Genomic DNA, 55,647 nt, shown 5'->3' with positions numbered 1-55,647 from the left:
GGGCTGCGGCAGCGGCGGCCAAGACCGGGCCGCGCCGAAGTGGCGGCAAAGGTCGAAGCCGCGCTGGAAACCGTCCGCCTGCCCGGTTATGGCGCGCGCCGGACATGGGAGATGTCGGGCGGCCAGCAGCAGCGGGTCGCGCTGGCGCGGGCGCTGGTGAACGAACCCAAGCTGCTTTTGCTGGACGAACCGATGGCGGCGCTGGACCGCAAGCTGCGCCGCGAGATGCAGATCGAGTTGCAGACCCTGCAACGCCAGTTGGGCATCACCTTCGTTCTGGTCACCCACGATCAGGAAGAGGCGCTGTCGATGAGCGACCGCATCTGCATCATGCGCAGCGGCAGCATCGTTCAGGTCGGATCGCCGAAAGACCTCTACGACCGGCCCAACAGCCGCTATGTCGCCGATTTCGTCGGCAAGTCGAACTTCTTCGAGGGGCGCCTTGGCGATGTCGCCGCGGGTATCGGGGCGGTCGAGATGGCGAACGGGATGCGCTTGTTCGGCCAGGTTCCCGCAGGCATGGCGGCGGACGACGCGGCCTGTCTGAGCGTGCGGCCCGAACAGATCCGGCTGGCGCAGCCGGTGGCAGGGGATGCGCCGCAAGACCCGTTGGCGCTGCGTGTGCGCATCCGCAACCGGATCTTTCTTGGCGAACACACGGAATACCTCGTCCATCACGAGCGGCTCGGGGATTTCCTCGCGCTGGTGTCGCGGCAGGCCGAAGCCAGCAGCGGCGGCTACGAGACGGGGCAAGAGGCCTGGGCCACCTGGCCACAAGACGGGGCCCTGATCCTGCAAGGCAACTGAGCGATGAACGTCCAACAGCAAGGGGAATGAAAATGTCTGACAACAACGATTACATCACCCGCCAGAAGTTCATGGAGGAACTGCGCCGCTATCAGCGCGGATCGGTGACACGCCGGCATTTCCTGGGCGTGACCGGGCTTGGCGCCGCGGCGGCCGTTCTGGGCGCCGCAATTCCGGCCTTGCGCCCGAAGCCCGCCTATGCCGAGGGCAGCATCGGCGACCGGGTCGTGCTGGCCACCTGGCCGAACTATCACGACATGAAGAACTTCGACGATTTCGCCGCCAAGACCGGCGCCAAGGTGCAGGTCAACGTCTTCGGCTCGAACGAGGAGATGCTCGCCAAGCTGCAGGCCGGTGGCAGCGGCTGGGACGTGTTCGTGCCCACCAACTACGCCATCAGCACCTATGTCGGCGCGGACCTGATCATCCCGATCGACCTGGCGAAGGTGCCGCACTACGACCCCGCGTCCTTCGACCCCCGCTTCGCCGGGCCGGGCACGGTGAACGGCAAGCTTTACGCGCTGTCGAAAGACTGGGGCACCACCGGCTATGCGGTGAACACCAAGCACAGCGGCGGCACCAAGATGACAACCTGGAAGCAGTTCTGGGATCTGACCATGACCGACTTCTCGGGCCGCACGATGGTGCATGACTACCAGCTGACGGTGATCGGCAATGCGCTGAAATACTACGGCTATTCGTTCAACTCGCTGGACCCCAAGGAACTGGCCGACGCCGAGAAGCTGCTGATCGCCGCCAAGCCGCACCTCTTTGCGATCAACTCGGACTATCAGCCCTCGATGCGCAATGGCGATGCCTGGCTGACGATGTGCTGGACCGGCGACGCCAAGCAGTTGCACGCCGACATGCCCGAGATCGAGTATGTCATCGGCAAGGAAGGCGGCGAGATCTGGAGCGACTTCTACGCCATCTCGAAGGCTGCCCCGCACATGGACGCGGCCTACGCGCTGGTCGATTTCCTGCTGACGCCGGAGATCAACAAGAAAGAGGTGCTGGCGCATGGCTATCCGGTGGCGGACTCGCGCGTGACGGCGCTGCTGTCGCCCGAGATGCTGAATGACCCGATCATGTATCCCGCCAAGGATCTGCTGACCCCGCTGGAGTTTGGCGCGGCAGCGACGCTGACCGACCCGAACCGGGCCGAACTGATGGCGCGGTTCAAGTCGGCTTGATCCGGGGGGCATGACGATGCGGACACAGGTCAGGAACTGGTTGCTGCTGGCACCGGCGGGGGCATGGTTCTTCTGCATGCTCGTCCTGCCCCTTGTGGTCGTGTTCGTCTTCAGCTTCGGCGAGCGGGGGCCGGCCGGCGGCTATGTCCCCGCTTTCACACTCGACCAGTACCTGAACCTTCCGGCGCGCTGGACGGCGTTCAAGAACACCATGACGCTGGCGCCGGTCGGAACCCTGCTCGCCCTGCTGATCGCCTATCCGCTGGCCTATTTCCTGGCGATCCGGGTCACGCCGAAGTGGCGGATGATGCTGCTGGTGCTGGTGATCGTGCCGTTCTGGACCAGCATCCTGATCCGCAGCTACGCCTGGATCTTCATTCTGGGCGGTCGCGGCATCCCCGCGCTGCTAGCGCTGATCGGGCTGCCGGACGTGCGGCTGATCAACACGCCCTTCGCGGTGCTGGTCGGCATCGTCTACGGCTATCTGCCGCTGATGGTGTTTCCGATCTTCGTCAGCCTCGAGCGGCTCGACAAGCGCCTGCTGGAAGCCTCGGCCGATCTGGGCGCGACGCCGTGGCGCAGCTTTCTGCAAGTGACGTTGCCGCTGTCGATCCCCGGCGTCGCCACCGGCTGCATGCTGGTCTTCATCCTGCTGATGGGGGAATTCCTGATCCCGGCGATGCTGGGCGGCGGCAAGGTGTTCTTTGTCGGCAACGCGCTGGTCGACCTGTTCCTGCAATCGCGCAACTGGGCCTATGGCTCGGCGGTCGCGGTCGCACTGGTCGCGGTGATGCTGCTGACCGTCACGCTTTACATGCGCTTCGTGCGGCGGTTCGGGGCCGACCGCGACGACGTCTCGTTGATGTAGGGGCCGACATGCGGATTTACGCGCTCGCCGTCTATCTGTTCCTCTATGTCCCGATCGGGATCATCGTGCTGTTCAGCTTCAGCGCGGGGCACAACGCGAGCCAGCTTCAGGGCTTTTCGATCCAGTGGTATGGCAAGGCGCTGTCCGACCCCTTCGTGATGGATGCGCTGCGCACCAGCCTGACGGTGGCGCTGGTTTCATCCGGGGCGGCGGGCGTCTTCGGCACGATGGCGGCCCTGTCGCTGCAGACGATGCGCGGGCGGTTCCGCACCATCTTCGACGCACTGATCTACATCGCGGTGATGGTGCCCGGCATCGTGATCGGCATCGCCACGCTGATCGCCTTCGTGACGGTGTTCGGCTGGCTCAATCCGATGCTGCAGGCGATCTGGCCCGCAGGCTCACCCGCGCCGCAGTTCGCGATGGGCTACGGCTCGCTGATCGCCGCGCATACGCTGTTCTCGATGGCACTGGTCATCATCATCGTGCGGGCGCGCATCGCCGGGATGGACCGCAGCCTGACCGAAGCCTCGGCCGACCTCTACGCCACCCCCTGGGGCACCTTCCGTCAGGTCACGCTGCCGATGATCTTTCCGGGCATTCTGGCCGGCGTCCTGCTCAGCTTCACCTTCAGCTTTGACGATTTCATCATCGCGTTCTTCGTTGCCGGGTCCGAGACGACGCTGCCGATCTATGTGTTTTCCTCGATCCGGCGTGGCGTGACGCCCGAGATCAACGCGATCGGGTCGATGGTCCTGACCGTCTCGCTGATCGTGCTGATCACCGCGCAGGTCATCCTGCAGCGCGGGCGGCGCAAACCGGAGTGATGCGGCCCCAGTCAGAACCGATGCCATCATGATGCTGCGCGGACGGATCGCCTTTGTGACCGGGGCCGGATCGGGGATCGGGCGCGCCGGTGCCCTGGCGCTGGCGCGCGAGGGGGCCGTGGTGGTCGTCACCGACAGGGACGCCGCCAGGGCGCACAGCGTCGCAGCAGAAATCCGGGCGACGGGCGGCCAGGCCGACGCGCGCGGGCTTGATGTGGCCGACGACCGTGACCTGACCGACGCGATCGACCAGGTCGTTGCCGCCCGCGGGCGCCTCGACATCCTGCATTCCCACGCGGGGGTGCAGATCCCCGGAAGCCTCGAAGACGTCGATGCCTGCGGCATGGATATGTCCTGGGCCTTGAACGTGCGGGCGCATTTCATTGCCGCGCGGGCGGCGGTCATCCATATGAAACGCCAGGGCAAAGGGTCGATCATCGTCACCTCCTCGAATTCCGGCGTGCAGTATGACCGCGGCATGATCGCCTATGCGACCACCAAGCACGCAGTGATCGCGATGACGCGCCAGATCGCGGTGGACTACGCGCGGTTCAACATCCGCTGCAATGCGCTGTGCCCGGGCTTTGTCGATACCCCCTTCAACGCCGGCTTCGAGCAGCAGATGGGCGGACGATCCTTTCTGGAAACCTATGTGCGCGACAGCATCCCGATGCAGCGGTGGGCCACGCCGGAGGAGATCGCCGACGGGATTGTCTACCTCGCGTCGGACCGGTCGTCGTTCATGACCGGACAGGCGCTGGTCATCGACGGCGGTGAGTGCCTCTGAAGAGGGCGTGTTCGCCTTGACGTGCCCATAGCCGAGGCGGACAGTTCAATCGCACTGGACAGGGAGAGAGCGGGACATGGCGACGCAACTTCAGGTGGTGCCCGCGCGACGCGGGCGGGCGGTGCGGCTGGCCAGCGGGCAGGCGATCCAGATCATCAACACGCATGGTCAGCAGGTGGTGGATACCTGGTGCTTCAATGCCGACGACATGGCGGAGTTCCTGTCGATGGAGCATCTGCACGCCAGCCTGCAGGGGATCTTCCCCGGCCGCGGCGACGCGCTGGTCACCAACCGCCGCCGCCCGATCGTGATCCTTGAGGAGGATACCTCGCCGGGCCGCCACGACACGGTGATCGCCGCCTGCGACGTGCATCGCTACGCTCTGCTCGGCTGCCGCGCCTATCACGACAACTGCACCGACAACCTGCACGCGGCCCTCGCGGGGATCGGGTTTCGGGCTCAGGAAACCCCCGCCCCGCTCAACCTCTGGATGAACATCCCCATTGCCGCCGACGGGCGCATCGCCTGGGGCGAACCGCTCTGCAAGCCGGGTGACTTCGTGATCCTGCGGGCCGTGCTGGACTGCGTTGTCGTGATGTCGACCTGCCCGCAGGACATGATCCCGATCAACGGCGCCGCCTGCACCCCCACCGAAGTGCATTACCGCGTGGTGGACTGAGCAGGCGCGGGCCGCGTGTCGGCCTTTCAGGTCTTCGTCGCGCGCGGATGAGAGCGGCCCCGAGGGGCGCCTGACCTGCCCTCGTCGGCGCCGCTCCGCGCGTCAGGGCTGGACGCCGGGCGCATCGGCGCGCAAGCATCGCGCCACCGAGCCCAGCCAGAGATCGCGCATGTCAGCCCCAACCCACATGGCCCCAACCCACATGACCCCCGCCGATGTCGCCCGGGCGGTCGGCGTCGCGCTGATCTGGGGGATGGGTTTCGTCGTTGCCAAGGGCGGCACCGAGGACTTTCCACCGATCCTGATGCAGGCGCTGCGGTTCGTCGTCACCTCGGCGGTGCTGGTGGGTTTTCTGCCGCGGCCGCGGGGCAACCTGCGCTGGCTGATGGTGGCGACCTTTGTCGGCGCCACGGTGCAATACGCATTGACCTTCACCGGCCTCGCCGGGCTTGGCGCGGGACTCGCGGCGCTGGTCGTGCAGACCGAGGTGCCGTTCCTCGTGCTCCTTGGCGCGCTCCTGCTGGGCGAGCGGCCGACGATGCGGAAATGGGTCGGCATCGTGATCGCCTTCGCCGGGGTGGCCGAGATCGCCGGGGTCGGACAGATCCGGGGATCGCTCGGCTCGATCCTTCTGGTGATCGGCGGCGCCTTCACCTGGGCGCTGGGGCAGGTGGTGGTGCGCAAGCTGCGCGGCCTCGACGGCCTGGCCGTCACCGGCTGGATCGCCGTGCTGGCGGTGCCGCAGCTTTTCATCTGCTCGTTCCTGTTCGAAACCGGCCAGCGCGCGGCCCTGCTGTCGGCGGGGCCGCGGGTCTGGCTGACGGTGCTTTACCTCGGCCTTGTCATGCAGGCGCTTGGCTATTCGTGGTGGAATGCGCTTCTTGTGCGGCACGAGGTCGGGCAGGTTGCCCCCTACCTGCTGCTGTTGCCGGTGTTCTCGGTCCTCGGCGGCATTGTCTTTCTGGGCGAGCGGCTCGATCCCTCGCATCTGCTGGGGGGGGCGGTTGTGCTCGCGGGGGTCGCGCTGATCACGACCGACCGGCGCCGACGCATTGCGGCGGGGGTGCCGGTGGGGGCGCCGCCGGATTGACGGGGCAGGGGCCTGAACGGCAGGACCGGCGCGATGTGCCGGACGCCGCCCCGGACCTAGAGCCGCTTCAGCCCCATGCTGCCCTCGATCTGCCCCCGAAGATTGTCACCGGTGCGATGATCGCTCGGGGTCTTGGGCACTGTCACTGCATTCAGTCCGACGAAGCCATCTTGCGGCTCCAGCCGGATGTGCTTGTTGTCCGCCTTCCTCTGATAGCCGTGGCGGGCAAGCAGTGCGGGTACGGCCGAGGCAAGCTTGCCCGAGTCTTTGGTCGCGCGCCGCAGGTCTTCGCGCAGTTCGGCCAGTCCGGCCGAAGGTGGCAGGCTCTCCAGCGCCTTGCCGAACAGGGCGAGGCTGCGGCTGTCCCACCCCTGATCGGCGCCTCGTGCAACAATGTCGGTCAGGGCGGCCCGCAGGCGGTCGTTGAACTCACCGTCGTAAAGCTCCGGGCCGATCGACTGTGCCAGACCTCCACCGGAAACGATGGCCACCGGCCCGGCTTCTGCGCGGTCGCGGAATTCGGCGAGTGCGGCTTCAAGCTCCGCAATGCGTTCGTCCTTGGTGGCCAGTTCCGCGTCGTAGAGCGATGTCGTTTCCTCTGCCGTCAGACGGTTCTTCTCGCGGTCCCGCTGGTGGCGGAGGACGGCGTCCTGAAGGTCCAGCCAATCCCAGCCGCCTGTCTTGCCCATCTGGGTTCGCAGGTCCAACGCAGTCGCCCGGACCTCCTGCGCCAAGGTGGCCGTGTCGGAAATCGCCCAGCCCAGAAACAGCCGCCGGACAAACCCGCGACCGGGAACCGCGATGCCGATGGTTCCGCCATAGGCATTGCGGCCTGCCGACACGTCCCTCAGCGCAAAGGAGAACTCGCGCGTGGGCTCGACCATGACATGGGCAACGCCCGACAGATCGCGCGCAAGTTTCTCGATCTCCGGTTCCGGCAGCGCCCAGCGGCCTTGCCCGAGCGCCGACAGATAGACAACCGGCAGATGGCGGCTTGCACCTCCGTCAATGACGGCAAGCGCCTGCAACAGTCCGTCGTCTCCGGTGCGGATCCGGTGCGGGCGATCCTGCACGATGAGTGACCCATCGGGGCCGTCATCCCCTCTTCGACCAGCGCCTTAACCAGGACCGGCCGCCTGGGCGGCTGCAAGTACGCGACGCCTGCCGTCGCAAGGCACTGCCCCCGCACCCGAACGACACCCTCCGCCCCGCCGGTCTGTCGCAAGACGCCTTCGGTGCGCCAGGTTCGGCCTTCCGCATCCGGGATGTCATGCCGGAACCCCGCCGCCGTGCCGGTATCGGTGACCAGACGGAGAATGTGCAGCGTCTCGCCGGATGGCGCGCGCAGCGACGGGCCGTCGCCTTGAAGATCGCTGCCAGTCGCGCTGTCAAGGATGCGGCTGTCCCTGATCCCCCTGATCCATGCGATGACCGAGGCCACGAAACGGGTGGCGTCAAGGCTGGCGGTTACGGGAAGCTCGGTTGCGAACAGCGACATGGCAACAGGAACGTCGATCAATCCCGGCGTGTCAACACCCTTGCCCGGCGCCCCTTACGCGTTGAACAGGAAGTGCAGCACGTCGCCGTCCTTCACCTCGTAGGTCTTGCCCTCGATGCGGAACTTGCCGGCCTCTTTCGCGCCCGCTTCGCCCTTGCCCGCCACATAATCGGCATAGGCGATGGTTTCCGAGCGGATGAAGCCGCGCTCGAAGTCGCCGTGGATCACACCGGCGGCCTGCGGGGCCAGCGTGCCCTTGGGGATCGTCCAGGCGCGGGCCTCCTTGGGGCCGACGGTGAAATAGGTCTGCAACCCCAGCAACTCGTAGCCCGCGCGGATCAGCCGGTCCAATCCCGCCTCGTGCAGGCCCATCTCTTCCAGGAACATCGCGGCCTCGTCGGGGGCAAGCTGGCTGATCTCTTCCTCGATCCGGGCCGAGATCACCACCGCGCCCGCGCCCTGCGCGGCGGCCATTGCGGCGACCTTCGCCGACAGCGCGTTGCCCGAGGCGGCCGCGGATTCCTCGACGTTGCAAACGTAGAGCACGGGTTTCGCGGTCAGCAGTTGCAACAGGCCCCAGGCGCGGCGGTCATCCTCGGCCACCTTCAGGGTGCGGGCGGGGCGGCCCTCGTTCAGCGCGGCCTGTGCGGCGCGCAGCAGGCGGTCCTGATCCACCGCGTCCTTCTCGCCGCCGCGCACCTTGCGGGCGAGGCCGGGCAGGCGGCGCTCGATCGACTCGAGGTCCGACAGCATCAGTTCGGTCTCGATCGTTTCGGCATCGGCCAGCGGGTCGATCTTGCCCTCGACATGGGTGATGTCGGCATCCTCGAAGCAGCGCAGCACATGGGCCACCGCATCGCATTCGCGGATATTGGCGAGGAACTGGTTGCCCAGCCCCTCGCCCTTGGACGCGCCGCGCACCAGCCCCGCGATGTCGACGAAGGTCATCCGGGTCGGGATGATCTGCTTCGATCCGGCAATCGCGGCCAGCGTTTCCAGCCGGGCGTCGGGCACGGCGACCTCGCCCACGTTCGGTTCGATGGTGCAGAACGGGAAGTTCGCGGCCTGCGCGGCGGCGGTTCGGGTCAGCGCGTTGAAGAGCGTGGACTTGCCGACGTTCGGCAGCCCGACGATGCCCATCTTGAAACCCATGACCGTCCCCTTCTTGCGCTGACGCGCCGCTTCTAGGGGAGGGGCGGGGGCTTATCAAGCGGCTCTGATTGCCGTGCTCGGAAAACCGGGTCAAACTGCGGTTGTGATACACTGATAGTTCAGTTCGCCTTCAGCCTTGAGCCCGAGGTCGTTCAGTGTACCCTTTGAACGCAACGTTCTGTCAGTTCGTCAGCTAAAACGGAGACTATATGGACCCGCGAGTAATCCTAATTCTGGTCTTGCTCCTCGCTGCGCCGGTCTTTTTCACTTTCTGGCTTAAGGCAAGGGTGAAGTTGAAAAGGATGGCTGTTGCTGTGGCGAATGATGCTGCGCAGAAGGCCGCAGAGTTGACGAGGACGCAGGCAGACGAGACCAAGGCCAAGGCAGAGGCGACGGACCTCCGAAACAAATATGGTGCCGTCATCTCTCAGGAGGCCGAGGTCGCGAGGCTGCGGGGCGAGGCAGAGGAAATCGGAAGGAAGATCGAAGTCCTGCGCGCATCTTATGCCCAGAAGCGCGAGCTTCTCGACCGGCTCGAACAACAGGTGGCGATCTACGATGAGCGCCTCGCCTTTGCTGAACTGGGGGTTTACGAGCCGCATTTCGAGTTCAATGACAGTGAGGTCTACAAGGCGCGCATCATCGAGGTCCGTGAACGCCAGAAGGCGATGATCTCGGTAAAGCAGGCCGCACATTGTCCAACCGAGTGGACAGTGGAGAACAGCAAGGCCAAGGGCCAGGTGATGATCAATCGTCAAACGCGACTGACCATGCGGGCTTTCAACAACGAGTGCGAGGCGACGATTGCCAACGCGCGCTGGAACAATGTCGTAGCGATGGAGAGGCGCATCCTCGCTGCACAGGCATCAATCGACAAGGAAAACACCTCGCTCCGGTTGACCCTGTCAGATGGCTATGTCGCTTTGAAGATCGAGGAGTTGCGGCTTACCCACGAATACAGGGAACGATTGAAGGTTGAACGCGAGGAGCATGCCGAGATGGCGCGCGCAGAACGTGAAGAGAAGCGGCTGCTCGTCGAGACCGAAGTTGCGGAGCGTGAAGAGCAGAAATATCAGGATATGCTCACACGGGCCCGAAAGCAGGCTGGCGCCGACGGTGGCACGGAAGCGATGAAGAAGCGAATTTCCGAATTGGAGGCGTCTCTCAAAGAGGCCCAAGCCACTAGTGAACGCGCGCGCGCGATGGCTGAGATGACCCGCTCCGGCTACGTCTATATCATATCGAATGTCGGATCTTTCGGCGAAGATGTAGTGAAGATTGGCCTCACGCGCCGACTCGATCCAGACGACAGGGTGCGCGAACTCGGCGACGCCAGTGTTCCTTTCAGTTTTGACACACATGCAATGATCTACAGCGAAGAGGCACTTGCCCTAGAGTTTGCCCTTCATCGGCAATTCGCCGACCGGCGTATCAATATGTCGAACAATCGCAAGGAGTTCTTTCGGGTGCAACTGGACGAGGTCGAAGAGGCCGTGACACGCTTGGCGCCCGAGGCCAGCTTCTTCAAGGACCGCGAGGCTCAGGAATGGCGCGAGACGTTGGCACGTCGAAACCAGACTTTACTTGAGCTGCTGACGCCCTTGGGCGATCTTCCCGCATCAATCTAGTCGTTCAGGGGTGTAGCATTTTGGCATTCGCTGTGGTTTCCCGCTCCGGTCTCGCTGGGCCCCAGGTCGGCTTCGCGATGCTCACCGACCGCTTCGGCACGCACTGGATCATCAGCGCGGCGCCTTGATTTCCGCCGCGCTTTTCTGCACATCGGGGCAAGCTTGCACAGAGGACGCCTCATGACCCGCATCGACCGGAAATTCGCCGCCCTCGGGGCCGAGGGCCGCAAGGCGTTCGTGGCCTACATGATGGCGGGCGACCCTGATCTGGCGACCTCGGCCGCGATCATGGCGGGGCTGTCGGCCGCCGGGGTCGACATCATCGAACTGGGGATGCCCTTCACCGACCCGATGGCCGATGGCATCACGATCCAGCTTGCGGGTCAGCGCGCGCTGGCGGGGGGGCAGACGCTGCAAAAGACGCTCGACATGGTGGCGGCCTTCCGCAAGGGCGACGATGTCACGCCGATCGTGCTGATGGGCTATTACAACCCGATCTTCTCGCGCGGGGTGCCGCGCTTTCTGGTCGATGCCAAGGCCGCCGGGGTCGATGGCCTGATCGTCGTCGACCTGCCGCCCGAGGAGGATGCGGAACTCTGTCTGCCGGCGCAGAAGGCCGGGTTGAACTTCATCCGCCTCGCCACGCCGACGACGGATGACAAGCGGCTGCCGAAGGTGCTGACCAATACCTCGGGCTTTGTCTACTATGTCTCGATCACCGGGATCACCGGCGCGGCGGCGGCGCAGGCGACCGATGTCGGCCCCGAAGTGGCGCGCATCAAGGCGAAAACCGACCTGCCGGTGATCGTCGGCTTCGGCATCACCACGCCCGAGACGGCGCAGGCCATCGCCTCGGTTGCCGATGGCTGCGTCGTGGGGTCGGCCATCGTCAAGGAGATCGGCGCGGGCAAGAGCCCGGCCGAGGTTCTGGCCTTCGTCGCAACGCTCGCCGCCGGAACGCATCGCGCCTGACCGGGCGAGGGGGACGCCCGTGGAGAGTGCCGACCGCGCCTTGCTGACCGCCCTGTTCGACGCTGCGGTGCGTGCCGCTGATCCCGCAGCGGCGTTGCAGGGCAACCTGCCCGCGCGCCCCGAAGGCCGCACGGTCGTGGTCGGCGCGGGCAAGGGGGCCGCGCAACTGGCCCGCGCGTTCGAGACGCTGTGGGATGCGCCGCTTTCGGGCGTCATCGTCACCCGCTATGGCTACGCGGGGCTCTGCGATCGTATCCGCGTGCTGGAGGCGAGCCATCCGGTGCCCGATGCGGCGGGGCTTGCCGCCTCCGCCGCGCTGCTGGAGGCGGTCGCCGGGCTGACGGCGGATGATCTGGTGGTGGCGCTGATCTGCGGCGGCGGCTCGGCGCTGTTGCCCTGCCCGCCGGGCGATCTGACGCTGGCGGACGAGGCCGACCTGAACCGCGCGCTGCTGGCCTCGGGCGCGCCGATCGGCGTGATGAACGCGATCCGCAAGCAGGTCAGCGGGATCAAGGGCGGCAGGCTGGCGCTGGCCGCATTCCCGGCCAGGGTCGTCAGCCTAGTGGTGTCGGATGTGCCGGGCGATGATCCGGCGCAGGTCGCATCCGGCCCGACGGTGCCGGACCGGGTCAGCCGGGCGGATGCGCGGGCGATGGTGTCGGCCTGGCGGATCGACCTGCCGCCGAAGGTGGCCGCCTGGCTTGCGGGCGAGGCGGGCCTTGCGCCCGACCCGGCCGACCCGCGCTTTGGCGGGAACGAGGTGCGCGTGATCGCCTCGGCGCGGCTGTCGCTGGAGGCGGCGGCGGCCGAGGCTGCGCGCCACGGCATTCCTGCCGCGATCCTGTCGGACGCGATCGAGGGCGAGGCGCGCGACGTGGGTCGCGTCCATGCCGCGATCGCGCGCGAGGTTGCTGCGCGCAACCGCCCGTTCCCGCGCCCGGTGGTGATGTTGTCGGGCGGCGAAACCACGGTGACGCTGCGCGGGTTGGGCAAGGGCGGGCTGGGCAAGGGCGGGCGCAACAGCGAGTTCCTGCTGGCGCTGGCGCTGGCCGCCGAGGGGGTGCCCTTCGCCGCCCTGGCCGCCGACACCGATGGCATCGACGGGACCGAGGACAACGCGGGCGTCTTCGCCGACGGCGGCAGCATGGCGCGGCTCAGGGCGCAGGGCGCCGACCCGGCCGCGCTGCTGGCCGCGAACGACGCCTGGACGGCATTTCACCGGCTGGCTGACCTTTTCGTGCCCGGCCCCACCGGCACCAACGTCAACGACTTCCGCGCCATCCTGATCCGCTGAGGGCGAGGGGGCAAAAAGGCCTGTCGCCGCGACACCACGCACCGGCGGCGAGCCGCGCAGGTGACCGCTTCGGCGTTGCATCCGGCGCGGGTTTGGTATCTCAAGGCGAAGAATGGGCGGCCTCGATGGCCGTCGGAAGGAAAGGGTGCACAAGGGTGCCTGAGTTGCGTTTCGAACCGGGGCGGACCCGGCAGCGGCAGGCCCGCGGTCTTCTGGTTGCAGCGGCCCTGATCGGGGCCTTCATCGCCCATCCGGCGCTGGCGGTGGAAACCCTGGCCGACCAGATGGCCGAATATGACGCCGTGGCGCCCAAGAGCATCATCCAGTTGCAGCCGTTCCGGCAGCAGACAACGGCGACGTTGCCCTCCGGCGATCCGGTGCGACTGATCTCGCTCAGCCCGCGGATCAATTCCTGGTTCCTGCTGACGCTCGGGGCGGATGGCGCGCCGGGCACCAGCAACTACCACATCGAAAACCCCGACCCGCGCGGGCAGACGGTGGCGCTGATTGCGGGCGCGGTGCCGCAGCTTGCGCTGGGCGGGCACGGCGGCGACGCGGTCTGCGCGCCCTGGGACGGCGACCCGACGCCGCTCGCCACCGCGCAGCAAAGCGGCCAGCCCTATGCGCCGATCTGCGACGGTCGGCTTTATCTGCGCAATCCGGTTTCCGGGTCGCGCTCGACGATGGAAGGCGTGACGGACTTTCTGCGCAGCAACATCTGGGGCGGCGACGCGGTGGTGAACTTCGTCAAGTCCACCTTCTACCAGGATGCGTTCGCCGAGACCGACAGCACCGTGGCCGAAGCCAAGGCGGGCGGGCCCGACGCGGGCCCCGGCGCGGCACCGCTCGACCCCGCGCTGGGCGCGCGGCCGGTGATCGGCACGCAGACCGACTTTGACCTGACCGGAGTCGATGGCAAGCGCATGGCGCTGGGCCTGTGGTATCCGGTCACCGGGCTTGACGGCGTCTATGCCAGTGCGATCCAGCCGCGCGTGATTGACCCCGCCGTTCTCCAGGGGCCGCGCCGCACCAATGCGCTCGACTCGGTGGAAGGCTCGGCCACCGACTATCTTGTGGCCTTCGACCTCAGCCGGTTCGATCTGGGCTTCGGGCTCGGCACCGACCACCCGCGGGTCAACTGGTCGCCCCGGCCCCCGGCCTCGGTGCAGAATTCCGCGCTGCCCGGCCCGGACGGCATCGGCAATGCGCGCCCGCTGGTGCGGCTCGGGATGGTCAGCCCGGCGGATTCGCGCAGGACGATCGCCACCTTCACCGCCGGGTTCAAGCGCGAACACGGCGCCTTCCGCGGCGGCCCGCTGGCGACGGTCAATTCCGGCTCGCACTACGGGTTCATCGAAGAGGGCACGATCTTCAGCAAGTTGCAGCCTGGCCTGTCCACGCTCTATGTGCTGGTCGATGGCACGATGAACATGAAGACCTGGACCACGGACGACAACGCGCTGCTGCCGCAAATCCGCTTTGCCCGGCAGAACGGCGTGCCGCTGGTCGAGCCCGATCCCGCCACCGGCCTGGGCATTCCGGGTGCCGATGTGACGCGCTGGATGAACGGCAACTGGTCGGGCTCGGCCGACGCCGACCTGCGCACGCTGCGCGCCGGGGTCTGCCTGCGCGATACCGGTTCGGCGCGCTATCTGATCTACGGCTATTTCTCGACCGCGACGCCGTCGGCGCTCGCGCAGGTGTTTCAGGCCTATGGCTGCAATTATGCCATGATCCTCGACATGAACGCGCTGGAACTGACCTACCTTTCGCTTTTCGTCCGCCAGGCCGGCGATGTGAAGGTGGAACATGTGGTGCCCGGCATGGCGCTGAGCGACAGCAAGGTGCAGGGGATGCGGCTGCCGCGCTTCATCGCGGTGCCCGACAGCCGCGACTTCTTCTACATGAAACGGAAGGATCCGGCGCCATGACCACTCACCGCCTGTTCGGGGCTGTTCTGGCGCTTGCGATGGCGGCGACTTCGGTCTGGGGCGAGACCCAACTGCAAGCCCTGAATGCGGTGCTCATGGATCAGATCGAGGCGGTCCGCCACCTGACGCCCGCGCAGATGGCCCGGCTGCGCGCCGTTTTCGCCGAATCCTCGATCATCGGGCAGGGCAACCCGGCGGTGACGCGCCACCCGATGACGCCCGAGGAATGTGCCGCGCGCATTCCGGGCGGGCCGCAAAGCTACGCCAACCCGCGGTTCGAGAAGATCTGCGGCGGCCCGTTCATGGCGCCGCTTTACGATCCGCGCACCCAGACACCCGAGCAGGCCACCGCCTGCATCGACCAGTTCGAGTTCCCCGACATCCCCTGCGCCTACCCCGTGGTCTGGGTGCAGGCCGAGGACGCCGCCGAGATTTGCAGCGCGATCGGCGAGCGCATTTGCGACGCGCATGAATGGGAGGGCGCCTGTGCCGGCGACCTGGAGCCGCCCGATTACCGTTTCGATCTGGCCCGCGGAGTGGACGCCGACACCGCGGTGAACCGGATGCGCGCCGCCCACAACGCCGCCGACGCCCCGACCGCAAGCTGGAGCTACGGCCCGACCTACCAGCGCGGCATCTGCGCGACCGACAGCATCAAGACGGCCGGTTGCAACGGCGGCAGCTTCACCGGCTGCGGGTCGAACACCTACCCGGCGGGCAGCTTCCCCGATTGCCACAGCGCACTTGGGGTCTACGACCTGAACGGCAACGCGGCCGAGCACATGAACCTGCCGCTGGCCCCCGATCAGATGGCGAGCGCGGGCTCGACCAAGCTTGGTGTGACCGAGATGAAGGGAAGCTGGTTCATCTTCGACAAGTTCCGCGCCCACCCCGACTGGTGCCGCTGGCGGGCGCCGTTCTGGCACGGCACCCGCGTGATGGACGAACGCAGCCACGAGAATTACCACCTCGGGTTCCGCTGCTGCAAGACGCTGGACTGACGCCGCGGCCTTGATCGGGATTCCTCGGTGGTCGCGTGAGTGATGCGGAAAACCGGACCCCGCCTTTCCCCGTCACGCTTTACCGTGAATTGCGTCTTATCTGGCACGAGACCATCAGAATTCGCCCAAGTTCTGGGGCGAATTCTGATTCTTGATCAACGCAATTCGCCTTAACGCGAAATCGTCGCCATCAGCCCTTCGGCATCCTGGATCGGCCCCTCGCTGCTGATCAGCGCCGACAGGATCGGGTCCTGCATCACCTCGGCCAGCGGTTCCGGCTGGCCGTTCACCAGCGCGATGGCGCTGACCAGACGGATGCCGTGGCTGTAGTCGGCGTAGATCGATTCGTGCACCGTCGAGAGCGGCTGGATCGGATCGCCCGCGCCGCGGTGCCAGCCGTAGATAGCGACCTTGCCGGGGTGGTCGAGCAGGCGGTTGGTCATCACCACGTCCTTCTTCTGCCCGGCGATCAGTTCGTCAGCCACGCCTGCGGCGCTGCCCAACTGGGCATCCACGGTCTGGTTGTGGCGCAGCAGGTAGCCGGTCGACGTCATCTGGTCGCCCGCCGGCATCGGCTGCGGCGACAGGCGGATGCGCGCCTGGGCGTAAATCGCATCGACCATCTTCGGCGTCGGCAGCAGGAACCCCAGCCGCAGCGCCACCTGTGCCGCCGTCGGCAGGCCGAGCGGGGTGCGCACGAAATCGCGGTTGGTGCCGACCGAGAGGTAATCCGGCATGACGCAGATCGTCACCCGCATCGTCTGGCCGCCGAACTGGCCGGAGAAGTTCACCGGCACCAGGTCGCGCAGGAACAACGGGATGTTGCCGGCCAGCAACTGGCGTTCGAGCACCGCGTCGCGTTCCTTGCCGCGCAGGTCTTCCACGCCCGCCATCACCGCCGCGCCGCCGGGCGCCGTCGCCGACCGCACCGGAATGGCGGCCGCAGTCGCCCGCGCGCAGGAGGAAAGTGGGGAAATTGACGTTGCCGCCCATCCGCCCGTGCCCGCAATCAGCCCCGTTCCCAGCGCCAGCCCAAAAACCCGCATTTTCCGCATGTGTTCGTTCATTCCGTTCCTGACCCTTCTGCTCGACCGGGTCAATTATGATGGTTGTTTCCTTTCCATCGGGTGAAGAGGGGGCATCCGTCAAGCGAGGTGCGGAAAGGCACGCGGAAAGCTGCCCATTCGCCCGCTGTCTCGGCGCGATCCCGCCGGAAACGCCCGGTTTCGCGCCGTGGCGGCCGCGTCGGCCCGAGGTTGACAGCGCCACCCGCTTGCGCCGAAGGTCGCCCCCGACTCCAGCGGAAGGACAAACGATGCGCGAGATGTGGACGTTTTGGCGCGGCGCCTGGCATCAGGGCGACCTGCGCATCCTCGGCGCATCCTCGCACGGCACCTGGCTTGGCAGCCTCGTGTTCGACGGCGCGCGCCTCTTCGAGGGCATCACGCCTGACCTCGACCGCCACTCGGCCCGCGTCAACGATAGTGCCCGCGCGCTGGGGCTGGAGCCCACGCTGACCGGCGACGCGATCGAGGCGCTGACGCGCGACGGGCTGAAGAAATTCGCGCCCGGCACCGACGTCTACATCCGCCCGATGTACTGGGCCGAAGACGGCGCGATGGCGGTGATCGTGCCCGACCCGTCCTCCACCGATTTTGCGCTGTGTCTGGAGGCGATGCCGATGGCGGCACCCGCAGGCTTCGGCCTGACCACCACCCGCTTTCGCCGCCCGACGCTGGAGGTGATGCCGGTCAATGCCAAGGCCGCCTGTCTTTACGCCAACAACGCGCGGATGCTGCGCGAGGCGCAAAGTCGCGGCTTCCAGAACGCGCTGACCTGCGACGCAAACGGCAATGTGGCCGAACTCGCCACCGCCAACGTGTTCCTGACCCGGGGCGCCGAGGTCTTCACCCCGGTGCCCAACGGCACCTTCCTGAACGGCATCACCCGGCAGCGGGTGATCGGCCTGCTGCGCGCGGCGGGCGTCACGGTGCACGAGGTCACGCTGGGCCTGGACGATTTCCACGCGGCGGACGAGATTTTCTCGACCGGCAACATCTCGAAGGTGGTGCCCGCGGTGCGGTTCGAGGATCGCACGCTGGCCTTCGGCCCGATCGCGCAACGGGCCCGCGCGCTTTACTGGGAGTGGGCGCATTCCGGCGCGCCCGCGCTCTGACCCCGTCACACCGCCGACAGGACAATTCGAAGCCCGAGGGAACCCCCGCGATGACCAAGCCCGTCACCTTCCTGCACCTCACCGATCTGCACATCTCGGCGCCCGAGGCGGGCGACACGACGCTGCACAGCGATACGCTGGCAACGCTCGACGCCGTGCTGGACCGGATCGCGGGCATGGACCGCGCGCCCGATTTCGTTGTCGTCAGCGGCGATCTGACCAACCTTGGCGACGCCGCCAGCTATCGCCTGCTGGCCGGGCGGCTGGCGCGGATCACGGCGCCACTGGTGCTGGCGCTGGGCAACCACGACCGGCGCGAGGGGTTCCGGCAGGTCATGCTGGGCGAGCCCGGCGACGCGCCCCATGCCCATGATCGGGTGCTGGCCGGGGTGCATGTCATCGTGCTCGACAGTCTGGTGCCGGGCCGGGTCGCGGGTGCGCTGGGCCCCGATCAGTTCGCCTTCCTCGCCGCGGCGCTGGACCGCCACCCGGACCTGCCGAAGCTGGTCGTCGTGCACCACCCGCCCGCACTGGACCGCGAGGCCGAGATCACCTGGCACTCGCTCGGCTGGGACGACAGCGCCCGGCTGGCCGAGGTGCTGCGGGGCAGGGGCGTGGTGGCGCTGCTGTGCGGCCACGTCCATGTGCCGCGCGTCACGCTCTGGCACGGCCTCCCGGTGATCGTCGGCAACGGCTTGCACAACACCATCGACCCGCTGGTGAGTGCGGAAATGTCGATCACCGACGGCACCGGCTTCGGCCTGTGCACGCTGCGCCCCTCGGGGCTGACGGTGGAGTTCGTGGCGATGCCGCACACCGGGCGCGTGCTGGACCGGGTGTCGCTGGCGGTGCTGCGGCAGATCGCCTGAACCGCCTCAAGCCCGCCCGGTGCGCCCCATCAGCGCGCCAAGCGCCGCCATCGCCAGCACGATCAGCCCGCCCCCGATCAGTGCCGAGGCGATGTAGCCAAACGCCGGGCTGTGCAGGAAGCCCGGCGCGTAATCCGGCATCGGCGCGGTCCAGACATGCGCCAGCCGCGCCAGCCCCTGCGGCACCACCGCGGGCGGCGCGATGCCGCCCGAGGCATCGGCAATGTCGGCCCGTGTCGCGGCATCGCTCAGATCGCCCGGCCCCCATTCGCCCCAGGCCATGCCGCCCGCGATCAGGCCGAGCGGGCTGGCCAGCATCAGCGCGCCGACCGCGGCCCAAAGCCCGCGCGTCACTCGCCAGCCCGCGGCGGCCGAGGGCGCCAGCAACTCGGGCTGCGCGCGTTGCAGCCAGGCCACCACGCCCGCGCTCAGCACCGCCTCGGCGGCGCCCGCCAGCGTCAGATGCGCCAGCATCATCGCGGGCAGCGCCACCGCCAGCGGGTAGGGCGCGTAAAGCGGCGTTCCGGCGGCGTCGTGAAAGAGCCAGGGCTGCGCCCCGAACTCCAGCGCCGCGCAGACGGCCGAGGCGTTGATCGCGACATAGCCCGCGATGCCCGCCGCCACCGCCCGGCGCGGCGCGATCACCGCCGCGCGGCCCGCGATCACGCGGTAGACCGCCCAGGCCGTGAAGCAGCCCACGATGGCCATGTTGAAACTGTTGGCGCCGAAACTGGTGATGCCGCCGTCGCCGAAGAACAGCGCCTGAATCGCCAGTGCGACCGAGATCGACAGAAGCCCCGCCCAGGGCCCCAGCAGGATCGCCGCCACCCCCATGCCGACCGCGTGCGCGGTGGTGCCGCCCGGAATCGGCAGGTTGAACATCATCACCGTGAAGCAGAAGGCCGACACGACCGCCAGCATCGGCACCGTGCGCCCCTGCATCCGCGCCTTCACCCGCGTCAGCCCGCGCATCCAGAACGGCAGCGCCACCGCATAGGCCACCGCACAGGTCGCCGGACTCAGGTAGCCGTCGGGGATGTGCATCGTGGGGCCTCGTCGCTCGGGTGCGCGAGCATCGTCGCACAGGCGGGCCTCGCGTCAACCGCGATGTTCCGCCGCAGCGGGATAATTAGCTTTACCCTAACCAAAGCGGCGCAAAGTTATGCTTTTTCCTTTCCGCCGCCTGCGACAGAATGTCCGCCAATCCCGTCAGGATGTCGGGAACCCGGAAAGGACCGAAGAATGTCAGTCGAAACGGTAGAGGTGCTGGTGGTCGGCGCGGGCCAGGCCGGCGTGGCGATGAGCGAGCACCTGAGCAAACGCGGCGTGCCGCACCTCGTGCTTGAACGGAGCCGGATCGCCGAACGCTGGCGCTCGGAACGCTGGGACTCGCTGGTGGCCAATGGCCCGGCCTGGCACGACCGCTTTCCGAGTCTGGCCTTCCCGGGCGACCCCGATGCCTTCGTCGCCAAGGAGGACATCGCGGATTACTTCGTCGCCTATGCCGACAGGATCGCCGCCCCGATCCGCTGCGGCGTCGAGGTCACCGAGGTGCGACGCAACGAAGGCCGCCCCGGCTTTCGCGTTCAAACCTCGCAGGGCGTGATCGAAGCCGGCTATGTGGTGGCCGCCACCGGCCCGTTCCAGCGCCCGGTCATCCCGGCCCTCGTGCCGCAGACGGCGGGGATCACCCAGATCCACTCCACCGCCTACCGCAACCCCGCGCAACTGCCCGAGGGCGCGGTGCTGGTGGTCGGCGCCGGCTCTTCGGGGGTGCAGATCGCCGATGAGCTTTTGCAGGCGGGGAAGCGCGTCTATCTTTCGGTCGGCCCGCATGATCGCCCGCCGCGCAGCTATCGGGGGCGCGATTTCGTCTGGTGGCTCGGTGTGCTGAACAAATGGGATGCCGAGGCGACGCCCGGCGCCGAGCATACCACGATCGCGGTCAGCGGGGCCGACGGCGGCCATACCGTCGATTTCCGCCACCTTGCCGCGCAGGGTATGGTGCTGCTCGGGCGGACCGAGGCGTTCAAGGATGGCGTGATGCACTTCGCGCCGGACCTCGCGGCCAATCTGGCGCACGGCGATGCCAACTACCTCTCGGTGCTGGACGAAGCCGATGCCTATGTCGCGCGCAATGGCCTCGACCTGCCCGAGGAACCCGCCGCCCGCCTCATCGACGCCGACCCGGCCTGCGTGACCGACCCGATCCTGTCGCTCGATCTGGCCAAGGCCGGGATCACCACGATCCTCTGGGCCACCGGCTTCGCGCTCGATTTCGGCTGGTTGAAGCTGGACGCCTTCGACGCCAACGGCCGCCCCCGGCATCAGCGCGGTGTTTCGGTCGAGCCGGGGCTCTATTTCCTCGGGCTGCCGTGGCAGACGCGGCGCGGGTCGTCCTTCATCTGGGGCGTCTGGTACGACGCCAAGTATGTGGCCGATCACCTCGCCAAGCAGCGCGGCTATCTGGCCTACTCCCCGTCCCCGGCGCATGCGACGGTAGACGCCTGACCGACGCCCCGCCAGACATCTGACCGAACGGAGACCCCGATGGCCCATACCCGCATCCGCCCCTTCAACACGAAGGACACCTACCCCGAGCAGAAGCTCGACAACGATCTGTGTCAGGCCGTCGTGGCCCGCGGCACGATGGTGTTCCTGCGCGGCCAGTGCCCGCAGGATCTCGACACCGCGAAGAACATCAACAGCCATGATCCGGTGGAGCAGACCCACAAGGTCATGCAGAACATCCAGCAGCTCATCGAGGAGTGCGGCGGCAAGATGGAGCATCTGTGCAAGGTCGTCGTCTACCTGACCGACGTGCGCCACCGCGAGGCGGTCTACCGCACGATGGGCGAATACATCAAGGGCGTGCACCCGGTCTCGACCGGCGTCACCGTCACCGCGCTGGCCCGCCCCGACTGGCTGGTCGAGATCGACGCCACCGCCGTGATCCCGGACTGAGGCACCCGGCCGATGCTCCCGGGGCGCTGCCCCCCAGCCCGCCCACGGGGCAGGCGTTCTTCGCTGGAAATCCTCCACTGGAGGATTTCCGGACGCTCATCACCCCGGGATATATGTTGCCAAGATGATCGGATGGTTCTTCATCTTGGTCCGAGTATCCCACGGGGGTTCGGGGGTGTGAAACCCCCGGCGCCCGGCCAAAGGAGACCGCGCATGACCTTTTCCATCGTTGCCCGCTGCGCCGAAACCGGCCAGTTCGGGGTCGCCATATCGTCCTCCAGCCCCGCCGTGGCGGCGCGTTGCGCGCATGCGCGGGCGGGGTTGGGGGCGGTGGCGAGCCAGAACGTGACCGATCCGCGGCTGGGGCCGCAGGCGCTGGACCTGCTGGCGCGGGGTGCTTCGGCGGGCGAGGCGGCGGCGATCCTGCGGCGCGGGATGGCGCATCCCGACTACCGTCAGCTGCTGGTGGTGGACGCGGCGGGGGGCGTGGCGATCCATTCGGGGGCGCGCGCGCTCGGGGTCTGGGCCGAGGCGACGGGCGCGGATTGCGCGGCGGGGGGGAACCTGCTGGCCGATGCCGGGGTGCCTGCCGCGATGGTGGCGGCGTTCGGCGCGGCGGCGGGGAGCCTTGGCGACCGGTTGCTGGCGGCGCTGCGGGCCGGGCTGGCCGCCGGGGGCGAGGCGGGGCCCGTGCGCTCGGCCGGGCTGCTGGTGGTGGACCGCGAAAGCTGGCCCTTCGTCGACCTCAGGATCGACTGGGCCGACGATCCGATCGGGATGCTCGGGGCGGCGTGGGAGGTGTTCGCGCCGCAAGCCACGGCTTACGTCACCCGCGCGCTGAACCCGGTAGCGGCGCCAAGCTACGGGGTGCCGGGGGATGAGTGACGGGGGCGACCGCTACGGCGTGCTGTTCGAGCCGGTCCGGATCGGGCCGGTCACCGCGAAGAACCGCTTCTTTCAGGTGCCGCACTGCAACGGCGGCGGCTACCGCGACCCCTCCGCCGCCGCCGAAATGCGGCGGGTGAAGGCCGAGGGCGGCTGGGGCGTGATTTTCACCGAGCAGACCGAGATGCACCACACCTCGGAAATCACGCCGTTCATCGAGCTGCGGCTGTGGGAGGACAAGGACATCCCGGCGATCGCGAAGATGGCCGACCGGATGAAATCGCACGGGGCGCTGGCGGGGATCCAGTTGGCCTATTCCGGCATCAACGGGCCGAACCTCTATACCCGCGAGGTGCCGCTGGCCCCGACCGCGCTGCCGATCCGCACCTTCACCAACGATCCGGTGCAGGCCCGCGCGATGGACAAGGCCGATATCCGCAACCTGCGGCGCTGGTTCGTGACGGCGGCGAAGCGCAGCCGGGCGGCGGGGTTCGACCTGATCTGCCTTTACGGCGCGCATGGCTTCGGCATCTTCCAGCATTTCCTGAGCCGCGCCACCAACCAGCGCACCGACGAATACGGCGGCAATCTGGAGAACCGATCCCGCTTTGCGCGCGAGGTGATGGCCGATCTGCGCGATGCGGTGGGCGATACGATGGGGTTAAGCCTGCGGGTGTCTCTGGACGAAACCATTGGCGAGCTTGGCTTTTCCAACGCCGAGCTGCGCGAGTTCATCGAGATGAACCGCGATCTGCCCGACCTGTGGGATCTGGCGCAGGGGACGTGGGAGGCCTGTTCCGGCCCGTCCCGCTTCAAGGACGAGGCGGCGCAGTATGACCTCGTGCGCGGCATCCGCGCGCTGTCGGACAAGCCGATCGTCGGGGTGGGTCGGTTCACCAGCCCGGATGTGATGGTGAAGATGATCACCTCGGGCACGCTCGATTTCATCGGCTGTGCGCGGCCCTCGATCGCCGATCCGTTCCTGCCCAAGAAGATCGCCGAAGGGCGGATCGAGGATATCCGCGAGTGTATCGGCTGCAATGTCTGCGTGTCGGGCGACATGACGCAGTCGATCAGCCGCTGCACGCAGAACCCGACCTTCATGGAGGAATGGCGCAAGGGCTGGCACCCGGAACGCATGAATCCCAAGGGGTTGAGCGACACAGTTCTGGTGATCGGCTCTGGCCCGGCGGGGCTGGAGGCGGCGCGGGCGCTGGCCCTGCGCGGCTACGACGTCGCGGTGGCGGAGGCGGGCGAGGCGATCGGCGGGCGGGTGACGCGCGAGCGCAAGCTGCCCGGCCTGTCGGCCTGGGGCCGGGTGGTCGATTACCGGCAGTACCAGTTGTCGCAGCGGCCCAACGTCGAGATTTACCGGGGCAGCCGGTTGACGGCGGCCGAGGTGCTGGAGTTCGGGTTTCAGCATGTCGCGGTGGCGACGGGCTCGCATTGGCGGCGCGACGGGGTGGCGCGGCAGCATGTGGTGGCGATGCCGATGGACCCGGCCATGCCGGTGTTCACGCCCGACGATCTGATGGCGGGCAAGGTGCCGGGGGGAGATGTGGTCGTCTATGATGACGACCACTACTACATGGGGGGCGTTCTGACGGAACTGCTGGTGCAGAAGGGGGCGCGGGTCACGCTGGTGACGCCGGCGCCCCATGTCAGCGACTGGGCGCGCAACACGCTGGAACAGGCGACGATCCACCGGCGGCTGGCCGGGCTGGGGGTCCGGATCGTGCTGAACACCGGGGTCGCGGCGATCCTTGGCGACGGCGTGGAAACCTCTTGCAGCTATACCGATGCGCGCGGCCACATCGGCTGCGATGCGGTGGTGGTGGTGGCCTCGCGCAGGTCGGAGGATGCGCTGTTCCACGACCTTGAGGCGCGGGAAGGCGACTGGGCCGACGCGGGCATCCTCTCGGTGAAAGTCATCGGCGACGCCTGCGCGCCGGGTCCGATCGCCTGGGCGACCTATGCCGGGCACCGCTATGCGCGCGAACTGGACGAGCCGGACCGGGGCGATGCGCCGTCGTTCCGGCGCGAAGTGGCGCGACTGGAGGATTAGCGCGCAAGGCGTTGGGAAGGTTGCGGAATCGGGATACCGAAAAAGCACCGAAACCACACCGAAACCACACCGACGTTGGCACCGTTTCGGCCCGTTCAGCCCGCCTGCGGCACGAAGTCGTGCGCCAGCGCCGAAACGAGGTCGGAGCGCGTGACGATGCCGACGAGGCGGCCATCGTCGAGCACCGGCACCGCCTCGGCCTGACCGTCCTTCAGCATCGCGATCAGTGCGGCGGCGGGGGTTTGCGGCGCGACGGTGGGGATGCCGCGCTCGGCGATGGTGTCGGCCGCGGCTGTCGCCATGCCATCCGAAAACGCCTGCCGGATCACGTCGATCTGGAAGATCATGCCGGTCAGCCGACCGCCCTCGGTCACCGGCAGCGAGGTGAACCCGTGGCGGCGGAACAGGTCCGCCACCTCGGACAGGGGCGTATCCGGGGCCACCGTCACGAGGTCGCGCGACATGATCCCGGCACAGGTGAGCGCGCCGAGGCGATGGCCCGCCGCCGCCGTTTCGGCCGCCTCGATCAGGCGGGCGAAGTCCTCGGGGCCAAGGTTCGCGTCTTGCCGGAAATCCGTCAGGATCTGACGCAACTCGTCGGCGGTCAGGCCCAGCCGCCGCTCGGGCGCTGGGTCGGCGGTGCCGTGCGCGCCGCCGGGCGCGGGCTGGCGGAACGGGTAGACGCGGCCGGTGGCGCGGTTCCAGGCGATCGCCGTCAGCGCCAGCGCCAGCGTGCCGCCCCCGGCGGCGACCAGCGCGAAGCGCGGCCCCATCTCGCGCACCATCGGCGCGTTCAGCGCCGACAAGAGCGCGACAGCGCCGCCCGGCGGGTGCGTGGCGCGGGCCAGCGCCATGATCAGGATCGCCGCGCCGACCGCCAGCGCGACGGCGGCCACCGGGTCGGGAACGAGGCTGACCACCGCCCAGGCGACCAGGCCCGAAAGCGTGTTGCCCACCACCGCCGACCACGGCTGCGCCAGCGGGCTGTTCGGCACCGCGAACATCAAGACTGCCGAGGCGCCGAGCGGCGCGATCAGAAAGAGGCCGGTGCCCTTGTCGACCAGCACAGAGAACAGGAAGGCGGCCAGCACGGCCAGCCCCAATGCGGCGCCCGCCGAGGCCCGTAACACCTCGCGCGGGTGCGGGGCGCCGATGGCGGGGCCGAGGGCGTGACCAAGGCGGGTCAGGGCGGGGGGAAACATCCGGGTTCGCACAGGCGCCGTCAGTTCCGCGTCACCGGGCGCGAGCGCATCCGCGCCACCGTCTCGCGTTCCGCCCGCTTACAGCGCAGCGGCGGCAGGCTGCGATCCATCAGCGCCATATCCTCCAGCACCATGTCGCCCATCCGCTTGAAGGCGACATCGAGCGCCCCGGCGCGGTGGGCCGAACGCAGGAAGCCCTTCATCGCGCGGACCGGGTGATCGGCCGGCAGCGGTTCGAGCGGGAACACGTCCGACGCGGCGGTGATGTGGCCAGCGGCGACCGCCGCCATCAGCGCGTCGAAATCGACCACATCGGCGCGGCTGAGCAGGATGAAGGCGGCGCCTGGCCGCATTTTCGCGAAGGCCTCGGCGTTCAGGAAACCGCGGTTTTCGGTGGTGACGGAGGCGGTGACGAAGACCACGTCGCTTGCGCTCAGCACGGTGTCGAGGTCGGCGGGGATCACGCCCGCCTCGGTCAGCATCGAGGGCGGCAGCCAGGGGTCGTAGGCGCGGATGACGGGGCGAAAGCCGGTCAGCACCTCGCGCAAGCTGCGGCCGAGGTCGCCGAAGCCGATGATGCCGACCTCGGCCCCGGTCAGCAGGCGCGCGCTGGCGTTGCCGTCGCTGCCCCAGAGCTCGCGCCGCTGGCGGAAGGCAAGGTCGGCCTCGGTCACGCCCCGGAACAGGTCCAGCGCGAGGGCGAGCCCAAGCTCGGCCACCGGGCGGGCAAAGACGGCGCCGGTGGTGACGACGTGGATGCCGCGCCGGAACAGTTCGGCATAGGGCATGTTGTCGATCAGGTTCGACTCGACGTTCAGCACCGCCCGCAGGCTGGCAAGCCGCATCAGCGTCAGTTCCGACAGCGGCGGCTGGCCGAGGATGTAGCGCGCCTCGCGCAGCACGTCGTCAGGCAGCGCGTCCAGCGTGTCGGCACCGGTCTCCACCACCTCGTAAGCGTCGTGCAGGCGGGCGCGGGCGGCGGGGGTGAAGATCAGATCGAGGCTGCGCGGTTCGGGCGCAGCGATGACGATGGGCTTGGGCATGGCGTCCTCCGGTTGGCGGCACCTTAGGCGCGGCGGCCGGGCAGTTAGAAGGGGGAAAGTGCAACGGCCTGACCATGCGGGCAGGTGGATTGCCGCGCCCGCGCCCCCATACTCAAGGGCAGGCAGATGGAGGCATGAGATGGACGGACAGACATTGCAGGCGGTTTCGGGCGAACTGGCGGCGCTGACGGCGACGGCGGGTGGCGTGGTGGTGGCGGTCGAGGGGCGCGAGACGCGGGCGAGCGGCTTCGTCTGGCGGCCGGGCTGGGTGGTGACGGCCGACGAGGCGTTGGGCGAGGACGACGGCTATAGCGTGACGCTGGCGGATGGCACCACGGTCGCAGCGCGGCTGCGGGGGCGGGATGCCTCCACCGATGTGGCGCTGCTGAAGCTGGAGGGTGACGGCGGGCAGGCGGTGACGGCCAGCGCTGTCGCGCAGGCGGGCGCGCTGGCGCTGGCGCTGGGCCGGGCCGAGGGCGATGTGCTGGCCGCCTTCGGTGTCGTCAGCCGGGCGGGTGCCGCATGGCGGTCGATGCGCGGCGGGGTGATCGACGCGCGGGTGGAACTGGCGCTGCGGCTCGACCGGCGGGCCGAGGGCGGGCTGGTTGTCGGCGTGGACGGCGCGGCGCTGGGGATGGCGGCGTTCGGGCCGCGTCGGCGGGCGCTGGTGATCCCGATGGCGACGGTGGACCGGGTGGCGGCGGTGCTGGCGGACGGCGGCCGGATCGCGCGGGGCTATCTGGGCGTCGGCCTGCAGCCGGTGGCGGTGGACGGGCACGACGGGATGGCGGGGATGGTCGTCAGCCTTGACGCCAGCGGGCCGGGTGCCGCGGCGGGCCTGCATCAGGGCGATATCGTGGTCAGCCTTGATGGCGCGCCGATCCGGGGGGTGCAGGATCTGACCGGGGCGCTGGGGCCGGAGAGTGTGGGCCGGGTGATGGTGCTGGGGCTGCGGCGCGCAGGCGGCGCGGCCAGCGTCTCCGTCACCGTGGGGGAAAGGCCGGCGGCGTGAGCGAGCCCCTGACCCTTGCGCTGACGCTGGCCGACGCGGCGCTGGCCGACCGGCTGGCGGCGCTGCTGGCGGGGGTGCCGGGGCTGCGGCTGGTGGCCGATCCGGCGCAGGCCGATGCGGTGATCGGCCCGCCCCCGGCGCCGCGTAGCGAGCCGACCACCGCCCTGACCCCGCGCGAGGGCGAGGTGCTGGCGCTGCTGGCCGAGGGTGCCTCGAACAAGGGGATCGCGCGGCGGCTGGGGATTTCGGTGCATACCGCGAAGTTCCATGTGCGGTCGCTGATGGACAAGATGGATGCCTCGGGGCGCACCGATGCGGTGGCGCAGGCGGCGCGGCTGCGGCTGATCGAGTTGTAGGGGCGGAAAGGGCGCGCGCCGCGGTGTCGCATCGAGATCGATCGGTCGGGCGGCTGCGGCTGCGGTCTGCGGCGTCGAGGCGATGCCCGCGATGATGAGGGTGGACAGCACGCCGCCGTTGGCGCGCGCGTTGTCGCTGCGGCGGATCTCCGCGATGGCGAAGACGATGGCGCCGAGCCCGAAGACCCGCGCACGCGCCAATGCCGCGAGGACGCGCCGGCCATCCGCGACCGCCGCAAGACCCGCGACCGCGGTGCCCGTTGACGTGCCACTGTCCACCCTTTGCATCTGGGGTGTCGACGCACCTTTTGCGCCCCGAACTTCAACCCCTTTTGCCGCAGCAGGGGCACGGCGAACAACAGAGCCCGAGGCGGTGCCGATCTGGTCCGCGTCCGGGCGCGGGGCGCCGGACACATGTCGGCCTTGACCTGTGTCAACGCGGGACGTGGTGGCGCTGGCTAGCCTTGGCCCCAACGCCCAGGGGGCCCGGCGACCGGTCGGGTGGGTGTGCGAAGGAGGCCATTATGGACAGACGATCCTTCCTTGCGGCGCTGGTCGCTGTGGGTGTGCTGCCGCGACCCGTGGTCGCTGAAGGCATCGCCGCCCCGGTGCCCGCCTCGGCCGGAACGGGGGCCACGCTTTACATCCCCGGCTACTGGCCGGATCGTGCGGTGCTGCACGGCATGGCTGCCGACCGCTGGTGGCGCAAGACGAAGAACCACGGGCAGGGGGCCGGGCAGTTGAGCCTGCTGACCCGGATCGGGCCGGACGGTGGCATCCGGCAGGCGGTCTTTCCGGTGCAGGGGCATGACGTGGAAATCGCGCCCGACCGCAAGAGCGGCTTCTTCGGCCGGATGGATTACGGCGCCGAGCCGGGTGCCGCGCATCACGTCGCCTTCGATCCGGAAACGCTGGAGCAGATCGGCCAGGGCCGCCCGCCCAAGCCGGGCTGGCGCGGCGGCGGGCATGGCATCCATTCGGAATCCGGGGACGTGCTGCTGACCACCGAGCGCGCACCGCTGAAGGGCTACGCCGGCCACCCCGAGGCGCATTACGGCCTGATCGCGGTGCGCGATCCGGTCACGCTCAAGGTGCTCGACACGATCCCCTGCCACGGCATCGACCCGCATGAGATCCGGCTGCTGCCGGGCGGCAAGCAGGCGGCGGTGGCCAACTACGGCTCGGTTGCCCCGCCGGGGCGCCGCAGTCTGGATCCGCCGCGCGATGTGGTCGAGGCAAGCGTGACGATCGTCGATCTGGCCAGCGGCGCGCTGGTGGAAAAGCATCCGGCGACCGCACCGGAAACCGAGTTGCGCCACCTGACGGTCACGCCCGATGCGCGCGTCCTCGCGATCCGGGTGCGGCTGGGGCGCACGGGCGACGATCGGCGCTATCTCGACCCGGAGGTGGCGGAGGAAGCCGACATCACCGCCGACGCCGGCCAATGCTTCCTGCCCGCCACGCCGCTGCTGTTCCACGCGGGCACGCCCGCCGGGGCGGTGTGCGGCGATGCGACGGTGGCGGACCTGATGCGCCACGGCCTGTCGGTGAAATACGACGCCGACCACGACGAGGTGATCGCCACCTTCCCCTCGTCGCAGCGGGTGATGGTGTTCGACGCGCAGACCGGCGCGCTGAAGCGGGCGATCGACACCGCCGCGCTGGGGCTGCGCTATCCCTGCGGGCTGGTGCTGCTGCCCGACGGTGTGCACTACGCGGTGACGGGCTACTGGCAGGGGCTGTTCGTCTTCACCCGCGGCGAGCACGCGGTGCAGCGCGAGTTGTGCCACTATCCGATGCTGTTCGGCCACAGCCACATCGCGGCGGTCTGAGGCGCCCCCCCTTGCGCCCGGCCGGGGCTTTCGCGCATCACTGGGCCGGGCGTCCTGCGCGCGCTCGCGAAAGGCCCCGCCATGCCCGACCACATCTTCGGCCGTTCGACCAGGACCAGACCACCCACGGCGGTGCGCGGCGAGGGCTGCTATCTGATCGACGCCGAGGGCAAGCGCTACCTCGACGGCTCGGGCGGGGCGGCGGTGTCCTGCCTTGGCCACTCCGATCCGGATGTGCGCGCGGCGCTGCATGCGCAACTGGACGCGCTCGCCTTTGCCCATACCGGCTTTTTCACCTCGGAGCCCGCCGAGGCGCTGGCTGACCTGCTGATCGCCCATGCGCCCGAGGGGATCGCGCGGGTCTACCTCGTGTCGGGCGGGTCCGAGGCGATGGAGGCGGCGCTGAAGCTCGCCCGGCAGTTTTTCCTGGAGATCGGTGAGCCGAGGCGCCACCGCGTGATCGCCCGGCGGCAGAGCTATCACGGCAACACGCTGGGCGCGCTGGCCACCGGCGGCAACGCCTGGCGCCGCGCCCAGTTCGCGCCGCTGCTGGTGGAAACGACCCATATCGCACCCTGCTACGCCTACCGCGACCGCCGCGACGGCGAGACGCCCGAGGCCTACGGCCTGCGCGTGGCGGATGAGCTGGAGGCCGAGATTCTTCGCCTCGGCTCCGAAACGGTGATGGCCTTCGTCGCCGAAACCGTGGTGGGCGCCACCGCGGGCGCAGTGCCGCCGGTGCCGGGCTATCTCGCCCGCATCCGCGAGATCTGCACGCGGTATGGCGTTCTGCTGATCCTCGACGAGGTGATGTGCGGCATGGGGCGCACCGGCCACCTGTACGCCTGCGCCGAAGACGGCGTTGCCCCCGACATCCTGACCATCGCCAAGGGCCTGGGGGCGGGCTACCAGCCGGTCGGCGCGATGCTCTGTTCGGGCGCGATCTACGGTGCGATTGCGGCGGGGTCGGGCTTCTTCCAGCACGGCCACACCTATCAGGGCCACCCGTTGGCCGCCACCGCAGGCCGGGCGGTGCTGGAGGCGGTGCTGGGGCGCAACCTGCTGCCGCGGGTGCGCGAGATGGGCGACAGGCTCGACGCCGCGCTGCGGGCGGCGTTCGGGCAGCATCCGCATGTCGGCGACATCCGGGGGCGGGGCTTGTTCCGCGCGCTGGAACTGGTGGCGGACCGCGAGACCAAGGCACCGTTCGACCCAGGCCGCGGGGTCAACAGGATCGTCAAGGCCGCCGCCTTCGAGGCCGGGCTGATCTGCTACCCGATGGGCGGCACCATCGACGGCGTCACCGGCGACCATGTGCTGCTGGCGCCCCCCTTCATCATCGACGACGCCCAGATCGGCGAACTGGTCGACAAACTCGGCCGCGCGATCCGGGTGGCCACCGGTGTCTGAGGTCCGGGGGGCTGAGGTGCGGGTGGCCGGGCTGGTGCTGGCGGGGGGGCAGTCGCGGCGGATGGGTGGCGGTGACAAGAGCCTGCGCCTGCTCGGCGGGCGGCCGTTGATCGCGCATGTCATCGACCGGCTGGCGCCGCAGGTCGGGCCGCTGGCGATCAGCGCCAATTCCGACCCGGCGCTGTTCCGGGCGTTCGGCCTGCCAGTGCTGGCGGACACCGTCGCGGGGTCTGCCGGACCGCTGGCCGGGGTGCTGGCGGGCATGGTCTGGGCCGCCCGCGATCCGGTGCTGACCCATCTGGCGACGGCGGCCACCGATACGCCGTTCTTTCCGCGTGATCTGGTGGCGCGGTTGCTGGATCAGGCGGCAGAGGGGCGGATCGTGCTGGCCCGCTCGTTCGGCCGCTGCCAGCCGGTGTTCGGGCTCTGGCCGCTGGCGTTGCGGGGCGACCTGGCCGACTGGCTGGCCCAAGGCGACTCGCGCAAGGTGCAGGTCTGGGCCGCGCGCCACCCGCTGGCCGAGGTCGATTTCACCCCCGATGAGGCGGGCGCGCCCGACCCGTTCTTCAATGCGAACACGCCCGAAGAGCTGGCCGAGGCCGAGGCGATGCTGGCAACCGGCGCGACCTGAGGGCCGCGAAACGCATTCCCGTTTGACGGGCGCGATCCGGGCTGGCGCGACATCCGGCGTCAGAACAGCAGTTTGTAGCTGTTGCCGAGGCTGTCGGTGACCGTGCCGGTGCCGCTTTCGGTGCCGGAGCCGGTGATGAAGGTGCCCTGCACGCGGGTGCCGTCGTTGCAAACGGCATAGATCTCGCCCGAGTTGATGCCGCCCACGTCCTTGGTCGAATTCGTGTACCTGCCGCCGGTGTCGCGCAGCGTCAGTGCGAGGCCACGCTCATGCGAGACGATCTTGGGGGCGACCGAGGTCCAGGTGCCCTTGCAGCGCGCCCTCGTGGGCGGTGGCAGGCGGAAGGCGATGTCGCCCGAGGTAGCGCTCTGGTGGCCGAGCGCGATGGTGATGGTCTGCGACGGGTCGTTCGTCGCGATCGGACCCGCCACCGGATAGAGACGCAGATCGACGGTCTTGCTGCCGCAGGCAGCGCTGACCGACAGCAGGCAAAGACAGCTCAGGACACGCATTTTCACGGACGGAACACCTTCGGGTTCGGGATGGACTTGCTGTCCAGGGCCGTGTCTTGCCACCGATGGACCCTGAATGCGCTGGCTGGGGCGCTAGGATTCGAACCTAGGTATGGCGGTACCAAAAACCGCTGCCTTACCGCTTGGCGACGCCCCAACTGCGGCGGTGTTTAGCGAAGCCCTCGGACTGCCGCAAGGGGGTTTTGATGAATTTGCGGCGTTGCGGGGGCGCGGGCGGCAAGCTATTGCGGCGGCATGGAAACGGTCGATGTTGTGGTGCTCGGCGCCGGGGCGGCGGGCATGATGTGTGCGGTCGAGGCGGGGCGCCGCGGCCGCCGGGTGATCGTGCTCGACCAGGCCCGCGCGGCGGGCGAGAAGATCCGCATCTCGGGCGGCGGGCGCTGCAACTTCACCAACCTCAACCGCGGGGCAGAGCGGTTTTTGTCGCAAAATCCGCGGTTTGCGCTGTCGGCGCTGGGCCGGTTCACGCCGCGCGACATGCTGGACCGGATCGAGGGCGCGGGCATCGCCTGGCATGAAAAGACGCTGGGCCAGCTCTTTTGTGACGGCTCGGCGCGGCAGGTGGTCGACCTGTTCGGGCGCGACATGGGCCGGGCGGGGGTGGACCTGCGGCTGGGCGCGGCGGTGCAGGCGATCGGCCAGAACGGGCGGTTCCGGGTGGAAACGGATCGCGGGGTGATCGCGGCCGCCAGCGTGGTGGTGGCGACGGGCGGCAAGTCGATCCCGAAGATGGGGTCGAGCGATCTGGGCTACCGGATCGCGCGGCAGTTCGGGCTGGCGGTGACCGAGACCCGGCCCGCGCTGGTGCCGCTGACCTTCGGGCCGGAATTTTCCGCGGATCTGGCGGGGGTGGCGGTGCCTGCGGCGCGGGTCGGTTGCGCACGAATGACGTTCGACGAGGCCGTGCTGTTCACGCATCGCGGATTGTCGGGCCCGGCAATCCTGCAAATCTCATCCTACTGGCGCGAGGGGCAGGGGATCACGCTGAACCTGTGCCCGGACAGAGATATTGCGCTTGCGCTGCGGCAGGCGCGGGCCGAAAGCCCCAAATCCGCGCCCCGCACCGCGCTGGCGCGCCATCTGCCGGAGCGGCTGGCGCGGCGGCTGGAGGCGCTGGCGGGGCTGGACGGGCCGCTGGGGGCGCAGTCGAATGCAAGCCTCGAGCGGCTGGCGGCGCTGGCACAGCGCTGGGAGCTTCTGCCCACCGGATCAGAGGGATACCGGACCGCCGAGGTGACGCTGGGCGGCGTGGATACCGCCGCGCTCGACGCCCGCACGCTGATGGCGAAGGCGGTGCCGGGGCTGCATTTCGTCGGCGAGGTGGTCGACGTCACCGGCTGGCTGGGCGGCTACAACTTCCAGTGGGCCTGGGCCTCGGGCTGGGCGGCGGGGCAGGTGGTGTAAGGGCTTGGGACGGCCGGAAAAGGTCGATACCGAAACCGCACCGAAACCACACCGAAAACACACCGACGGTGCACCGACGTTCGGGGGAAATCGGGGCGGGGAAATCGGGGGGAGGTCCCCGCTTGCGCGGGGATGACAGGCGGGCGCAAGGACGACAGGGCGAGGTCAGAACGTCTGGTCGTAGTCCCCGACCTGCGGTTCGGCCCGGATCACGGCGTCGAGATCGGCGAAGATCGCGCGCAGTTCGGCCTCGCTGTCCGGGCTTTCGCAGACCACGACGAGGTTGGGGGTGTTCGACGAGGCCCGCACCAAACCCCAGGCGCCGTTTTCCAGCATGACGCGGGCGCCGTTGACGGTGACGATGCCGGTGATCGCGCGGCCGCCGAGGGTGCCGCCACCGGCGCGCATCACCTCCAGCCGGCCCATGATGCGTTCCAGCACCGCGTATTTCTCGGTGTCGGGGCAGTAGGGCGACAGGGTGGGCATGGCGTAGGTCACCGGCAGCGCACGGCGCAGGCCGGACATGCTCTGGCCCGGATGGCGGTCCATCAGCTTGACGATTTCGACCGCGACGCGCATCCCGCAATCGTAGCCGCGCCCGATCGGCGGCGCGATGAAGTAGTGGCCCGATTTCTCGAATCCGGCAAGCGCGCCAAGCTCATGCACGCGGCGCTTCATGTGGCTGTGGCCGGTTTTCCAGTAATCGGTGGTGGCACCCAGCGATTTCAGCACCGGGTCGGAGGCGAAGAGGCCGGTGGATTTCACGTCGGCCACGAAGATCGCGCCGGGGTAGAGCGCGGCAAAGTCGCGCGCGAGGATGACGCCGACCTTGTCGGCGAAAATCTCCTCGCCCTCGTCATCGACCACGCCGCAGCGATCGCCGTCGCCATCGAAGCCAAGCGCGAGGTCGGCCTGCGTCGCCGTCACCGCCGCGGCCATGTCGTGCAGCATTTCAAGGGCTTCGGGGTTGGGGTTGTAGTGCGGGAAGGTGTAGTCGAGCCCGGTGTGCAGGGCCACGACATCGCAACCCAGCCGGGCGAGCAATTCGGGGGCGAAGGCGCCCGCGGTGCCGTTGCCGGTGGCGCAAACCACCTTGAGCGGGCGGGAGAGTTTGAAATCGCCGCACAGATCATCGAGGTAGGCCGCCTTCACCCCCTCGGCGCGGGTCAGGTTGCCACCCGGCCGCGCTATGCCGTGGCCGCCCAGCACGATGTCGCGCAGTTCCGCCATCTCTTCCGGCCCGTGGGTCAGCGGCGGCGTGAAGCCCATCTTGACCCCGGTCCAGCCGTTGGGGTTGTGCGAGGCGGTGACCATCGCCACCGCGTCGATGCCCAGATGATCGCGGGCGAAATAGGCCATCGGCGACAGCGCGGTGCCGATGTCGGTCACGCGAATTCCGGACTGTAACAGCCCGAGGATCAACGCATTCTTCACGCCCAGCGAATAGTCGCGGTAGTCGTTGGCCACCACGATCTCGGGCACCAGCCCGTGCCGCTGCATCTGGGTGCCGAGGCCAAGGCCGAGCGCCTGGATGCCGGGCAGGTTGATCTGCTCGGGGTATTTCCAGCGCGCGTCATATTCGCGAAAGCCGGTGGGGGCGATCATCGGTTCATTCAGGAAGGCCCAGGTGTTGGGCGTTACCCTGGAATGTGGCGCGGTCATCGGTCAGATCCTGATCGGTTCGGCCTTGGCGAGGCGGTCGAACTGCATCAACGTGTCCAGCAGGTGCGCCATCTGCGCAAGCGGGATCATGTTCGGGCCGTCGGAGGGGGCATTGTCCGGGTCTTCGTGCGTTTCGATGAAAACCCCGGCAATCCCGAGACTCACGGCCGCCCGCGCCATCACCGGGGCAAAGCGGCGGTCGCCGCCGGACGATCCGCCCTGCCCGCCGGGTTGCTGCACGGAATGGGTGGCATCCATGATCACCGGATAGCCGGTCTGCATCATCCGGGGCAGGGCGCGCATGTCGGCGACCAGGGTGTTGTAGCCGAACGAGGTGCCACGTTCGGTCAGCAGGATGCGTTCGTTTCCGGTCGAGGCGACCTTGGTGGCGACGTTGTCCATATCCCATGGGGCGAGGAACTGGCCCTTCTTGATGTTGATCGCGGCGCCGGTGGCCCCGGCGGCCAGCAGAAGGTCGGTCTGGCGGCACAGGAAGGCGGGGATCTGCAGCACGTCGACCGCTGCCGCCACCTCGGCGCAATGGGCGGCATCATGCACGTCGGTCAGCACCGGCACGCCGAACGCGGCGTGGACCCCGGCGAGGATTTGCAGCCCGGCCTCCATCCCGATGCCGCGCTTGCCCGACAGCGAGGTGCGGTTGGCCTTGTCGTAGCTGGCCTTGAAGATGAAGCCCGCGCCGTAGGCGGCGCAGGCTTCCTTCATCACCCCGGCGATCATCTGCGCGTGGTCGGCGCTTTCGATCTGGCAGGGACCGGCGATCACCGTCAGCGGGCGGTCGTTGCTGACGGTCAGCCCGCCGATCGTCACGTCCTTCATGCAGCAGTCTTCCCTAGGCTGAGACCTGCTCGCGCAGGATCGAGGCGGTCATCGACAGCATCAGGTATAGACCGGCGAAGAGCAGGAAGGCCACAATCGTATTCTCGAAGGCGCGCGGGTAGGTCGGCTCGTCCGGGGCGACCGGCTGCACCCCGACCGAGAAGTAGCGCGTCTGCTCGTTGGCGGTGACGCGCGCGGATTCGAGCGCCTCCAAGGCCTGGCCCAGCATCAGCTGGCGGGTCTGCACCTCGGCCTGGGCGGCGAGAATCTGGCTCTGGATCGCGGCGAGCGATTCCCCGTTGCCGTTGTTCACCGTCATCTTGCCGCGCAGATCCGCGACCTGCTGGTTGATCAGCGCGATGCGCTGCTTGAGCGGGTCGATGCGCGCCTGCGTCGGGTTCTCGGTCGACTGCATCTGCTGCAGGTCAAGCATGTCGCGCGTCAGTTCGGCGTTCAGGGCGGTGATCTGGCCGGTCACGAGGGTGACTTCGACGTCGCTCGACAAAACGCTGTATTTCTGCTGCAACTCCACGACTTTGGTATTGGCGTCCTCCAGCTTCTTTTCGGCGTCGTCGTAGCTGTCATGCGCGCCCTTCATCTGGTCGTCGCGCATCCTGAGCGTCATCTTGTCGACCTGCTCTTCGGTGTAGCCGATCAGCGCATTGGCGAATTCCACCGATTTCTTCGGGTCGGGGGTCGCGACTTCCAGGTTGATGATGCCTTCGGACGGGTCGTAGCCCACCTTCACGTTGCGGGAATAAAGCCGAAAGGCGGCTTCGTTCGTCGCGTTCGGCTGAAGCCGCTGCAGGGGGTCGATCGAGGGCTGGCTGAACAGGGCCTTGAAGCCGTGGTCGGCATCCAGCCGCACCATCGCATCGCGCGAGGTCAGGTAGGCCTGGGCGTTGATCGAATCCTGCGAACTGGCGAACTGGGTGCCGGTCAGGAAGCTTGCCACCGGCGAAGCGCTGGCGCCGCCTTCGGACTTGTTGATCACGAAGGCCGCCTTGACCGCGTAGAACGGCGTGGCGATGCTGTAGTAATAATACCCGGCGAAGAACGTTGGCAGCAGCACGAAGAACGCCAGCCGCGCGTAAAGCAGCGCCATCCGGCGGCGGCGGCGGCGGGCCAGATCCTGCTGAATCCGCATGATGTCGCGCACGCGGTTGTCTTCCGCCCGCACCTCGGTCGAGGGCGGCTGGATCGGCGTTACCGTCTGCGGCAGCCGGTTGCGGTCGTCGGTGGTGGCGGGAAGCTTGTCCTGCGGGTCCGACACCACAAGCTCCAGCATGTTGACGCGCTGGAACGGGTCGAGCCCGGCACGGCGCAAGAGCCGCACCGCATCGAAATCCGAGGTCGCGGCGATGCCGTTGCGTTGCGCCACCCGGCGGGCAGTGCGCAACTGCCGACCCGTCAGGCCCTCCTTGCGGATCGCGTCGATCTCGCCCTCGGCGGCGACTTCGCCGGGAAGAGTCACTTCGCCCTGCGCGGCGGTCGGGTATTTGTCGGGGCCGAAGCCGTCATCGAGGCTCTCGAAGAGCGACGCGTTCGCCTCGGTGCGCGGCGGCGACGGCGGCGCGGCGGCCGGGGTATCCGCCTCATGCGGGGCGGAAGCGCCAAAGACGCTGAGCGGGCTCCGACGGATACGGAACTTCTTAGCCTTGGGTTTGGTAATCATAGAGGCGCTTCGCTTCTTCAAGGGTGTCGAACATGTAGAGCTTTCCGTCATGCAGCACGGCCGCCTGACGGCAGAACTTTTCCAGCGTGGCGGCCTGGTGGGAAACCACGACGACGGTCGCGCGTTCCAGCCGGTCGCGCAGAATGGAACCGGCGCGCTGGTTGAAGCCGACATCCGTGGTCGAGGGCATCCCCTCGTCGATCAGGTAGATGTCGAATTCAAGCGCCAGGAGCAACGAGAACGAGAATCGCGACCGCATCCCCGAACTGTAGGTGCCGATCGGCATGTCGAAGTATTCGTCGATGCCGCAGACATAACGCGAGAAGGCTTCGACGTAGTCGGGATCGAGCCCGTAGAGCCGGGCAATGTAGCGCGCATTCTCGGTGGCGGTGTGCTTGTTGATCACGCCGCCCATGAAGCCCAGCGGAAACGACACGCGCGAGGTGCGCCGGACGATCCCCTCATCGGGTTTTTCCAGGCCCGCCATCATGTTGATCAGCGTGGTCTTGCCGGTGCCGTTCGGCGCGAGGATGCCGAGCGACTTGCCCTCTTCTATCCGGAACGACGCGCGGTCGAGGATGACCTTGCGCTGTTTGCCCGTCCAGAAGGACTTGCTGACGTTGTCGAACTCGATCATGGCCTTGCCTCGGGCTTGTGCCGCCCACCCACCGATTACCGGTCTTTGGTCAATAATCGGTATTACCCGCCCTTTGGGGCCGTATTATGTCCGCAACCCGAAACATCCGGTCATTCTACGGCGGGCCGGGGTGCAGTCAATCCGGCACCCCGGCGCAGGGGGCGGCTCACGCAACCCGCCGCCCGATTGCGCGGGCGAGCAGCAGCGCCAGCGGGGCCGCGATCAGGCTCGCCAGCAGCCCAAGCCGGGCGCCCTCGCTGAGCGCGCCGCCGGGCAGGGTCGCGCCGATCGCGAACAGTGGCACGCTGAACCCCATCGCGGCAACAAGGCCGACCACAGCCAGATCACGCGGCGCCATTCCGGCAGGCAGCGCGGCGCCCAAGCCCCGCATCGCCAGCGCGCCGCCCAGCAGGATGCCCAGCGGCTTGCCGATCAGCAGCGCCAGCGCCACCGCCAGCGTTTCGCTGTCGGCCGAGGCAAGGGGCGCCCCGGCATGGGTCAGCGCGAACAGGAACAGGATCGCACCGACCGGCATGACCAGCCACTTGGCGATGCGGTTGAGCATGTCCGGCAGCATCTCTTCAGCCTCGGCGAACATGCCGAAAGCATGATCGGCGTGGGGAATCGCCGGGATCACCGGCAGCAGGCCGAGCGCGGGCATCAGCCCCGCCTGCTGGGTGCCATACCAGCTGAGCGCGCCCGCCACCGCATAGGGCCAGACCGCCAGATGATGGCGGACCCAGCGCGCGGCGGGTTTCAGCGGGTCGCCGCGATCGAGCCGGCGCGGCAAGGCGTTGAAGCCGAGGTAGGCGGTGAGCGCGGCACCCAGCGGCAGCAACAGCCAGAGCGGCTGCAATGTGCCAACCGGAAAGGCGAGGCCGGTGACCAGCAGCGCAAGGATGTCATCGGCAATGCTGACCAGCAAAAGGAATCGCAGCGCCGGGTGGCCCGGCCCCAGCGCCAGCCGTCCGACGACATAGCTGAGCGCGACATCGCCCGCCATCGGCACCGGCCACCCGGCCGCCGGGCTGGGCAGCACCGGGGCGGTGACAAAGTGCGCGAGACCCGCGTAAAGCAGCGCAGGCACCGCCGCCGCGACAAGGGCCGTGACCAGCGGGGCCACCGACCTGGCGCCGCGCAGCGCGCCGTGACGCAGCGCCAGCGACTCCCACAACTCCTTGCCGATGTAGAGAAAGAAGAATGCCATCAGCGCATCGCCCGCCAGGTAGCCCAGCGTCAGCGTGCGCCCGAGGGGCATCAGGCTGTCGGGATTCGGGTAGCCGATCAGCGAATTGTCGGCCAGCCGAAGCTCGACAAAGTCCTGATAGCTGCGCGGCGAGAGATTCGCCCAGGCCAGCGCGACGGCGGCCCCGGCCAGCAGGCAGAGCGCGAACTGCGTGACGAAATGCGAGACGCGATACATCGGCGGGCCTCCAACGGCGATCCGGGGCGCAGGGGTCCGGGGCGCAGGGGTTCGGGATAGACGAGCCGGGCGGCGGGGGCAACGCCGCGCCGCGCCGCGGCGTCGCACTGTGCGGCAATTGTCGCAATTGTGTCGCCGCGCTAGGCTGGTGCCATGTTCCCGACCGACACCGCCACCGACACCGCCAGCGAAACCGCCCTTGCCGACCGGATCCGCGCCTGCCGCCTCTGCGCGGCGCGCTTTGGCGCGACCGCGACGGCGCATCCGCCGCGCCCGGTGGTCTGGTTCCGTCCCGGTGCGCGGATGCTGATCGCCGGGCAGGCGCCGGGCCTGCGGGTGCATCAGATCGGGCGGCCGTTCGCCGATGCCTCGGGCGACCGCTTGCGCGACTGGCTGGGGCTGACGGCGGCCGAGTTCTACGACCTTGACCGCGTGGCGGTGGTGCCGATGGCGTTCTGCTTTCCGGGCTATGATGCGAAGGGCGCGGACCTGCCGCCACCACCGATCTGCGCCGCGACCTGGCACGGCCAGGTGATGGCGGCGCTGCCGGGGCTGCGGTTGCGCGTGCTGGTGGGCGGTCACGCCCTCGGCTGGCATCTGGGCGCGAAGGGGGTGACGGCCACGGTCGAACGCTGGCGGGAAATTTCGGCGCAGGGCGCGCCGGGGCGCGCGATTTCGGCGCAGGGCGCGCCGGTCACCTTTCCCTTGCCGCATCCGTCGTGGCGGAATACGGGCTGGCTGAAACGCCACCCCTGGTTCGAGGCCGAGCTGCTGCCGGTGCTGCGCGCCGAGGTGCGCCGCGTGATGGAGACGCCATGACCGACCCGACCGCGCTCGACACCGCCCATGCCGCGATGAGCGCCGCGCCCGAGGATGACGCGGCGCGGCTGCGGTTCTATGCCCGGCTCGCCGAGGCCGAGTTGTTCGTGCTGCTGGAGCGCGAGGCGGAGGGCGAGGTCCTGTCGCCGCGCCTGTTCGATCTGGCGGATGGCCCGGTGGTGCTGGTCTTCGACCGCGAGGAGCGGCTGGCCGCCTTTACTGGCGCGCCTGCGCCCTATGCCGCGCTGCCGGGGCGGGTGGTGGCGCGGATGCTGGGCGGGCAGGGCATCGGGCTGGGGCTGAACCTGGAGGTGGCGCCCTCGGCGCTGCTGCTGCCGCCCGCGGCGGTGGACTGGCTCGCCGGGATGTTGGGCCAGGTTCCCGAGGAGCGCGCCGACCGGCCCGAGGAAGTGTCCGCGCCCAAGGGCTTGCCGGACGCGGTGCTGGCCGCGCTTGATGCCGCGCTGGCGCGCGCGGCGGGGCTGGCGGGCGGTGTCTGGCTGGTCGCGGCGCGTTATGGCGACGGGCGCGCGGGGCATCTGCTGGCCTTCACCGATGCCGCACTGGGGGCCGAGGTCGCGCTGGCGCGGGCGGTGGGCGAGGCGCTGGCCTTCTCGGGCGCCGAGGACGCGGGGATCGACGTGACTTTTCTCGACGGCGCCGACCCGGCGGCGGCGCGCATCGCCCGCGTCGGGCTGCGCTTCGACCTGACGCCGCCCACGCCGGAACTCGCCCCGGAACCGGCCCCGGTGCGGCGCGCGCCGGGCAGCGATCCGGATGCGCCGCCGATCCTGCGCTAAGGTCACGGCAAGAGCGGGGGTTTGACACCCCCGTCCCTGCCCGCCCACGGGGCGGGCGTTCGCCGCTGAAAAGCGCCACCGGCGCGTTTCCGAGCGCGGCTCACCCCCCGTGGGGTACTTGCGGACCGAAAGGGGGGGGCGCGGCGCAGAAAAACGACAGGGGCTTGGGGTATTATTATACCGATTTAGTAACGCATTGTTATTGCATATATAAATTGCTGTAACTGCACTTGACTGGCGCGCGAAACTGCTTAGAACACCCCAATCCGAGACTCGGGGGCACCTCTGCCTCGGGCTCAACCCTTTTTGAGACAGGGCCACCGATGAAAACCTTTACCGCTACCCCGGCGGACATCGTGAAGAAATGGATCCTGATCGACGCCGAGGGCGTCGTTCTGGGCCGTCTCGCCTCGATCGTCGCCATGCGTCTGCGCGGCAAGCACAAGCCGTCGTTCACGCCGCACATGGACATGGGCGACAATGTCATCATCATCAACGCCGAAAAGGTGCAGATGACCGGCGCCAAGCGTGATGACAAGATCTACTACTGGCACACCGGCTATCCGGGCGGCATCAAGCACCGTACCGCGCGCCAGATTCTGGAAGGCGCGCATCCCGAGCGCGTGATCGAGAAAGCCGTCCAGCGCATGCTGCCGGGCGGCAAGCTGTCGCGCCAGCAGATGACGAACCTGCGCATCTATGCCGGCGCCGAGCATCCGCATGAGGCGCAGACGCCGCTGGTGCTGGACGTGAAGCCGCTGAACCCGAAGAACACCCGGAGCGCATGACAATGGCCGACGAAATCAAAACGCTCGAGGGGCTGAAGTCGGCGGTTGCCGGAGCCTCGGCCGCCGCTGCGGCGGTTGCCGCCAGCGCGGCGCCGCAAGCCGCAGCACCGCGCACCCCGGTGCGCGACAGCCTTGGCCGCGCCTACGCGACCGGCAAGCGCAAGAACGCCATCGCCCGCGTCTGGATCAAGCCGGGCAAGGGCAAGGTCATGGTGAACGGCAAGGAGATGAACGTCTACTTTGCCCGCCCGGTGCTGCAGATGATCCTGCGTCAGGCCTTTTCGGTCGCCGGTGTCGAAGGCCAGTTCGACGTGATGGCCACCGTCAAGGGCGGCGGGCTGTCGGGTCAGGCCGGGGCGGTGAAGCACGGCGTTTCCAAGGCGCTGCAGCTTTACGAGCCGAGCCTGCGCCCGGCACTGAAGGCGGCGGGTTTCCTGACCCGTGACAGCCGCGTGGTGGAACGCAAGAAGTACGGCAAGCGCAAGGCGCGCCGGAGCTTCCAGTTCTCCAAGCGCTGATCCGGTTTTCTCCGGTTTCCGAAAGGCCCGCCGTCTGGCGGGCCTTTTGCGTTGCAAGACTGTTGCGCGAAAGACTCGGTTTGGCGAAATAGTATTGCGCGGACCCCGCATCGGCGAACGTTTGCGCAACATCGAGATTGACGGAGTCCCGCGGCGGTTTCATCATCCGGTTCCAGAGCCAGAAACCGGGGCCAGGAAATGACCAGTCTGTCCAGTTTTCACAGTTCTGCCGCAAGGCACACGTTCCTTGGGCTGCGCACGACGCCGAAGGGGGCGATGGAGATCGTCTTCGACGACGGCGAGGCGCGCCACCGCATGGTCTGGCGCGTGAAGTCGCCGGACACCAACGAGGCGCGCATCGGCGAGGCGCTGAAGCTGGCCGTGGATCAGGTCCGCGTGCTGCCCGCGCTTTATTCCGAGCTGAAGAAACGCTCGATCGCGATCGAGGCGGTGGTTCCCTGAGCGGCGCGGGGCGCTGCCCGGTGCCCTGAGGCGCGCCGCCCCCCGTGGCTGCGCCCGGGCGTTCTCTTGCCGTGCGTCGCGGCAAGACGTCCGCACAAACCCTGTGCGCGTGGCGCCGTCATCGCCAACATGTCGCAAAACCCTTGCGCTTTTCCGCGCCGCATCCGAGGGTTGGCGCAATCGGGTCGAACTCCGCGCGACCCGTGACAGAAACGAGACAGGGACGACGGTGGCAGGGGACCGGATGAAGAAGCGAAAATTCCTCGGATCGGAGGCCGCGAACGGCCTTCTGATGATCAGCCCCACGGCGATCTATTCGATCGTGGTGATGGCCGCGCCGCTGATCGCGGTGCTGCTGTTCAGCTTCATGACGCCCGGATACCTCAAGGTGATCTGGACGCCGACGCTGGACAACTACGCCAAGGTGCTGTCGGACCCGATTTATCAGGTGCTGCTGGGCCGGTCGCTGGTGATGGCGGGAACGGTGACGGCGGTGACGGTGTTCACGGCCTTCCCGGTTGCCTATTTCATCTCGTTCATCGTCTCGCCCGAGAAGAAATCGCTTTGGCTTTTCCTGATCACCATCCCGTTCTGGACCTCGTACCTGATCCGGGTGTTCCTGTGGAAGGTGATCCTGGGCTACAACGGCGTCATCAACGAGGCCTTCATGGGTCTGGGCATCACCCATGAGCCGATGACCTTCCTGCTTTACAACATGAACGCGGTGGTGCTTACGCTGGCGCATTCCTACGCGCCGTTCGCGATCCTGCCGATCTTCGTGGCGCTGGAAAAGATCGACCGCTCGCTGCTGGAGGCGGGACAGGATCTGGGCGAAAGCCGGATCATGACCTTCATCCGGGTGACGTTGCCGCTGGCGATGTCGGGGGTGGTGGCTTCGGTGCTGATCGTCTTCATTCCGACGGTGGGCGATTATGTGACGCCGACACTGGTGGGCGGATCGAACGGGCAGATGATCGCCAACGTGATCCAGTTGCAATACTTCAAGCTTGGCAACTACCCGGTGGGCTCGGCGGTCTCGATTGCCGCGATGGGCGTGGTGACGGTGATCTCGCTGCTCTTCGTGCTTGCCAACCGGCGTTTCCTGCGGGGGCAGCAATGAAGGGCAAGGGCCGCGGGTTCCGCATCTACGCCATCCTCTATCTGGCGTTCCTCTACGCGCCGATCGTGCTGTTGCCGCTGTTCGCGTTCAACAACTCGACCATCATCTCATTCCCGCTGGTTGGCTTCACGACCCAGTGGTTCCAGGCGCTGGCGAACGACACCTCGCTGCTGCAGGCGGTGCGCCACAGCCTGATCGTGGCCGTGTCGGTGTCGATCCTGGCGACCGTCTTCGGGGTCTTCGCGGCGCGCGCCACGACGCGCTACAGGTTTCCCGGCAAGGGCGGGCTGATGGGCATGATCATGCTGCCGCTGGTGCTGCCCGACATCATCATCGCGGTGGCCCTGCTTGGCGCGATCACCAACATCCTGGGGCTGAAGCTGACGCTGATCACGGTGATCTTCGGGCACACGCTGATCGCGACGCCCTTCACCATCGCCATCCTCAACTCGGCGTTCCAGTCACTGGACCGGTCGCTGGAAGAGGCGGCCTATGACCTGGGCGAGACCAAGGCGTCGACCTTCCGGCTGATCATCCTGCCGCTGGTGATGCCCGGCATCATCTCGTCGATGCTGATCGCCTTCACGATCTCGCTCGATGAATACATCATCGCGGCGTTCCTGTCGGGCACCGAGGCGACGCTGCCGGTCTACATCTTCTCGCAGTTCCGCTTTCCGCAGCGGGTGCCGATCATCATGGCGCTCGGCACCATTCTGGTGGTGCTGTCGATCGTCCTTCTCACCATTGCCGAATACTTCCGCCGCCGCGGCATCGCGCGGGCCGGCGGCAAATCGACCGGAGGTTTCCTGTGACGTCTTCCCCCGCTGCCGCCGCGCCGGCCCCCAAGCCCAAGCGTCCGCTGATCGAACTGCGCGATATCGAGAAATACTACGGCGACTACTACGCGCTGAGGAAGATCACGACCGACATCCGCGAGGGCGAGTTCTTCTCGCTGCTCGGCCCCTCGGGCTGCGGCAAGACCACGCTGCTGCGCTGCATCGCCGGGTTCGAGGAACTGTCGGGCGGCCACCTGCTGATCGACGGCAAGGACATGGAGGGAGTGCCCGCCAACAAGCGCCCGACCAACATGGTGTTCCAGTCCTACGCCATCTTCCCGCACCTGACGGTGGAGGAAAACGTCGGCTTCGGTCTGCGCCGCGACGGGCTTTCGAAAGACGAAAAGGCGCGCCGGGTGGCCGAGGCGCTGGCGATGGTGAACCTGACCGGGTTCGGCAAGCGCGCGGCCCATGCCCTGTCGGGTGGCCAGCGGCAGCGCGTCGCGCTGGCGCGCGCGCTGATCCTGAAGCCGAAGGTGCTGCTGCTCGACGAGCCGCTTTCGGCGCTCGACAAGAAGATGCGCGAACAGATGCAATCGGAGTTGCGGCGGCTGCAGCGGCAGGTCGGCATCACCTTCATCTTGGTCACCCATGATCAGGAAGAGGCGCTGATCATGTCGGACCGCATCGCGGTGATGTTCGACGGCGTGATCGCCCAGCTTGACAGCCCCCAGCAACTGTATCGCCGCCCGATCAGCCGCAAGGTGGCCGAGTTCATCGGCATCATGAATTTCCTGCCCGCCACCGTGAAGGGCACCCAGGGCGGCAAGATCGACCTGGAGGTCGCGGGCCTGGGCCCGATCGCCATCGACGCCGAACAATGCCCCGGCACGGTGAAACCCGGCGAGGCCAGCGTGGGTTTCCGCCCCGAGACGATGACGGTGCTGTTCGACGGCGACCCCGAGCCGACGCGCGGCAAGATCGCGCTGGGCGAGGTCGAGGAGGTCGTCTATTTCGGCGACATGAGCTATTACGACGTCAAGCTGGACGGGGTGGAAAAGCCGGTCCAGATTTCCATGCGCAATGTCGTCGGCCGCCCGGTGCTGGGGCGCGGCGCGCGCACCCGGATCGCCTGGGAGGCGGGCGCGCTGGTGCTGTTTTGCTGACGTGAGATGCGTTAGATGAAGAAGGGGCGCCAATGGGTTGGCGCCCCTTCTTCAGGTTCGGCGCAGCCTCAGGCGGCGGCCAGCGCATCCACGATCGCGCCGAAATCGGCGGCTTTCAGCGAGGCGCCGCCGACCAGCGCGCCATCGACGTTGGACACGGCGAAGATCTCGGCCGCGTTCGAGGGCTTCACCGAGCCGCCGTAGAGGATGCGCACGCCGGTGCCCTCGTCGCCGAAGCGGGCGACCAGCGTCGCGCGGATGTAGTCATGCACCTCGGCAATCTCGCCCAGCGTGGGGGTGCGGCCGGTGCCGATCGCCCAGACCGGTTCGTAGGCCACCACGAGGTTGGCTGCCGTGCAGCCCGCGGGCAGCGAGGTTTCAAGCTGGCCGCCGATCACCGGCAGGGTCGCGCCAAGGTCGCGCTGGCGTTCCGTCTCGCCGACGCAGACCACCGCGATCAGGCCCGCGGCCCAGGCGGCCTGCGTCTTGACCTGCACCATCGCATCGGTTTCGGCATGGTCGGTGCGGCGTTCGGAGTGGCCGAGGATGACGTAGGCCGCCCCCGCATCGGCCAGCATCGCCGCCGAAATGTCGCCGGTATGGGCGCCCGCAGCGTTCCAGTGGCAATCCTGCCCGCCGATCCGCAGATGTTTGTTCCGGCAGCGCCAGGCGACCTGCGCGATCAGCGTGGCGGGCGGGCAGATCAGCATCTCGCAGGCCGGATCGGGGTGGGTTTCGAGCAGTTTCTCGATCTCGACGAGAGATGCGGTGGTCCCGTTCATCTTCCAGTTTCCGGCGGCAAGCTTGCGACGCATCGTCATTCTCCCTCGTTCACCGCAGGTCTAAACGATGTCGGCGCTGCGGGAAACGTGGAAAAACAGCGCAATGGTTCAGGCGCTGGCGTCCTGATCGCGGAACTTCACCGATTCGCCGCAGCCGCAGGCATCGACGACATTGGGGTTCCTGAAGCGGAACCCGGCATCGAGCAGGGTGGTTTCATAGTCGATCTCGGTGCCGAACAGGAACATCTGCGCCATCGGCGCGATCATCACCCGGGCGCCGTCCTGTTCGACGATCTCGTCCATCGGGTTCACCTCGGCGGCGAACTCCATCGTGTATTCCATGCCCGCGCAGCCGCCCTTCTTGACGCCGATCCGCAGGCCCTGAACCTGATCGCGCGACATCAGCCGCGTGATCTGCTTTGCCGCGGCGGGGGTAAGGGTGACGGCCTGTTTGCCGGGAAGACCGAACATGGCGCTAATCCTGTGCTTTTCACTCAACTTAGGGCGAGGGGGTGCGAATCTCAAGTGGAAGGAATCGGGCGGGCCGGATTGCCCGCGACGGTGGCACCGGCGGCCACGTCGCGCGTCACCACGGCACCCGCGCCGATGATGGCGTTGTCGCCCACGGTGATGCCGGGCAACAGGATCGCGCCGCCGCCGATCCAGACGTTGCGGCCGATGTGCAGCGGCCTGCCCGATTCGAGACCGGCGGCGCGGACTTCGGGGTCGCGGGGGTGGTCGGCGGTCAGCAGCTGGCACAGCGGGCCCACTTGCGTGCCCGCGCCGATATGTACCTCGCAGACGTCAAGGATAACGCAGCCGTAGTTCAGGAAGACGCCCTTGCCGCAGTGGATGTTCACCCCGTAATCTACGGAAAACGTTGGGCGAATGACCGCGCCGTTCCAGGTTCCCAGCAACTCGCCCAGCAGATGGGCGCGGGCGTGATCCTCGCCGTAGACGGTGGCGTTGTAGGCGCGCATCAGGCTTTGGGCGCGGCGGCGGAGCGTCACAAGTTCCGGGTCGCCGACCCTGTAGCGCTGACCGGACAGCATCTTTTCGCGCTCGGAGCGGGTGTCGCTCACATGAAGCCCAGTTCGAGCCGGGCCTCGTCGGACATGTTGTCCATGCCCCAGGGCGGGTCGAAGGTGAGCTGCACATCCACCTGCTTGACGCCCGCAACGGACTCGACCGCGTCGGACACCCAGCCCGGCATCTCGCCCGCCACCGGACAGCCGGCGGCGGTCAGCGTCATCATGATCTCGACGGCATTTTCGTCATTGATCACAATCGAGTAGACCAGCCCGAGGTCGTAGATGTTGACCGGGATTTCAGGGTCGTAGATGGTGCGGCAGGCGCCCACGACGGCATCATAAAGCGGATGCTCGGTCGAGGACGGCTTGATGAGGGGGGTACCCTCGATCGGTTCGGCGGTCTGGGCGGTCATGGTTCTCTCGCGCAGTTGTTGACCGATTATATAGGGAATTCCGTGGGCAGGTCCAGTCGGTTGCGGATGTCAGAATCGGGATGCCGATTTCGCACCGAAAAAGCGCCGACGTTTGGCCCCTCACGCCTCGGCCGGAGTTCACCTCCAGCACCTTCGGCCTCCCGCTCCGGATGGCTACCCCCGAGGGGTCTGGTCCGCCCGGGGCTCACCTTCCAGGGCGAAATAGAACCCCAGGTAGCCGTTGACGCCGCCGTCCGGATAATAGGGAATGATCAGTTTGCGACCGTCCCGCCAGCCATCGACAAGGCGATAACCGGCATCGGCCATCGATTGGATGAAACTGTTTTCATTCTCGATCCGATATGGCACCGCCCCGCTGCCAATGTTCTGCACCGTGTAGAAGGTGTCAACGCGGCTTTGCATCGGTACCCTGCTGACGAAGACATGCCGCGGCAGGCTTTTCAGCGATCTTAAAACCGCCGGAAGCGTCGGTTCGAGGTATTGCAGTGCGCCGCAGATCAGAAAGATGTCGGCCTCACCGGCCATTTCAGTCGAAAACACGAGGCCGGGATAATTGCCGTCCTTCAGCATTGCATTGCCGGCCGCGACAATCTCCGGCACCTCGCAGATGCGCCACGCCATTCCCGCCGGAAACGGGATCAGATCCCGGTAGCTGCAGTATTCTTTCGCGAGGCTTCCGCCGACGTTCAGGATCGTGGTGTTGCCCTGCAGGAGCGGCCGCATGTAGAGCAGAATCGGATAGTCGCGTTCCGGCAGCGAGTGGATCGCGACCCCTTCGGGCGCGCGGTAGGTCAGAATCCCCGTCTTCCTGCGCAGTTTGTGCCTGGTGAGCGAGGCTGCCTTGGCGTCCTGCCAGTTGCCATAGACGCCGCGACAGGTTGCCCAGGTATTCGGATACACATGCCAGTAGTGCCAGGCATTCGACGTCATCGGGGTCAGGTGAATCGCCGCCCTGAGAAAGTTGCGCATTGTCGCTACCGATGCTGATCCGGTCTGGTGGGATTGCCGATGACTCGTTTGGCGGAAATGCCTAGCATGAATTGCCCGTCGCCGCGAGATTTGAATTTTCTGCCTTCGTTTTGCGGCAAGATTGAAGGATCCATATCGCGTATCTGGAAACAATAGTGGCGTCGGGCGAAGCGCGGAGCCGACCATTCAACAATGACGATTCTGGATTCGCGCGTCCTTCTCGGACCCAGTGATCTGACCGGGCGTCAGGGGCGGGCGGGGGGCCGGTTCCCCTTCGCCCGCCCTCGGTCGGCCGGACGCCGATCCTCTTGGCATTTTCGGGGAATTGTCCCAGAAGGACGCTCCCGAGTGTTCGAGAGGCGCGACATGGCCAAGACCTTCCGCTTTCATCTGACGGCGACCGACGGCAAGGCGCGGACCGGCGTGATCGCCACCCCGCGCGGCGAGATTCGCACCCCCGCGTTCATGCCGGTGGGCACGGCGGCGACGGTCAAGGCGATGCTGCCCGAAAGCGTGGCCGCGACCGGGGCCGACATCCTGTTGGGCAACACCTACCACCTGATGCTGCGGCCGACGGCGGAACGGATCGACCGACTGGGCGGCCTGCACCGCTTCATGAACTGGGAGCGGCCGATCCTGACGGACTCGGGCGGGTTCCAGGTGATGAGCCTGTCGAAGCTGCGCAAGATGACCGAGGAGGGCGTGCGGTTCAAATCGCACATCGACGGGTCGGAGCATCACCTGACGCCGGAACGCAGTATGGAGATTCAGCGCCTGCTGGGGTCGGATATCGTGATGTGCTTCGACGAATGCCCGGCGCTGCCCGCGACCGACGAGGTGGTGGCGAAGTCGATGCGGCTGTCGATGCGCTGGGCGCAGAGGTCGCGCGACGCCTTTGGCGACCGGCCCGGCCATGCGCTGTTCGGCATCCAGCAGGGCGGGGTGACGCAGGAGTTGCGGGCGGAGTCGGCCGAAAAGCTGACGGCGATCGGGTTCGACGGCTACGCGGTGGGTGGCCTTGCGGTGGGCGAGGGCCAGGAGGCGATGCTGGGCGTGCTCGACTATGCGCCGGGGATGCTGCCCGCCGACAAGCCGCGCTATCTGATGGGGGTGGGCAAGCCCGACGACATCGTGGGCGCGGTGGAACGCGGCATCGACATGATGGACTGCGTGCTGCCGTCACGGTCGGGGCGCACCGGGCAGGCGTTCACCCGCCACGGCGTGGTGAACATCAAGAACGCGCGCCATCAGGACGATCCGCGCCCGCTGGACGCGCAGTGCACCTGCCCGGCCTGCCGCAGCTATTCGCGCGCCTACCTGCACCATGTGTTCCGGGCGGGTGAGATCATCAGCTCCATGCTGATGACCTGGCACAACCTGCACTATTTCCAGGAACTGATGGCGGGCCTGCGCGGTGCCATTGCCGCCGGGCAGTTGCCCGCCTTCGTGGCGGCGTTCCATGCGCAACGGGCGGCGGGCGACATCGCGCCGCTGTAAGGCGGCCTCAGCCCCGGCTCAGGTAGATCGACATCCGTTTCAGCGTCTCGTGAAACTGCGGGGTCAGCGTTTCCAGCCCCTGCGTCAAGGCGTGCAACGCGGCCAGATCGTCGGTAAGCCGCGCGATTTCCGCATCGCTCGCCTCGCGGTCGCCGCGCGCGAAGCCTGCCATGCTGCGCGACCCGCCCGCGTCGAGCGCCAGGGTGACGCCATAGCGCAGCCCGTGTTCGGCGGCCCTTGCCATCACGCGGGCCTCGCCGGGGTCGTCCAGCGCGCTCCAGCGCACGGCGCCGGTATGGGCAAAGCCCCAGCGGACGGCCGGGTCGTGCAGCACCAGCCCCTCGCGCGAATAGGTGTCGATCCAGTCGGCGGGATAGGCTTGGAGCAGGTATTTCGGCGCGGTGAATTCGATGTGAAGCGCGATGGCAAAACCCGCCGGATAGGCGCTGCGGAGCGACGCCAAAATCTTGCTTATTCCCGCCGCCCGGTCCATTCTGCTGCCAGTTTCCCTTTTGTCCCCGTCGGTTCCGGGACAGCTGCGAGTGGATATCACAGAGTATGCTGTGAAAGGTTAAGCCACTTCACCCCAGCGATGAACACAAGAGGCGATGCGGCACCCTTTGAACACGATCGCGTTTTCCGATCTTGCTCCGGCAGGCTATTATGTCGCCGTGCGGGTGGGATTTGCCTTTCCGCTGGCGGAATACAACCGGTTGCCACACGGCTGGGTGGAATACTATACCCGGAACGGCCTGATGCTGGACGATCCGGTGGTGCGCTGGGCCTATGACCACACCGGTGCCCTGCGCTGGAGCGCGATCACCGGCCCCGATCCGCGCGGGGTGATGCCACTGGCGCGCAGTCACGGGCTCAAATTCGGGGTGGTCGTCGCCTGCACCGATGGCGCCCGCGATGGGCAGCGCAGCTATGGCTCTTTCGCGCGCGCCGACCGTGAGTTCACCGATGAAGAGGTGGACCTGCTGGAGGCCGCCCTGCGGAACCTGCACAACGTCTTGGCGCCGCCATCGAACCTGACGCGGGCCGAACTGGAGGCGCTGCGGATGGTCAAGGACGGCCAGAAGCTGAAGGAGATCGGGACCGCGCTTGGCATCACCGAGGGCGCGGTGAAGCAGCGGCTGAAGAACGCCCGCCTGAAACTGGGCGCGCGCAACGGCAGCCATGCGGTCTCGCTCGCCACGGCCGCCGGGCTCATCTGAGGCGGCGGGCGATCCTGCTTGCCCCCGCCGGGCCCGCGCGGCATTCTGTGACGAAGCCGTGAACGAGTGTGGTTGAAAGCCGCGTCAGCCTACCCCAGATATTGTGGCGAACAGGGGAGGGCGGAGTGCTGCCGAATGTCGGGGCCAGCGCCCTCCTGCCGCGAAAGGAACGCAGATGAAAGAGTCTCTTGCCTCCAGCTACCCGGTGCTGCCGCTGCGCGACATCGTGGTCTTTCCGCACATGATCGTGCCGCTTTTCGTCGGGCGCGAGAAATCGGTGCGGGCCTTGGAAGAGGTGATGAATGACGACAAGCAGATTCTGCTGTCGTCGCAGGTCGACCCTTCGGTTGATGATCCGGATGCCGATGGCATCTACCCGACGGGTGTGATCGCCAATGTGCTGCAACTGCTGAAGCTGCCCGACGGCACCGTGAAGGTGCTGGTCGAGGGCCGCGCGCGCGTGCGCATTGTCGAATACCTGCCCAACGACTCGTTCTTCGAGGCGCGGGCCGAGCTTCTGACCGAAACGCCGGGCGAGAAGAACGCCGTGTCGGCGATGGTGCGGTCGGTCGGCGAAGAGTTCGAGCGCTACGCCAAGATCAAGAAGAACATCCCCGAGGAAGCCCTGTCGGCCGTGGCCGACACGCGCGAGCCGAACAAGCTGGCCGACCTCGTGGCGGGCCATCTGGGGATCGAGGTCGCGCAGAAGCAGAATCTGCTGGAAACGCTCGACGTCGCCGAGCGGCTGGAAAAGATCTACGGCATGATGCAGGGCGAAATGTCGGTGCTTCAGGTCGAGAAGAAGATCAAGACCCGCGTGAAAAGCCAGATGGAGCGCACTCAGCGCGAGTACTATCTGAACGAGCAGATGAAGGCGATTCAGAAGGAACTCGGCGACGGCGAGGAAGGCCAGAACGAGGTTGCCGAACTGGAAGCGCGGATCGCCAAGACCCAGTTTTCCAAGGAGGCGCGCGAGAAGGCCGACGCCGAGGTGAAGAAGCTCAAGGCGATGTCGCCGATGTCGGCCGAGGCCACCGTGGTGCGCAACTACCTGGAGTGGATGCTGTCGATCCCGTGGGGCGTGAAGTCCCGCGTCAAGAAGGATCTGGGCAAGGCGCAGGAGATCCTGGACGCCGACCACTACGGGCTGGACAAGGTGAAGGAACGCATCGTCGAGTACCTCGCGGTGCAGGCGCGGTCGGCCAAGATGAAGGGGCCGATCCTCTGCCTCGTCGGGCCTCCGGGCGTCGGCAAGACCTCGCTGGGCCGGTCGGTGGCGAAAGCTACCGGGCGCGAGTTCATCCGCATCTCGCTGGGCGGTGTGCGGGACGAGTCCGAGATCCGGGGCCACCGGCGCACCTACATCGGCTCGATGCCGGGCAAGATCATCCAGGCGATGAAGAAGGCCAAGACCACCAACCCGCTGATCCTGCTGGATGAAATTGACAAGATGGGGCAGGATTTCCGCGGCGACCCGGCCTCGGCGATGCTGGAGGTGCTGGACCCGGAACAGAACGCGACGTTCTCGGATCACTACCTTGAGGTTGAATACGACCTGTCCAACGTGATGTTCATCACGACGGCGAACAGCTACAACATGCCCTCGCCCCTGCTGGACCGGATGGAGATCATCCCGCTGGCGGGCTACACCGAGGACGAGAAGCGCGAGATTGCCCGGCAGCATCTGCTGGACAAGCAGGTCAAGGGCCACGGCCTGAAGAAGGGCGAGTTCTCGATCACCGATGCCGCGCTGATGGAGATCATCCGCACCTATACCCGCGAGGCCGGGGTGCGGAACCTGGAGCGCGAGATCGCCAAGCTGGCGCGCAAGGCGGTGACCGAGATCGTCAAGGGCAAGGTCAAGTCTGTCACCGTGACGCCGGACAACCTTGAGCAATACCTCGGGGTGAAGCGGTTCCGCTACGGTCTGGCCGAGAAAGAAGATCAGGTTGGTGTCGTCACCGGGCTGGCCTGGACCAGCGTGGGCGGCGAGTTGTTGCAGATCGAGGCGCTGAAGCTGCCCGGCAAGGGGCGGATGAAGACCACCGGCAAGCTTGGCGATGTGATGAAGGAATCCATCGAGGCGGCGTCCTCCTTCGTGCGCTCGATCGCGCCGGAACTGGGCATCAAGCCGACCAAGTTCGAGACGGTGGACATCCACGTCCACGTTCCCGAAGGGGCGACGCCCAAGGACGGGCCGAGCGCCGGGGTGGGCATGGTCACCTCCATCGTGTCGGTGCTGACCGGCATTCCGGTGCGCAAGGACATCGCGATGACCGGCGAGGTGACGCTGCGCGGCAACGTGCTGCCGATCGGGGGCCTGAAGGAAAAGCTGATGGCGGCGCATCGCGGCGGCATCACCACCGTGCTGATCCCGGAAGAGAACGCGAAGGATCTGCCGGAGATTCCGGCCAACGTGAAGGCGGGGCTGACCATCATCCCGGTCAGCAATGTGCGCGAAGTGCTGAAGGTAGCGCTGGTGCGGATGCCCGAGTCGATCGAATGGGACGAGGCCGCCGAAGAAGCCGCCGCCAAGGCCGCGCTGCGTCCGGCGGGCGAGGCCACGGCACAGACCGCGCACTGAGCGGCCCACGGTTACGACAACGGCGCGCCCTGCAAGGGGCGCGCCGTTTCTCATCGACGGCGGCGCGTCGTCATCGCCGGGCCGGGCTTGTCATTTCCGACCGCCATGCAACCGCGCGGCCAAGGGCCAAGCCGCTCGCTGCCGCGTCGACCCGGGCGGTGTCGGCCTTGCGACGCGTGTTATCCCAAGGGCGGCGACACGGTCTTGCTGGTGGTGCTCACGAGCGCCAGAACGACGATCCCCAGCAGGATGAGCGGAACGACCATGGCCGAGGATGAACTGGTCTGCTTTGCGGCGGCAACCGCCACCGCGGGCTCCATCTTGGGCGCAACAAGGTTGCC

53 protein-coding genes and 1 tRNA gene (1 of these 54 only partly in view) are annotated in these 55,647 nt (G+C 67.8%); 35 read left to right on the top strand and 19 right to left on the bottom strand.

Annotated features, from left to right (window positions below; all coding sequences use genetic code 11):
- The 7 genes from AC11WY_RS07560 to AC11WY_RS07530 form a co-directional block, all read left to right on the top strand.
- On the top strand, window positions 1–807 hold the 3' portion of the coding sequence (locus AC11WY_RS07560; RefSeq protein ID WP_482924144.1) for an ABC transporter ATP-binding protein. 261 nt of this gene lie to the left of the window's left edge; the window shows 807 of its 1,068 coding nt (coding positions 262–1,068); its start codon lies off the left edge, out of view; the stop codon is at window positions 805–807.
- Between the two features lie 32 nt (window positions 808–839).
- Complete coding sequence (locus AC11WY_RS07555; RefSeq protein WP_482924077.1) at window positions 840–2,000, top strand: ABC transporter substrate-binding protein; 1,161 nt, start codon at window positions 840–842, stop codon at window positions 1,998–2,000.
- 16 nt (window positions 2,001–2,016) lie between these two features.
- The gene (locus AC11WY_RS07550; RefSeq protein WP_482924142.1) at window positions 2,017–2,868 is read left to right on the top strand and encodes an ABC transporter permease; all 852 of its coding nucleotides are present in this window, start codon (window positions 2,017–2,019) and stop codon (window positions 2,866–2,868) included.
- Between the two features lie 8 nt (window positions 2,869–2,876).
- A complete protein-coding gene (locus AC11WY_RS07545; protein ID WP_482924076.1) occupies window positions 2,877–3,695 on the top strand; it encodes an ABC transporter permease in 819 nt (272 codons plus the stop codon).
- 28 nt (window positions 3,696–3,723) lie between these two features.
- Complete coding sequence (locus AC11WY_RS07540) at window positions 3,724–4,482, top strand: SDR family NAD(P)-dependent oxidoreductase (protein ID WP_482924074.1); 759 nt, start codon at window positions 3,724–3,726, stop codon at window positions 4,480–4,482.
- Between the two features lie 76 nt (window positions 4,483–4,558).
- Window positions 4,559–5,161 (top strand): DUF1989 domain-containing protein, encoded by a 603-nt coding sequence (locus tag AC11WY_RS07535; protein ID WP_482924072.1) that lies wholly within the window; start codon window positions 4,559–4,561, stop codon window positions 5,159–5,161.
- A 169-nt stretch (window positions 5,162–5,330) separates the two neighbouring features.
- Window positions 5,331–6,251, top strand: coding sequence for a DMT family transporter (locus tag AC11WY_RS07530; protein ID WP_482924070.1), 921 nt, complete (start codon window positions 5,331–5,333; stop codon window positions 6,249–6,251).
- 56 nt (window positions 6,252–6,307) lie between these two features.
- Here AC11WY_RS07530 and AC11WY_RS07525 read toward each other — a convergent pair whose 3' ends face one another.
- Both AC11WY_RS07525 and ychF read right to left on the bottom strand, forming a co-directional pair.
- Window positions 6,308–7,324: a hypothetical protein gene (locus tag AC11WY_RS07525; protein ID WP_482924068.1), complete on the bottom strand. Its 1,017-nt coding sequence runs from the start codon at window positions 7,322–7,324 to the stop codon at window positions 6,308–6,310.
- 479 nt (window positions 7,325–7,803) lie between these two features.
- Window positions 7,804–8,901 (bottom strand): redox-regulated ATPase YchF, encoded by a 1,098-nt coding sequence (gene ychF / locus AC11WY_RS07520; RefSeq protein ID WP_482924066.1) that lies wholly within the window; start codon window positions 8,899–8,901, stop codon window positions 7,804–7,806.
- 209 nt (window positions 8,902–9,110) lie between these two features.
- On the opposite strand from ychF, the gene AC11WY_RS07515 reads away from it, so the two are divergent.
- From AC11WY_RS07515 to AC11WY_RS07495, 5 genes are all read left to right on the top strand, one after another.
- Complete coding sequence (locus AC11WY_RS07515) at window positions 9,111–10,529, top strand: SNIPE associated domain-containing protein (RefSeq protein WP_482924065.1); 1,419 nt, start codon at window positions 9,111–9,113, stop codon at window positions 10,527–10,529.
- Between the two features lie 180 nt (window positions 10,530–10,709).
- A complete protein-coding gene (gene trpA, locus AC11WY_RS07510) occupies window positions 10,710–11,501 on the top strand; it encodes a tryptophan synthase subunit alpha (protein WP_482924063.1) in 792 nt (263 codons plus the stop codon).
- Window positions 11,502–11,520: 19 nt separating this feature from the next.
- Window positions 11,521–12,795 (top strand): glycerate kinase type-2 family protein, encoded by a 1,275-nt coding sequence (locus AC11WY_RS07505; protein ID WP_482924061.1) that lies wholly within the window; start codon window positions 11,521–11,523, stop codon window positions 12,793–12,795.
- A 164-nt stretch (window positions 12,796–12,959) separates the two neighbouring features.
- Entirely contained in the window at window positions 12,960–14,726 is a 1,767-nt protein-coding gene (locus AC11WY_RS07500) for a hypothetical protein (protein WP_482924060.1), read from the top strand.
- Window positions 14,723–15,727, top strand: coding sequence for an SUMF1/EgtB/PvdO family nonheme iron enzyme (locus tag AC11WY_RS07495; RefSeq protein ID WP_482924058.1), 1,005 nt, complete (start codon window positions 14,723–14,725; stop codon window positions 15,725–15,727). Before AC11WY_RS07500 ends, AC11WY_RS07495 begins: the two co-directional genes overlap by 4 nt.
- A gap of 170 nt (window positions 15,728–15,897) precedes the next feature.
- Here the strand turns inward: AC11WY_RS07495 and AC11WY_RS07490 are convergent, their stop codons facing one another.
- On the bottom strand, window positions 15,898–16,773 hold the full coding sequence (locus AC11WY_RS07490) for a hypothetical protein (RefSeq protein ID WP_482924056.1): 876 nt from the start codon (window positions 16,771–16,773) through the stop codon (window positions 15,898–15,900).
- Window positions 16,774–17,042: 269 nt separating this feature from the next.
- On the opposite strand from AC11WY_RS07490, the gene AC11WY_RS07485 reads away from it, so the two are divergent.
- The gene (locus AC11WY_RS07485) at window positions 17,043–17,903 is read left to right on the top strand and encodes a branched-chain amino acid aminotransferase (protein ID WP_482924055.1); all 861 of its coding nucleotides are present in this window, start codon (window positions 17,043–17,045) and stop codon (window positions 17,901–17,903) included.
- Between the two features lie 50 nt (window positions 17,904–17,953).
- Window positions 17,954–18,772, top strand: a complete 819-nt coding sequence (locus tag AC11WY_RS07480; RefSeq protein ID WP_482924053.1) for a metallophosphoesterase — start codon at window positions 17,954–17,956, stop codon at window positions 18,770–18,772.
- A 6-nt stretch (window positions 18,773–18,778) separates the two neighbouring features.
- Here AC11WY_RS07480 and cbiM read toward each other — a convergent pair whose 3' ends face one another.
- Window positions 18,779–19,816 (bottom strand): cobalt transporter CbiM, encoded by a 1,038-nt coding sequence (gene cbiM / locus AC11WY_RS07475; protein ID WP_482924052.1) that lies wholly within the window; start codon window positions 19,814–19,816, stop codon window positions 18,779–18,781.
- A 198-nt stretch (window positions 19,817–20,014) separates the two neighbouring features.
- Here cbiM and AC11WY_RS07470 point away from each other — a divergent pair, with 198 nt between their 5' ends.
- The 4 genes from AC11WY_RS07470 to AC11WY_RS07455 all read left to right on the top strand — a co-directional run bounded on the left by AC11WY_RS07470 (window position 20,015) and on the right by AC11WY_RS07455 (window position 24,686).
- On the top strand, window positions 20,015–21,283 hold the full coding sequence (locus AC11WY_RS07470; protein WP_482924050.1) for a flavin-containing monooxygenase: 1,269 nt from the start codon (window positions 20,015–20,017) through the stop codon (window positions 21,281–21,283).
- 39 nt (window positions 21,284–21,322) lie between these two features.
- Window positions 21,323–21,736, top strand: a complete 414-nt coding sequence (locus AC11WY_RS07465; RefSeq protein WP_482924049.1) for a RidA family protein — start codon at window positions 21,323–21,325, stop codon at window positions 21,734–21,736.
- A 213-nt stretch (window positions 21,737–21,949) separates the two neighbouring features.
- A complete protein-coding gene (locus AC11WY_RS07460) occupies window positions 21,950–22,621 on the top strand; it encodes a DUF1028 domain-containing protein (protein ID WP_482924047.1) in 672 nt (223 codons plus the stop codon).
- Complete coding sequence (locus AC11WY_RS07455; protein ID WP_482924046.1) at window positions 22,614–24,686, top strand: oxidoreductase; 2,073 nt, start codon at window positions 22,614–22,616, stop codon at window positions 24,684–24,686. The genes AC11WY_RS07460 and AC11WY_RS07455 overlap by 8 nt, the downstream gene beginning before the upstream one ends.
- 95 nt (window positions 24,687–24,781) lie before the next feature.
- Here AC11WY_RS07455 and AC11WY_RS07450 read toward each other — a convergent pair whose 3' ends face one another.
- Both AC11WY_RS07450 and AC11WY_RS07445 read right to left on the bottom strand, forming a co-directional pair.
- Window positions 24,782–25,888, bottom strand: a complete 1,107-nt coding sequence (locus tag AC11WY_RS07450; protein ID WP_482924045.1) for an HPP family protein — start codon at window positions 25,886–25,888, stop codon at window positions 24,782–24,784.
- A gap of 20 nt (window positions 25,889–25,908) precedes the next feature.
- The gene (locus tag AC11WY_RS07445) at window positions 25,909–26,931 is read right to left on the bottom strand and encodes a hydroxyacid dehydrogenase (RefSeq protein ID WP_482924043.1); all 1,023 of its coding nucleotides are present in this window, start codon (window positions 26,929–26,931) and stop codon (window positions 25,909–25,911) included.
- 139 nt (window positions 26,932–27,070) lie between these two features.
- Between AC11WY_RS07445 and AC11WY_RS07440 the strand changes: the two genes are divergently transcribed.
- The 5 genes from AC11WY_RS07440 (at window position 27,071) to mobA (ending at window position 32,172) form a co-directional block, all read left to right on the top strand.
- Window positions 27,071–27,943 (top strand): S1C family serine protease, encoded by an 873-nt coding sequence (locus tag AC11WY_RS07440; RefSeq protein WP_482924042.1) that lies wholly within the window; start codon window positions 27,071–27,073, stop codon window positions 27,941–27,943.
- Window positions 27,940–28,299 (top strand): helix-turn-helix domain-containing protein, encoded by a 360-nt coding sequence (locus AC11WY_RS07435; protein ID WP_482924041.1) that lies wholly within the window; start codon window positions 27,940–27,942, stop codon window positions 28,297–28,299. The genes AC11WY_RS07440 and AC11WY_RS07435 overlap by 4 nt, the downstream gene beginning before the upstream one ends.
- A 524-nt stretch (window positions 28,300–28,823) precedes the next feature.
- Entirely contained in the window at window positions 28,824–30,131 is a 1,308-nt protein-coding gene (locus tag AC11WY_RS07430; protein WP_482924039.1) for a DUF1513 domain-containing protein, read from the top strand.
- 81 nt (window positions 30,132–30,212) lie between these two features.
- Window positions 30,213–31,541 carry an aspartate aminotransferase family protein gene (locus AC11WY_RS07425; protein ID WP_482924038.1) on the top strand — a complete coding sequence of 443 codons (1,329 nt, stop codon included), beginning with the start codon at window positions 30,213–30,215 and terminating at the stop codon, window positions 31,539–31,541.
- Window positions 31,534–32,172, top strand: a complete 639-nt coding sequence (gene mobA, locus AC11WY_RS07420; RefSeq protein WP_482924037.1) for a molybdenum cofactor guanylyltransferase MobA — start codon at window positions 31,534–31,536, stop codon at window positions 32,170–32,172. Before AC11WY_RS07425 ends, mobA begins: the two co-directional genes overlap by 8 nt.
- Window positions 32,173–32,231: 59 nt before the next feature.
- On the opposite strand, the gene AC11WY_RS07415 is transcribed toward mobA, so the two are convergent.
- Together AC11WY_RS07415 and AC11WY_RS07410 are read right to left on the bottom strand one after the other, a co-directional pair.
- Window positions 32,232–32,684, bottom strand: a complete 453-nt coding sequence (locus AC11WY_RS07415; protein ID WP_482924140.1) for a hypothetical protein — start codon at window positions 32,682–32,684, stop codon at window positions 32,232–32,234.
- An 82-nt stretch (window positions 32,685–32,766) separates the two neighbouring features.
- Window positions 32,767–32,841: transfer RNA gene (locus AC11WY_RS07410), tRNA-Gln, on the bottom strand.
- A 98-nt stretch (window positions 32,842–32,939) separates the two neighbouring features.
- Here AC11WY_RS07410 and AC11WY_RS07405 point away from each other — a divergent pair.
- Complete coding sequence (locus AC11WY_RS07405) at window positions 32,940–34,109, top strand: BaiN/RdsA family NAD(P)/FAD-dependent oxidoreductase (protein ID WP_482924035.1); 1,170 nt, start codon at window positions 32,940–32,942, stop codon at window positions 34,107–34,109.
- 165 nt (window positions 34,110–34,274) lie between these two features.
- Here the strand turns inward: AC11WY_RS07405 and AC11WY_RS07400 are convergent, their stop codons facing one another.
- The 5 genes from AC11WY_RS07400 to AC11WY_RS07380 form a co-directional block, all read right to left on the bottom strand.
- On the bottom strand, window positions 34,275–35,771 hold the full coding sequence (locus AC11WY_RS07400) for a phosphomannomutase/phosphoglucomutase (protein WP_482924034.1): 1,497 nt from the start codon (window positions 35,769–35,771) through the stop codon (window positions 34,275–34,277).
- A 3-nt stretch (window positions 35,772–35,774) separates the two neighbouring features.
- Window positions 35,775–36,608: a 3-deoxy-8-phosphooctulonate synthase gene (kdsA, locus tag AC11WY_RS07395; protein ID WP_482924032.1), complete on the bottom strand. Its 834-nt coding sequence runs from the start codon at window positions 36,606–36,608 to the stop codon at window positions 35,775–35,777.
- Window positions 36,609–36,621: 13 nt separating this feature from the next.
- Entirely contained in the window at window positions 36,622–38,283 is a 1,662-nt protein-coding gene (locus tag AC11WY_RS07390; RefSeq protein WP_482924030.1) for a KpsE/RkpR family capsule polysaccharide export protein, read from the bottom strand.
- Window positions 38,261–38,920: an ABC transporter ATP-binding protein gene (locus AC11WY_RS07385; protein WP_482924028.1), complete on the bottom strand. Its 660-nt coding sequence runs from the start codon at window positions 38,918–38,920 to the stop codon at window positions 38,261–38,263. Before AC11WY_RS07385 ends, AC11WY_RS07390 begins: the two co-directional genes overlap by 23 nt.
- 166 nt (window positions 38,921–39,086) lie before the next feature.
- Entirely contained in the window at window positions 39,087–40,343 is a 1,257-nt protein-coding gene (locus AC11WY_RS07380) for a Na+/H+ antiporter NhaA (protein ID WP_482924026.1), read from the bottom strand.
- Between the two features lie 153 nt (window positions 40,344–40,496).
- Here AC11WY_RS07380 and AC11WY_RS07375 point away from each other — a divergent pair, with 153 nt between their 5' ends.
- The 8 genes from AC11WY_RS07375 (at window position 40,497) to AC11WY_RS07340 (ending at window position 46,792) form a co-directional block, all read left to right on the top strand.
- A complete protein-coding gene (locus AC11WY_RS07375; RefSeq protein WP_482924024.1) occupies window positions 40,497–41,162 on the top strand; it encodes a uracil-DNA glycosylase family protein in 666 nt (221 codons plus the stop codon).
- Window positions 41,159–41,962, top strand: a complete 804-nt coding sequence (locus AC11WY_RS07370; RefSeq protein WP_482924022.1) for an SseB family protein — start codon at window positions 41,159–41,161, stop codon at window positions 41,960–41,962. The genes AC11WY_RS07375 and AC11WY_RS07370 overlap by 4 nt, the downstream gene beginning before the upstream one ends.
- Before the next feature lie 323 nt (window positions 41,963–42,285).
- Window positions 42,286–42,750, top strand: a complete 465-nt coding sequence (gene rplM / locus AC11WY_RS07365) for a 50S ribosomal protein L13 (RefSeq protein WP_482924021.1) — start codon at window positions 42,286–42,288, stop codon at window positions 42,748–42,750.
- Window positions 42,751–42,752: 2 nt separating this feature from the next.
- Window positions 42,753–43,268, top strand: a complete 516-nt coding sequence (gene rpsI, locus AC11WY_RS07360; RefSeq protein WP_482924019.1) for a 30S ribosomal protein S9 — start codon at window positions 42,753–42,755, stop codon at window positions 43,266–43,268.
- A gap of 198 nt (window positions 43,269–43,466) precedes the next feature.
- The gene (locus AC11WY_RS07355; RefSeq protein WP_482924017.1) at window positions 43,467–43,730 is read left to right on the top strand and encodes a hypothetical protein; all 264 of its coding nucleotides are present in this window, start codon (window positions 43,467–43,469) and stop codon (window positions 43,728–43,730) included.
- 244 nt (window positions 43,731–43,974) lie between these two features.
- The gene (locus AC11WY_RS07350; RefSeq protein WP_482924015.1) at window positions 43,975–44,850 is read left to right on the top strand and encodes an ABC transporter permease; all 876 of its coding nucleotides are present in this window, start codon (window positions 43,975–43,977) and stop codon (window positions 44,848–44,850) included.
- On the top strand, window positions 44,847–45,662 hold the full coding sequence (locus AC11WY_RS07345) for an ABC transporter permease (protein ID WP_482924013.1): 816 nt from the start codon (window positions 44,847–44,849) through the stop codon (window positions 45,660–45,662). Before AC11WY_RS07350 ends, AC11WY_RS07345 begins: the two co-directional genes overlap by 4 nt.
- Entirely contained in the window at window positions 45,659–46,792 is a 1,134-nt protein-coding gene (locus AC11WY_RS07340; protein ID WP_482924011.1) for an ABC transporter ATP-binding protein, read from the top strand. Before AC11WY_RS07345 ends, AC11WY_RS07340 begins: the two co-directional genes overlap by 4 nt.
- A gap of 68 nt (window positions 46,793–46,860) precedes the next feature.
- Here AC11WY_RS07340 and tpiA read toward each other — a convergent pair whose 3' ends face one another.
- The 5 genes from tpiA to AC11WY_RS07315 form a co-directional block, all read right to left on the bottom strand.
- Entirely contained in the window at window positions 46,861–47,607 is a 747-nt protein-coding gene (gene tpiA, locus AC11WY_RS07335) for a triose-phosphate isomerase (RefSeq protein ID WP_482924009.1), read from the bottom strand.
- Between the two features lie 75 nt (window positions 47,608–47,682).
- The gene (locus AC11WY_RS07330; RefSeq protein ID WP_482924007.1) at window positions 47,683–48,045 is read right to left on the bottom strand and encodes a HesB/IscA family protein; all 363 of its coding nucleotides are present in this window, start codon (window positions 48,043–48,045) and stop codon (window positions 47,683–47,685) included.
- Window positions 48,046–48,095: 50 nt separating this feature from the next.
- The gene (locus AC11WY_RS07325) at window positions 48,096–48,626 is read right to left on the bottom strand and encodes a sugar O-acetyltransferase (RefSeq protein WP_482924138.1); all 531 of its coding nucleotides are present in this window, start codon (window positions 48,624–48,626) and stop codon (window positions 48,096–48,098) included.
- A gap of 26 nt (window positions 48,627–48,652) precedes the next feature.
- A complete protein-coding gene (locus AC11WY_RS07320; RefSeq protein ID WP_482924006.1) occupies window positions 48,653–49,018 on the bottom strand; it encodes an SUF system Fe-S cluster assembly protein in 366 nt (121 codons plus the stop codon).
- A gap of 174 nt (window positions 49,019–49,192) precedes the next feature.
- Window positions 49,193–50,008, bottom strand: a complete 816-nt coding sequence (locus AC11WY_RS07315; RefSeq protein WP_482924004.1) for a methyltransferase, TIGR04325 family — start codon at window positions 50,006–50,008, stop codon at window positions 49,193–49,195.
- 366 nt (window positions 50,009–50,374) lie between these two features.
- Here AC11WY_RS07315 and tgt point away from each other — a divergent pair, with 366 nt between their 5' ends.
- The gene (gene tgt, locus AC11WY_RS07310) at window positions 50,375–51,505 is read left to right on the top strand and encodes a tRNA guanosine(34) transglycosylase Tgt (protein ID WP_482924002.1); all 1,131 of its coding nucleotides are present in this window, start codon (window positions 50,375–50,377) and stop codon (window positions 51,503–51,505) included.
- A gap of 7 nt (window positions 51,506–51,512) precedes the next feature.
- Here the strand turns inward: tgt and AC11WY_RS07305 are convergent, their stop codons facing one another.
- On the bottom strand, window positions 51,513–51,968 hold the full coding sequence (locus AC11WY_RS07305) for an autoinducer binding domain-containing protein (RefSeq protein WP_482924001.1): 456 nt from the start codon (window positions 51,966–51,968) through the stop codon (window positions 51,513–51,515).
- Between the two features lie 145 nt (window positions 51,969–52,113).
- Here AC11WY_RS07305 and AC11WY_RS07300 point away from each other — a divergent pair, with 145 nt between their 5' ends.
- Entirely contained in the window at window positions 52,114–52,722 is a 609-nt protein-coding gene (locus AC11WY_RS07300) for a helix-turn-helix transcriptional regulator (RefSeq protein WP_482923999.1), read from the top strand.
- A 175-nt stretch (window positions 52,723–52,897) separates the two neighbouring features.
- Window positions 52,898–55,306 carry an endopeptidase La gene (gene lon, locus AC11WY_RS07295; RefSeq protein WP_482923998.1) on the top strand — a complete coding sequence of 803 codons (2,409 nt, stop codon included), beginning with the start codon at window positions 52,898–52,900 and terminating at the stop codon, window positions 55,304–55,306.
- Window positions 55,307–55,647 lie beyond the last annotated feature (341 nt).

It is taken from the genome of Solirhodobacter sp. (assembly GCF_964715405.1).
Note: the sequence above shows the minus strand (reverse complement) of the source record. Positions and strands in the feature narration are given on the sequence as shown.

What these genes read in the sequence shown, in the direction of transcription:
- AC11WY_RS07555 (WP_482924077.1), top strand. Translation starts at nt 840, where the DNA reads ATGTCTGACAACAACGATTACATCACCCGCCAGAAGTTCATGGAGGAA.
- AC11WY_RS07550 (WP_482924142.1), top strand. Translation starts at nt 2,017, where the DNA reads ATGCGGACACAGGTCAGGAACTGGTTGCTGCTGGCACCGGCGGGGGCA.
- AC11WY_RS07545 (WP_482924076.1), top strand. Translation starts at nt 2,877, where the DNA reads ATGCGGATTTACGCGCTCGCCGTCTATCTGTTCCTCTATGTCCCGATC.
- AC11WY_RS07540 (WP_482924074.1), top strand. Translation starts at nt 3,724, where the DNA reads ATGATGCTGCGCGGACGGATCGCCTTTGTGACCGGGGCCGGATCGGGG.
- AC11WY_RS07535 (WP_482924072.1), top strand. Translation starts at nt 4,559, where the DNA reads ATGGCGACGCAACTTCAGGTGGTGCCCGCGCGACGCGGGCGGGCGGTG.
- AC11WY_RS07530 (WP_482924070.1), top strand. Translation starts at nt 5,331, where the DNA reads ATGTCAGCCCCAACCCACATGGCCCCAACCCACATGACCCCCGCCGAT.
- ychF (WP_482924066.1), bottom strand. Translation starts at nt 8,901, where the DNA reads ATGGGTTTCAAGATGGGCATCGTCGGGCTGCCGAACGTCGGCAAGTCC.
- AC11WY_RS07515 (WP_482924065.1), top strand. Translation starts at nt 9,111, where the DNA reads ATGGACCCGCGAGTAATCCTAATTCTGGTCTTGCTCCTCGCTGCGCCG.
- trpA (WP_482924063.1), top strand. Translation starts at nt 10,710, where the DNA reads ATGACCCGCATCGACCGGAAATTCGCCGCCCTCGGGGCCGAGGGCCGC.
- AC11WY_RS07495 (WP_482924058.1), top strand. Translation starts at nt 14,723, where the DNA reads ATGACCACTCACCGCCTGTTCGGGGCTGTTCTGGCGCTTGCGATGGCG.
- AC11WY_RS07490 (WP_482924056.1), bottom strand. Translation starts at nt 16,773, where the DNA reads ATGCGGGTTTTTGGGCTGGCGCTGGGAACGGGGCTGATTGCGGGCACG.
- AC11WY_RS07485 (WP_482924055.1), top strand. Translation starts at nt 17,043, where the DNA reads ATGCGCGAGATGTGGACGTTTTGGCGCGGCGCCTGGCATCAGGGCGAC.
- AC11WY_RS07480 (WP_482924053.1), top strand. Translation starts at nt 17,954, where the DNA reads ATGACCAAGCCCGTCACCTTCCTGCACCTCACCGATCTGCACATCTCG.
- cbiM (WP_482924052.1), bottom strand. Translation starts at nt 19,816, where the DNA reads ATGCACATCCCCGACGGCTACCTGAGTCCGGCGACCTGTGCGGTGGCC.
- AC11WY_RS07470 (WP_482924050.1), top strand. Translation starts at nt 20,015, where the DNA reads ATGTCAGTCGAAACGGTAGAGGTGCTGGTGGTCGGCGCGGGCCAGGCC.
- AC11WY_RS07465 (WP_482924049.1), top strand. Translation starts at nt 21,323, where the DNA reads ATGGCCCATACCCGCATCCGCCCCTTCAACACGAAGGACACCTACCCC.
- AC11WY_RS07460 (WP_482924047.1), top strand. Translation starts at nt 21,950, where the DNA reads ATGACCTTTTCCATCGTTGCCCGCTGCGCCGAAACCGGCCAGTTCGGG.
- AC11WY_RS07455 (WP_482924046.1), top strand. Translation starts at nt 22,614, where the DNA reads ATGAGTGACGGGGGCGACCGCTACGGCGTGCTGTTCGAGCCGGTCCGG.
- AC11WY_RS07450 (WP_482924045.1), bottom strand. Translation starts at nt 25,888, where the DNA reads ATGTTTCCCCCCGCCCTGACCCGCCTTGGTCACGCCCTCGGCCCCGCC.
- AC11WY_RS07445 (WP_482924043.1), bottom strand. Translation starts at nt 26,931, where the DNA reads ATGCCCAAGCCCATCGTCATCGCTGCGCCCGAACCGCGCAGCCTCGAT.
- AC11WY_RS07440 (WP_482924042.1), top strand. Translation starts at nt 27,071, where the DNA reads ATGGACGGACAGACATTGCAGGCGGTTTCGGGCGAACTGGCGGCGCTG.
- AC11WY_RS07430 (WP_482924039.1), top strand. Translation starts at nt 28,824, where the DNA reads ATGGACAGACGATCCTTCCTTGCGGCGCTGGTCGCTGTGGGTGTGCTG.
- AC11WY_RS07425 (WP_482924038.1), top strand. Translation starts at nt 30,213, where the DNA reads ATGCCCGACCACATCTTCGGCCGTTCGACCAGGACCAGACCACCCACG.
- AC11WY_RS07415 (WP_482924140.1), bottom strand. Translation starts at nt 32,684, where the DNA reads ATGCGTGTCCTGAGCTGTCTTTGCCTGCTGTCGGTCAGCGCTGCCTGC.
- AC11WY_RS07405 (WP_482924035.1), top strand. Translation starts at nt 32,940, where the DNA reads ATGGAAACGGTCGATGTTGTGGTGCTCGGCGCCGGGGCGGCGGGCATG.
- AC11WY_RS07400 (WP_482924034.1), bottom strand. Translation starts at nt 35,771, where the DNA reads ATGACCGCGCCACATTCCAGGGTAACGCCCAACACCTGGGCCTTCCTG.
- kdsA (WP_482924032.1), bottom strand. Translation starts at nt 36,608, where the DNA reads ATGAAGGACGTGACGATCGGCGGGCTGACCGTCAGCAACGACCGCCCG.
- AC11WY_RS07390 (WP_482924030.1), bottom strand. Translation starts at nt 38,283, where the DNA reads ATGATTACCAAACCCAAGGCTAAGAAGTTCCGTATCCGTCGGAGCCCG.
- AC11WY_RS07385 (WP_482924028.1), bottom strand. Translation starts at nt 38,920, where the DNA reads ATGATCGAGTTCGACAACGTCAGCAAGTCCTTCTGGACGGGCAAACAG.
- AC11WY_RS07380 (WP_482924026.1), bottom strand. Translation starts at nt 40,343, where the DNA reads ATGTATCGCGTCTCGCATTTCGTCACGCAGTTCGCGCTCTGCCTGCTG.
- AC11WY_RS07375 (WP_482924024.1), top strand. Translation starts at nt 40,497, where the DNA reads ATGTTCCCGACCGACACCGCCACCGACACCGCCAGCGAAACCGCCCTT.
- AC11WY_RS07370 (WP_482924022.1), top strand. Translation starts at nt 41,159, where the DNA reads ATGACCGACCCGACCGCGCTCGACACCGCCCATGCCGCGATGAGCGCC.
- rplM (WP_482924021.1), top strand. Translation starts at nt 42,286, where the DNA reads ATGAAAACCTTTACCGCTACCCCGGCGGACATCGTGAAGAAATGGATC.
- rpsI (WP_482924019.1), top strand. Translation starts at nt 42,753, where the DNA reads ATGGCCGACGAAATCAAAACGCTCGAGGGGCTGAAGTCGGCGGTTGCC.
- AC11WY_RS07355 (WP_482924017.1), top strand. Translation starts at nt 43,467, where the DNA reads ATGACCAGTCTGTCCAGTTTTCACAGTTCTGCCGCAAGGCACACGTTC.
- AC11WY_RS07350 (WP_482924015.1), top strand. Translation starts at nt 43,975, where the DNA reads ATGAAGAAGCGAAAATTCCTCGGATCGGAGGCCGCGAACGGCCTTCTG.
- AC11WY_RS07345 (WP_482924013.1), top strand. Translation starts at nt 44,847, where the DNA reads ATGAAGGGCAAGGGCCGCGGGTTCCGCATCTACGCCATCCTCTATCTG.
- tpiA (WP_482924009.1), bottom strand. Translation starts at nt 47,607, where the DNA reads ATGCGTCGCAAGCTTGCCGCCGGAAACTGGAAGATGAACGGGACCACC.
- AC11WY_RS07330 (WP_482924007.1), bottom strand. Translation starts at nt 48,045, where the DNA reads ATGTTCGGTCTTCCCGGCAAACAGGCCGTCACCCTTACCCCCGCCGCG.
- AC11WY_RS07325 (WP_482924138.1), bottom strand. Translation starts at nt 48,626, where the DNA reads ATGCTGTCCGGTCAGCGCTACAGGGTCGGCGACCCGGAACTTGTGACG.
- AC11WY_RS07320 (WP_482924006.1), bottom strand. Translation starts at nt 49,018, where the DNA reads ATGACCGCCCAGACCGCCGAACCGATCGAGGGTACCCCCCTCATCAAG.
- AC11WY_RS07315 (WP_482924004.1), bottom strand. Translation starts at nt 50,008, where the DNA reads ATGCGCAACTTTCTCAGGGCGGCGATTCACCTGACCCCGATGACGTCG.
- tgt (WP_482924002.1), top strand. Translation starts at nt 50,375, where the DNA reads ATGGCCAAGACCTTCCGCTTTCATCTGACGGCGACCGACGGCAAGGCG.
- AC11WY_RS07300 (WP_482923999.1), top strand. Translation starts at nt 52,114, where the DNA reads ATGCGGCACCCTTTGAACACGATCGCGTTTTCCGATCTTGCTCCGGCA.
- lon (WP_482923998.1), top strand. Translation starts at nt 52,898, where the DNA reads ATGAAAGAGTCTCTTGCCTCCAGCTACCCGGTGCTGCCGCTGCGCGAC.